The sequence below is a fragment of the Rhizobium sp. H4 genome (assembly GCF_003013335.1).
Lineage (GTDB): Bacteria > Pseudomonadota > Alphaproteobacteria > Rhizobiales > Rhizobiaceae > Rhizobium > Rhizobium sophoriradicis.
On record NZ_PSOW01000010.1, the window covers coordinates 56,550 to 114,220 of the forward strand.

Below are 57,671 nucleotides of genomic sequence, written 5' to 3' on the forward strand. Positions count from 1 at the left end.
CGCTCCGGATGATAAGAACGGTTTTTCTAGAAAAAACCGACGCTTCGAATTTTCTCACCAACTTGATCACCTCGCCCTCGACGCTACTTATGGTTAACCGGGGCTTCCTTGATTGAGAAACATGATGAGCGACTCTCTTGCTCGCCGCAGCGAGGTTTCGAAAATGGCACGCCAGCCGAGACCGCGTCTGACGCTGGATATTGCCGATATCCCAACCTATGCCATTGGCGACATTCACGGCCGGCGCGATCTGCTCGTGAAGGCAGAGCAGGCAATCTTAAGCGATGCGGCACGGCTGCCGGGGCGCAAGCTGATCGTGACGCTCGGCGACTATATCGACCGCGGCCCGGAATCGGCACAGGTCATCGCTCACCTCATGGAGCCGGCGCCGGAGGGTTTCGATCGGATCTGCCTTGCAGGCAACCACGAGATCGCAATGCTCGACTATATCGACGGCTGGCTTTCCTATGACGACTGGATGCGGATCGGGGCGGCGCACTCGCTGAAATCCTATGGGCTCGATCCGGAGCATCTGCCGCTGGTCTTCCCCTCCGGCGCACAGCTCGACGCCTTCCTCCGTCATTCGCTGCCGCACACGCATATCGATTTCATGCGGGCTATGCCGATCATGCTGGACACGCCGAGCGTATTGTTCGTCCATGCCGGCATTGATCCGGCGCAGCCGCTCGAGGCGCAGACCGACGAGGATCTGGTCCTCATCCGCCACCGTTTTCTCGACAGCAGGATCCCGCTGCCGAAGCTCGTCGTCCACGGTCATACGCCGAATGACGAGCCGGAGATTCGCGCGAGACGGCTCAATCTCGACACACGCGCCTTTCGCAGCGGCAGGCTGACCGTTGCCCGCCTGTGGCAGGGCCAAGTGCATCTGTTTTCTACCTGACATCATGCCACCGGGAAGGCTCCGCCATCACGCCGATCAGACCGTCTCCCTTTCGGTCGGAACGGCCTCGACTGGCCTTTCGACCGAGCGGTTGCGACGCCGGCCGCGCAGCACGACGTAGAAAACCGGCGTCAGGAACAGGCCGAAGATGGTCACGCCCAGCATGCCCGAGAAGACCGCGGTGCCGAGCGATTGCCGCATTTCGGCGCCGGGGCCGGTGGCGATGGCAAGCGGCAGAACACCGAAGATGAAGGCGAATGCCGTCATCAGGATCGGGCGCAGGCGGAGATGGCTGGCCTCGATGGCCGCCTCCACCGGCGACTTGCCTTCCTCTTCCGCTTGTCTCGCGAACTCGACGATCAGAATGGCGTTCTTGGCCGCAAGGCCGATCAGAACGATCAGGCCGATCTGCGTCAGGACATTGTTGTCCATACCTCGGAGCGAAACCCCGATCAGCGCCGCGAGCACCGCGAGCGGTACGATGAGGATGATCGCGAGCGGCAGGACCCAGCTTTCATATTGCGCCGCCAGCGCCAGGAAGACGAAGATCACCGACAGGGCGAAGATGTAGATGGCGGTGTTGCCGGTATGGGTTTCCTGATAGGCGAGTTCCGTCCATTCGAACGTCGTTCCCTGCGGCAGGATTTGCGCCGCCAGCGCTTCCATCTTCTTGATGGCGTCGCCCGTCGACGTGCCTGGCGTCGGATTACCCTGAAGCGGCACCGAGACATACATATTGTAGCGTTGGACGAGCGCCGGGCCGCTGGCATCCTGAATATCCATCAAGGTTCCAAGCGGGACCAGCGCGCCGGTCGCCGATCGAACCTTCAGGGCGAGGATATCTTCCCTATCCATGCGGTACTGCCGGTCGGCCTGGGCGCGCACCTGGTAGACGCGGCCGAACGCATTGAAATCGTTGACATAAGCGACGCCGAGGTTGATCGAAAGCGCATTGAAGATGTTGGGGATCGGCACATTGAGGAAGCGCGCCTTGTCGCGGTCGATCGCCAGGAAATATTGCGGGCTTGCATCGGAGAATGTCGTAAAGACGCCGGTCAGCCCCTCCGTCGTCGCCGCCGCACCCATCATCTGGCGGGCGAGGGCGAGCACCCGCGTCATATCCGCGTTTTCAAGATCGGAAATCTGCATCTTGAAGCCGCCGGAATTGCCGACACCGCGCACGGACGGCGGCGGTATGGCGATGATGAAGGCTTCCTGGATGCTTTGCAGCTTGCCGAAAAGCTCGCCGATGATCTTGTTGGCGTTGTCTCCGCCTTCTTCGCGTTCGGCGAAGGATTTGAACGGGACGAAGACGACGCCGGCATTCGAGGCGTTGGTGAATGTCGCCCCGCTGAAGCCGGCAAATTGCACCGCATTGCCGACACCCGGCACGGTACGGGCGATATCGCCCACCTGCTTGACGACGGCGTCGGTACGCGCGAGCGAGGCGCCGTCAGGAAGCTGTATGACGATGATCGCGTAACCCTGGTCCATGGTCGGGATAAAGCCCGAGGGAACGCGCGTACCCATGTACCAGGTTGCTCCCAGCAGGCAAACGAAGGCGACCATTGCGGCGCTCAAGCCTACCCAACTGCTGACCAGATGCCGAACGGTCCAGGAATAACCGGAACTCATCCGGTCAAATCCGCGATTGAAGCCATTCGCAAGGCTGCGGCCCAGGCGTGTGGCCACGTTGGCGCGCCTGGTCTCGTGGTCATGGGGCTTGAGCAATATGGCTGCCAGGGCGGGCGAAAGCGTCAGCGAGTTCAAGGCTGATATCGCGGTCGTGACGGCGATGGTGACTGCGAACTGCCGGTAGAACTGTCCGGAGATGCCTGGAATGAAGGCTGTCGGCACGAAGACGGCGATCAACACCAGCGAGATGGCGACGACCGCGGTTCCGACCTCGTCCATCGTGACATGGGAAGCCTGTTTCGGCGTCATGCCGCGGGCGAGATTGCGCTCGACGTTTTCCACCACGACGATCGCGTCGTCGACGACGATGCCGATTGCCAACACCAAGCCGAACAGAGTGAGCATGTTGAGCGAGAAGCCGAACGCCAGCAGGACGGCGAAGGTGCCGATCAGCGAGACCGGGATGGCAATGATCGGAATGATCGCGGTGCGCCAGGATTGCAGGAAGACGAGAACGACGATCGCCACCAGGATCGCCGCCTCGGCGATGGTTCGATAAACTTCGGAGATCGAATCCGAGATGAATTCGGTGGTGTCGTAGACGATGCGATATTCCAGGCCCTGCGGGAAATTCTGCGACAGGTCCTTCATGATCGCCTGGACCTGATGAGCGGTGTCGAGGGCATTGGTCCCCGGTCGGGCGAAGATGCCGAGTGCGACCGCAGGGTCGTTATTGAGATAGCTGTTGGTGACGTAGTCCTGTGCGCCGAGCTCGATGCGCGCTACGTCCTGCAATTGCACGAGCCGGCCGCTCTCCGTCGATTTCACAATGACATAGCGGAACTCGCGCACGTCGGAGAAACGTCCGTCCGTCCGCACCGTGTATTCGAACGCGTTCTTGCCGGTGACCGGCGGCGCGCCGATCTTGCCGCCCGACACCTGGACGTTCTGGTCTCTGAGGGCGGCGACGACGTCATCGGATGTCATGCCGTAGGCAGACAGCTTTTCCGGGTCCAGCCAGATTCGCATCGAATACTGGCGCTCGCCGAAAAGCTGCACGTCGCCGACGCCATCGAGGCGAACGAGAACGTCGCGGATGCGGTTGCGGGCGTAGTTCGAGACGTAAAGCTGGTCATAACGATGGGTCGGCGACAGCAGGTGTACGACCATCATCAGATCCGGCGAACTCTTGTCGGTTGTCACGCCAAGCCGCTGGACTTCCTCGGGAAGACGGGGCAGGGCGATGGAGACGCGGTTCTGGACAAGCACCTGGACCTTGTCGAGATCCGTGCCGAGCTTGAAGGTGATCGTCAGCGACATGGCGCCGTCGGCGCTGGAGTAAGAAGACATGTAGAGCATGTCTTCGACGCCGTTGATCTGCTGTTCGAGCGGTGTCGAAACCGTATCGGCGATCGTCTGCGGATCGGCGCCCGGATAGGAGGTGCGCACGACGATGGTCGGCGGCGCGATCTCCGGATATTGCGATACCGGCAGCTGTGTATAGGCGATGCCGCCGACGACGAGAAGAACGATGGAAATCACGGCCGCAAAGATCGGCCGGTCCACGAAAAAATGAGCGAATCTCATTGTCCGCTCTCCGCGCCAGCGGTTTCGGGCGCCGTGTCCTGCCGCTCCTTCGGCAGTTCGGTCATCTGAGGCGTGATCTTCGAGCCGGGACGGGCGCGGATGACTCCGTTGACGATGATCATCTCGGTGCCGTCGAGACCCTCGCGTATCACACGGTAGCCGTAGAGCCGCGGTCCAGGCCTCACGGGTTTGCTCGAAACCGTACCGTCGTCGGCGACGACATAGACGACGCGCTCGTTCTGATCCGAGCCGATTGCCTCGTCGGGGACAAGAACGGCCTGGTAGGTGTTGGAGGCTTCCACCTGTATGCGGCCGAAGAGGCCGGGCTGCAGGACAAGATCAGGGTTGGGGAAACGGGCCCGCAGGCGAATCGTGCCACTCTGGTTGTCGACCCGGTTTTCGGCGAAATCGAGCTTTCCCTTGAACGGTTTGGCATTGGGATCCGATATCGTGACGGACACATCCAGTCCGCCGCCGCCCTGCTGGAGATCCTTGCCCAGTTTGCGGGCCGTGTCGGCAAAATTCAGCAGGCGGCGCTCATCGACGTCGAAATAGAAATCGATCGGGTCGAGAGAAACGATCGTCGTCAGCACGGTCTGGTCGGTCTGCACGAGATTGCCGGCCGAAATCAGCCGGCGGTCGATGCGGCCGCTCAGCGGCGCCTTGATTTCCGTATATTCCATGTCGAGCGACGCACGGTCGGCTGCGGCCTGGGCGCCGCGGACATTGGCCTCGGCCGAATCGAATTCGCGGCGGCGATCGTCCAGCGTCTGGGCCGACTGACTGCCGCTCGAGGCAAGCGACTGCGCACGCTTGTACTGCGCATCGGCAAAGACCAGGGTGGATTGGGAGGCCTCAAGCGTCGCCTTTGCCTGGTTGAGCGCCGTTATGAACGGTCTCTGGTCGATGACGAAGAGCAAGTCGCCCTGCTTGACCAGCGCGCCGTCCTGGAAATGGATTTCCTGCAGGTAACCGCCGACGCGCGAGCGAACGGAGACTTCGTCGACCGGTTGGAAGCGGCCGATGAACTCGTCGCTGTCGACAACGTCGCGAACGACCGGCTTGGCAACGGTGACGGGTGGGGCCGGTGGGGCGTTTTGGGCAAGCGCCGCTAGCGGCATGAGCACGGCCATGCTGCCAAACAGCATCATCTGTCGAAGCGCGAAAGTCATGCCGGTCCTCCAATCTCGGCGGCCGTTTATTGCCGCCAAACCTAAGATGAAGTGATGCTGTTCATGTCTTGCTGCTTGAACGGGGGCGTACGCCCCCGGAATTCTCCGGCGTTTGATCCCCTCGCAAGGAAGGCCGGCAGGCAATGCAGATGAGAAAAATCGTAACCCTTTGGAAGCGGACTATAAGCGGCAGGGGCGAAAAATTGCAAATGCCAATTGGCTGCGTTTTTGAATCCATAAAAGCTTCATAGGCAGTGTCAGCTCTCGACGATCTCGTCCCTGCCGGGCGGCAGCGCGCCGAGTTCGGCCCAGTCAAGCTCCTGTTCAAGCATGTGAAAGACATCGTCGTCGATCTCGCCGGCGCGGCGCATCGCCGCAAGCTTGGCGCGTTTTGCGACGATGACGTTGCGGCGCTGTTTGTCGAGCTTGCTGACCTCGCGTGGATGTTTCCCATCCGCGGCGATCTTGCGCTCCGAGGTGTAGACGTCGCGCAGGATGCGGGTGGATTCGTCCTCGCCGCCAGCAAGCTCGGCAAGTGCTGCATCGATCAACGCCACGCGGGCTCTGGCGAGATCGCGGTCAAGAGACGTATCCGGTTCGAAATTCAGGAAACGGATCAGCGATCCGAGCGTCAGACCCTGCACAATCAGGGTGCCGAGGACGACGGCGAGCGCGCTGAGCAGGATGATGTCGCGATCGGGAAAATCGATAGGCAGGGCGAGGGCGGTCGCCAGTGTGACGAGGCCGCGCATGCCGCACCAGCCGGCAAGCAGGCTGGTCGCGAACGTCGGGGCCGCCTGTTTCGCGCGTCCGCGCGCCGCGAGAAAATTGATCGCCCGGTTATAGAAGAGCACCCAGGCCAGGCGCACCGCGATGACGGTGGCAAAGATTGCGGCAGCGAAGGTGACCGCGAAATTCAGGCGGCCGGGATCAAGATCAAGCACGATCTGCCGGGCCTGCAGGCCCATCAGCAGAAACGCGAGCACATTGAGCAGAAAGACGGCAGCCTCCCAGACGGAGTAGGAGTGGATGCGGTGGCGGGCCGTCTGCCGTTCCGGCATGTAGCGGGCGATCACCATCGCGTATACGACGATCGCCAGAATCGCCGACAGGTGCAGCCGCTCGGCGATGATCCAGGTGCCGAAGGTCGCGACGAACTCCAGCAGAGTGCCGCCGAGAGTGCCGGCGAGCTTCAACCCGACGACCATGTAGAGCCGGCCGAGGAGATAACCGAGGATGAGGCCGCCCGGCACAGCCAGAGCCAGTTCCGCCAGAGCGCCGGTGAAGAAGGTCGGGCTTGCGGCAGCGGTAACGGCGGCGCTGAAGATCAGGAGTGCCACGGCATCGTTGAGAAGGCTCTCGCCCTTCAGGACGACATAGGTCTGGCGCGGCAGCGCGAAGCGGTCGAGCATGGCGGTCGCGGCGGCCGCATCCGGCGGCGCGACGATAGCGCCGAGCGCGACAGCCGCGGCAATCGGCAGCCCGGCCATCGTCACCCCGACGACGGCGACGGCGGCAGCTGTCAGCACCACGGCGATGGCGGCGAGCGAGAGGAGCGGCATCCAGTTGCGGCGCAATGTCCGCGGCGGCAGATCGTAGGCGGCGTCGAAAAGCACGGGCGCGACCAGCAGCGCCAGTGCAAGGTCGGGATCGATTGCAATCTCGGGTGCCCAGGGCACGGCGGCGACGATGACGCCGGCGAGCGAGAGCATTGTGGGATAGGGGATCCGGAATCTCCTGGAGAATTGCAGGAAGACGATCGCCACAAGGAGCAGCGTCAGCATGCTTTCGAAGAACGCCATCGAGCCCTCCTGCGCACCTCATGGAGGCGAAGTTCTTCAGGAACTAGGGCCGAAACTGCCCTGCGGCCACCGTACGTGCGCTGCAACCGGCAAAGAAGGTATGGTTTGCCCCCCGCGGCTGCGGCATTTCGACCGCGGCCCTGAATCTGTCGACGCTGCTCTTGTGCAGTGCACTCGCTCGGAATATAAATACCCATATCATAAGTATGCTTATAAATAGCCGGCAAAGGTTCCAATGAACACCACGCCCACTCTCGGTTTCCTTCTCCACGACGTCGCACGGCTGCTGCGCAAGCGGTTCGAGCAACGCGCGAAGTGCCTCGGGCTGACGCGTTCGCAGTGGCAGACACTTGCCTATCTCTCGAACAATGAAGGTATCCATCAGAGCGGCCTTGCCGAAATCCTCGAGGTCGAGCCGATCACTTTGGTGCGCATCCTCGACAAGCTTGCCGAACGCGGGCTGATCGAGCGCCGCCAGCATCCGACCGACCGGCGCATCTGGCTGCTCTACATGCGCGAGGAGGCGCATCCGTTGCTCGCCGAAATGCGCGAACTCGGCGATGTAACCCGAGCCGAGGCGCTGGAAGGCGTTTCCGCCGAGCAACGCGAGCAGCTCTACCAGATACTATCCGTTATGAAGACGAACCTGGTGCAGGCTTGCCGAACACCGGTTGAAGAGAATGAGATGAACGATGGCTGATCAATCCAACTTCCGCGTCGTCGCCGACGCCGATGCCAAGACATCTGAAGAAAACCAAATCAAACAGCAGGAAACGGTAGCCGAAGCGCCTTCATCCAGTTCAGCGCCGGCTGCCGCCGTGGCTGCGCCTGGCGGCAACAAGGTCCGCCGCCGGCGCAGTCTCACGCGGCCTATCCTGTTCGCGCTGCTGCCGGCGGCGCTCGTCGCCGGCGGTTATTATTACGTCAATGGCGGCCAGGTGATGTCGACCGACAACGCCTATATCCAGGCCGATATGGTCGGCGTCACCACCGATGTCTCGGGCATCGTCAACGAGATCAACGTGCGCGAGAACGAGGCGGTCAAGGCGGGGCAGGTGCTCTTCAGCCTGAGGGCCGATTCCTTCAAGATCGCGCTCGACGGCGCCAAGGCGCAGCTCGGCGTGCAGCGCAACCAGATCATGAACCTCAAGGCCAGCTATCAGCAGTCGCTGGCTGAGATCACCCAGGCGCAGGCCGACCTGCCTTATTATCAGGAGCAGTTCGACCGGCAGCAGAACCTCGTCAACAACGGCAGCGCGACGCAATCGGCCTATGACGAGGCCAAGCACAATCTCGAGGCCGCGCAACAGAAGGTGACCGTCGCCAAGGCGGAGGCCGCAACGACGCTTGCCCAGCTCGGCGGATCGGCCGACCAGCCGATCGAGGAGAACCCGCTCTACCTGCAGGCCAAGTCGAATGTCGACAATGCCCAGCGCGAACTCGACCACAGCGTCGTCAAGGCGCCGTTCGACGGCATCGTCACCAATGTCAACGCCTTGCAGGTCGGCTCCTACCTGCAGGCTTCGCAGCAGGCCTTCTCGCTTGTCGCGACCGACCATCTGTGGATCGCCGCCAGCCCGAAGGAAACCGAGCTGACCTACGTCAAACCCGGCCAGACGGCGGAGATCTACGTCGACACCTATCCCGGCGTGACGTGGAAGGGCAAGGTCGAGAGCATCAGCCCGGCCTCCGGCTCCAGCTTCGCGCTGCTGCCGGCCCAGAACACCACCGGCAACTGGGTGAAGGTCGTCCAGCGCATTCCGATGCGCGTCAGCATCGAGGATACGCAAGGCAAGCCGCCGCTTCGCGTCGGCATGAGCACGGTCGTCGACGTCGAAACCGGTCATGCCCGCGGCCTGCCCGACTTCGTCAACAAGCTTCTGGGCCGGTCTCAGGGCAAGGATGATGAGTAGCTCTCCCGCGTCTTCGGCGACCCCTGTTGCCAATCGCGGTGCGATCACCGCCTGCGTCATCCTCGCCGTCATCATGCAGGCGCTGGATACGACGATTGCCAATGTGGCGCTGCCCTATATTCAGGGCAGCGTGTCGGCGTCGGCCGACCAGATCAACTGGGTGCTGACGTCCTACATCGTCGCGGCGGCAATCATGACGCCGCCCTCCGGTTTCCTTGCCGCCAAGTTCGGCCGCAAGCGCGTGCTGCTCGTCGCCATATCCGGCTTCGTCGGCGCCTCGGTGCTCTGCGGCCTGGCGCAATCGCTGAACCAGATCGTCGCCTTTCGCCTGCTGCAGGGTCTGTTCGGCGCATCGCTGGTGCCGCTATCCCAGGGCATCCTGCTCGACATCTACACGGTCGAGGAGCGCGGTTCGGCCATGGCGCTCTTTGGCGTCTCGGTCATGGTCGGGCCGGTGCTGGGGCCTGTCATTGGCGGCTGGCTGACCGAGAATATCAGCTGGCGCTGGGTGTTCTACATCAACGTGCCGATCGGCGCGCTCGCCTTTGCCGGGATCGTCGTATTCGTTTCGGAAACGAAGAGGGATGCGCTCGCGAAGCTTGACTGGTTCGGCTTCGGGATGATGAGCCTGTTCATTGCCTCGCTGCAGCTCTTCCTCGACCGCGGTGAGCAGCTCGACTGGTTCTCCTCAGGCGAGATCATGCTCGAAGCGATTATCTGCGCTTCGGCCTTCTATCTGCTTCTGGTGCACACGCTGACGGCGGAGAAATCCTTCGTCAATCCGAAGCTGTTCCTCGATCAGAATTTTTCGATCAGCATGATCTTCATCTTCGTTATCGGCATCACTTATCTCGCCTCGCTGGCGTTGATGACACCCTATCTGCAGACGCTGATGGGCTATCCCGTCATTACCGCCGGCATCGTCATGGGGCCGCGCGGGCTCGGCACCATGCTCTGCATGTTCATCGTCGGGCGGCTGATCGGCAAGGTCGATACACGCTGGCTGCTGGTGCTCGGCCTCGGCCTGACCGCCTGGGCGATGTACGATATGACCGGCTGGACGCCCGACGTCTCGCAATGGACGATCATCTCGGTCGGCTTTATCCAGGGCGCCGGTCTCGGCTTCCTGTTCGTGCCGCTGACGACGATCGCTTTCGCCACGCTGCCCGCCCATATGCGCGGCGACGGCACCGGCCTCTACAATCTGTCGCGCAATATCGGCTCGTCTGTGGGCATCTCGATCGTCTCGGCGCTGATCGTCGAGAATACGCAGAGCAATCATGAATCGATCGCTGCCTATGTGACGCCGTTCAACCACGCCTTCAACGCGGTGGCGGCACAGGGGCTCAGTCCCGTGACGGCAGCCGGACGCGCCTCGCTCAACGAGATCATCACGCTGCAATCGACGATCATCGCCTATATGGACGATTTCAAGCTGTTGATGCTGATGTCGCTCGCGGTCATTCCGCTCGTGCTGCTGCTGCGTAGGCCGAAGGCCGCGGCCGCCGTCGACCACAGTGCCGTGATGGAATAGTCAGCGAAACGGTTTGCTGAGATAACGCGACCCCTGGATGCCGAAGCGCCATGGCACGTCGGCATTTTTGGTGATACCGATGCGCTTTCCCGAAACGATCGGCACCGGCGCGGAGGGCGTCAGTGCATAGGGTGGGCGGTCGAGCAGCCTGTCGTTGATCTGAATGTCGATGCCGAGCGCCAAGCAGAGCTTGCCGGGGCCGCTGCAGAGCGCCGTCAGCATATCGGTGCCGCGCCGCTCCATCATCAAAGGAATTCCCGTTTCCGGCTCGAGCGCCCGGATCAGCACGGCCGAACCCGGATGGCAGACGAAGTTCAGGCACCAATACATGCCGTAAATGCGGTAGATGTAGGCATTGCCGGGGCGGCCATACATGGCGCCGTTGCGCTTGGTCGGCCCGCGAAAACTGTGCGAGGCCTCGTCATCGGGGAAATAGGCTTCCGTCTCGGTGATGCGGCCGCCTACGCCGTCGACTGAGAGATGGCAGCCGAGCAGATCCCGGGCAACGGCGATTGCGTCGCGCTCGAAAAACACCCTGAGACTTTCGCCGGCAAGCGCGCCGGCGCCGATCGCGCCGCTTGTCATTCCACCATCGGTCATGGCCGAGGCAGATACCATTCGGCGCGCTTGGCGTCACCCCCAAAGGGCTTGACGTGGCAAGCGGGTGTTACCGGCCGGGTTTCGGATCGCGCATCGGGATCGATGTGACGGTGACCGAAACCGGGTCGCTTGCCGGAAAAGAATCCTCGAGGCCTTCCTCCAGTTCCTCTTCGAGCACGTTGGCATCCTTGCTGCGCGGGCCGTCGCCATGGACGGGTTCAATCGCTGTCGCAACCAGGGCCTTGGCGCGCGAAACGGCATTTTCCGAGGTCAGCTCGGGCGTGCTGCGCAGCGTCACGGCAATGCTGTCTTCGCCCTCGCCACCGAATTCGACGACGAAGCCGTCTTCCGTCTGGTAGACAGTGATGTCGCTGAGTGCCATGGCTCCCCCAAAAGCGCCTACATTAGCAAGGCGTGTTTTAGTTATGCCCGCTTTCCGAATTTTGTCGAGCGAAGACCTTCACCAGCCAGTCGATGAAGACGCGCACGCGCGGTGAAAGCTGGCGGTTGCGGGGATAGAGCAGGGATACCGGCGTCGGGGTCAGCGGAAAATCCTCGAGCACACGAACCAGCCTTCCCTCAGTGAGATCTCTTTCAGCGTGATAGCGCGGGATCTGGATCAGGCCGAGGCCCATCCTTGCCGCGGAAACATAGCTTTCGGCGGCGTTGACGGCGACGGTCGCGGGAATGGTGACGTTGCGCACTGCGCCGTCGACGATGAATTCGAGCGGCAGCAGAGTGCCGGTGCTGCTGGAGCGGAAGCCGACCATGCGGTGGCCGGTTAGCCGGTCCGGATGCTGCGGCAGGCCATGTGCGGCGATATAGGCCGGAGAGGCGAGGGTGATCTCGTCGAGCATGGCGACGCGCCGGGCGACCATATCGCTATCCCCGGGCGTACCGACGCGCAGCACGCAATCGATGCCTTCGCGCACCAGATCGACCAGCCGATCGCCCTCGCTCATATAGAACTCGATCTCCGGATAGGTCTCGAGAAAGGAAGGCAGGCTCGGCAGCACGAAATGCCGAGCCAGCGTGCCGTGCACATCGACGCGCAGCAGTCCCTTCGGTCTGGCGCCGGCAAAAGCGCCTTCGGCGTCCTCGATGTCGGCGAGGATCGACAGGCAGCGTTGGTAATAGGCCTCGCCGTCGAGCGTCGGTCTGACATGGCGCGTGGTGCGCTGGAGCAGGCGCACTCCGAGGCGGGCCTCGAGCTGCTTGACCGCATCGGTTACGGTCGAGCGCGGAAGGCCGGTGTCTTCCGCGGCAAGGGTGAAGCTGCGGCGCTCAACGACGCGGCAGAACACACGCATGGCATCGAACCTGTCCATCTGTTTGTTCGCCTTTCACGGATAATGATGCCGAAGAATGCACGATTATCCGCACTGGCAAAAGGCGCATCTTCTTTCCATCGAAAACCCGCTGCGGCGCAGACGAAGGAGAAGAACAATGGCTTCCAACCAAAGCAGCAAGGTCGCACTGGTTACCGGCGCTTCGCGCGGTATCGGCGCGGCGGTTGCCAGGCGCCTCGCCAGAGACGGTTTCATCGTCGTCATCAACTATTCAGGCAATGCCGTGCCGGCCGAAGAACTGGCCCGGGAGATCGAGCTGGCCGGCGGCGAGGCGCTGACCGCGAAAGCCGATGTCAGCGATGCGGACGCCGTGCGCCGCATGTTCGATGCCGCGGAAGCCGCTTTCGGTGGCATCGACGTGCTCGTCAACAATGCCGGCATCATGATGCTCTCGTCGCTCGCCGAGGCTGACGATGAGAACTTCGACCGGCAGATCGATGTCAATCTCAAGGGCACCTTCAACACGCTGAGGGAAGCGGCCAAGCGTTTGCGCGACGGCGGCCGGGTCATCAATTTCTCGACTTCGGTCGTCGGGCTGAAGCTTGAAACCTACGGCGTCTACGCCGCGACCAAGGCGGCCGTCGAGACGCTAACGGCGATCATGGCCAAGGAAATGCGCGGCCGCAATATTACCGTCAATGCGATTGCGCCCGGTCCTGTCGCCACCGATCTTTTTCTCGACGGCAAATCGCAAGAACTCGTCGTCCGCATGGCGAAGATGAACCCGCTGGAGCGCCTCGCCACGCCCGAGGACATCGCCTCGTCAGTCGCCTTCCTCGCCGGCCCGGACGGCGGCTGGATCAATGGCCAGACGCTGCGCGCCAATGGCGGCATGGTCTGACCAGGCCGACCTCATCGCGATTATGTGAACGGCGCTTGTGAGTTTTTCCTCTTACAATTTTATGGAGAGTGCTTATAACGGATTTATCGCGAGAGAGTGGAGTTCCCTGACGCTCTCTTCCGAACCTCCAGAGCCTGCCGCGCCGCTCTGCGGCGCGACAGGCCCGATGTTCAAAATATTGCGGCCCGTCGAAGGTTCCCCTGCCTTCCGGGCCGTATCTGTTTTGCCGCTCAATAGTCGTTCAGCCTGGCCTCGACCAGAAGCTTCACCAGCCAGTCGACGAAGACGCGGACCTTGTTGCTGAGGTGACGGTTCGGCGGATAGACGACATAGAGCGGGATCGGATCGCGGCGCCATTCCGGCAGCACGCGGACGAGTTCGCCCCGCCGCATCGGTTCGCGCACCATGAAGGTCGGCACCTGCGCGACGCCAAGCCCCGTCAGTGCCGCGGTCAGATAGGTGCGGCTGTCGTTGACGGAGGCGATGTAGCGCGGGTTGGTCTCGATCGTCTCGTTGTCCCTGCGAAATTCGAAGGGCAGCGTCCGGTTGTTCTGAGCGCGGAAATAATTGACCGAGTAGTGTGCGGCCTCCAGATCTTCAGGGCGTTCGGGCATGCCGAATTTCTGGATGTAACTTGGCGAAGCGCAGGTGATGAGCTCCATCTCCGAGACGCGCCGGGCGATCAGCGACTGGTCGGTGGGCGTGCCGGCCCGCAGCGCGCAATCGACATTTTCGACCAGATAATCCACCGTGCGGTCGCTGACGCCGAGGTCCAGACGGATATCGGGATAGCGCTGATAAAAGTCGCACAGCGCCGGGACGACGATCGCATCAGCAAAGGCGCCGCTCATCTCGACGCGCAGCCGCCCGCTCGGCAGGCTCTGCGAATTGGAGAGGCTGCCGTCGAGTTCCTCCAGTTCGGAGATAAGCTGCGCGGCGCGTTCGTAATAAAGCGCGCCGTCCGTGGTCACCATCACCCGGCGCGTGGTACGGTTCAGAAGCTTGGTGCGCAGATGCGCCTCCAGGCCCTGGATAAGATTGGTCACCGTCGCCTTGGGCATGGCGAGCATGTCGGCGGCGCGGGTGAAATTGCCCGTCTCCACCACGCGGATGAAGACACGCATTGCCGAAAGCTGATCCATCGGTTTCAAGTCCGCAGTTTGCGTTGCACCATTATTCGAGAATTGGAACAGTGTAATCGCGATATCACTTCTTATTCCCTGTTCTGAATAACAATATCTTTTTTGTACAAAATGCAAGCGACAGCGTTGTCTGTCAGTGGCGATGCGTACAAAGGCCGGAACCATGACGGTGGAATGGAAAGATATGATGCTGGACAAGGTGGCCATCGGCCCCGTTTCCGCACGCATCTACCAGGGCGCCGATTACGGCAAAGGGCCGCCGATCGTGCTTTACCTGCATGGCGGCGCGTTTCTAGATCGGGAGACAAATGTCGACCGGCCGGTGGCGATCAGCCTCGCCAAATCAGGCGCCATCGTCGCCGCCGTCGATTACAGCAGCCTGTCCGGCAACCTGTTTCCGCAAGTGTTGGAAGTTTCCTTTTCCGTTTTTACCTATCTCGCCAACAAGCGCGCTGCCGGTCTTGGCGACCGCAAGTCGCTGTTATTCGTTGCCGGTGAGGAGGCAGGCGGCAATGTCGCCGCCGGTGTGGCGCTGAAAGCGCGCGACCAGCTGCCCGACGCGCTCGACGGCCAGGTGCTGATTTCGCCATTGCTTGATCCCTTCATGGGCACCTCCTCTATCCGCAAAGCGGAAGCCATCGGCATGCGGCAACGCTGGACTGAGGGCTGGAGCCATTACTTAAGCGGCGGCGGTTGCCACCCTTACGCGGCACCTTGCCTCTGTTCGCGTCTTTCAGGCGTCGCCCCTGCGCTGATCTTCACCGCCGAGGACGATCCTCTGCACGACGAAACAATTGGTTACGGTGCCCGCCTGAAGAAGGCCGGCGTCGGTGTGCGCCAGCATGTCCTTCCCGCCGGGACGGGCTGGCCCTCGATTTATGGTGGGAAATCCGGGGAAGCGCCCGATTGGCAGGAACACGTCAGCCGCCACTTCGGAAGTTTCCTTCAGGACGTAAGCGTCCAACCGCAATTGCATTGAAGAAGATCTGATATTTGAGCGGCTTGGGGCCGTAAGGAGAGTACTGATGACGTCCAGAAGCAAGCGCTGGGCCCTGGTGGGCGCCGGCATGGGTCTTATTGCGTCGGTTTCCGGCGCTGCATTGTTTTTCGAACTGCCGATGAGCACGACCGCCACGGCCGCTTCCGCGCCGGCGCAGCCTCCCGCCGTGCCGGTGACGGTTGCCGTCGTCGCGGCGCGCGACGTAACGGCATGGGAAAATTTCTCCGGCCGCCTCGAAGCCGTCGACCGTGTCCAGGTTCGTTCCCGCGTCGCCGGCGCCATCCTGTCGGTGGCCTTCCGTGAAGGTGCGCTGGTCAAGCAGGGCGACCTGCTGTTCACCATCGACCCGGCTCCTTACCAGGCGAGCGTGGCGCAGGCGCAGGGCCAGGTCGCTTCGGCTGAAGCCAAGGTCAGCCTGGCGCAGACCGAGCTCGATCGCGGCCGCAGGCTTTCCGACAACCGCACCATCTCCCAGAGCGATCTCGATCAGCGTCAAAGCGCGCTGGCCGAGGCGCAGGCGGGGCTGCGTTCGGCGCAGGCCGCTCTGCAGTCGGCTCAGCTCGATCTCGATTACACTGAGGTGCGGGCGCCGGTTTCGGGCCGCATCGGCAAGATCGAGGTGACCACGGGCAACCTGGTTGCGGCCGGCTCGGCTTCGCCTGAACTGACGACGCTGGTTTCGGTCGATCCGATCTATGCGAGCTTCAATGCCAGCGAGGAAATGGTGACGCGCGCCCTTGCCCAGCTGCCGCAGACGGACGGCGCCCTGCCGCCGGTCGAACAGATCCCGGTCGAAATCGGCACGCTCGCGGATGATGGCACCCCGATCAAGGGCAAGCTGCAACTGATCGACAATGAGGTCGATGCATCAAGCGGCACGATCAGCGTGCGCGCCGTCTTCGACAATCCGGGCGGGCGTCTGATCCCCGGCCAGTTCGTGCGGGTGCGCATGGGCCAGCCGAAGGCTGAGAACAAGATCGTCATCAGCGACCGTGCTGTCGGCACCGACCAGGACAAGAAGTTCGTCTTCATCGTCGACGGCGAGAACAAGGTCGCCTACCGGCAGGTCCAGCTCGGCACGCTGTCTGACGGTCAGCGGGTGGTCGAAAGCGGCCTGAGCGCCGGCGAGAAGATCGTCGTCAACGGTCTGCAGCGCATTCGTCCTGGCGCCGTCGTCATTCCGCAGATGGAAGAGAAGGTCGCGACCGCTCAGTAATTTGCGCCTTTCCCTGTGGGGGAAGGTCAATAGCCGAATTGATTTCACCCGCCGGCGGCTCCCAGCCGCCGGAGAGGGACTTCGCATCCATGTTCACCCCGGAGAGGGCTTTGATATGAACATCTCCAGATTCTTTGTCGACCGCCCGGTTTTTGCCGGCGTCCTTTCGGTCCTCATCGTGGTCGCCGGTCTGATCGGCCTGAGGGCGCTGCCGATTTCCGAATATCCCAACGTCGTGCCGCCGTCGGTCGTCGTGCGCGCCACCTATCCCGGCGCCAATCCGAGCGTCATTGCCGAAACGGTGGCGACACCGCTCGAAGAGCAGATCAATGGCGTCGAGGACATGCTCTACATGTCGAGCCAGGCGACGTCGGACGGCGTGCTCAACGTGACCGTCACCTTCAAGCTCGGCACCGATCCCGACAAGGCGCAGCAGCTCGTACAGAACCGCGTTTCGCAAGCCGAGCCGCGCCTGCCGGCGGAAGTCCGCGCGCTGGGCATCACCACGGTCAAGAGCTCGCCCGACTTCATCATGGTCGTCAACCTCGTCTCCGACGGAAACAGTCACGACATCACCTATCTGCGCAACTACGCGACCCTCAACGTCAAGGACCGGCTCGCCCGCATTCCGGGCGTCGGCCAGGTGCAGGTTTTCGGGGCCGGCGACTATTCGATGCGCGTCTGGATCGATCCGCAGAAGGCCGCCGAGCATGATCTCGCCGCCAGCGATATCAGCAACGCCATCAGCTCGCAGAACGTCCAGGCCGCCGCCGGCATCATCGGCGCGTCGCCCAGCCAGCCGGGCGTCGATCTTCAGCTCAACGTCAATGCTCAGGGCCGTCTGCGCACGCCCGAAGAGTTCGGCAACATCATCGTGAAGACGGGCGCCAACGGCGAGATCACCCGCCTTCGCGATATCGCCCGCATCGAGCTCGGCGCCGCCGACTATACGCTGCGCTCGCTGCTCGACGGCAAGCCGGCTGTTGCCGTCGCCGTTCTTCAGGCGCCCGGTTCGAACGCGATCGAGATCGCCGACAATGTGCGCGCGACCATGGACCAGCTGCAGCTGGCCATGCCTGACGGCGTCAAATACGAGATCGTCTACGATACGACGAAATTCGTGCGCGCCTCGATCGAGAAGGTCATCGATACGCTGCTCGAAGCTGTCGCGCTCGTCGTCCTTGTCGTCATCCTGTTCCTGCAGACATGGCGCGCCTCGATCATTCCGCTGATCGCGGTTCCGGTCTCGATCATCGGCACCTTCGCGGTCATGTATGTCTTCGGCTTCTCGATCAACGCGCTTAGTCTGTTTGGTCTGGTGCTGGCGATCGGCATCGTCGTCGACGACGCGATCGTCGTGGTCGAAAACGTCGAACGCAATATCGAGCATGGGCTGTCGCCGCGGGCGGCCACCTACAAGGCGATGAAGGAGGTCTCCGGCCCGATAGTGGCGATCGCGCTGGTCCTTGTCGCGGTCTTCGTGCCGCTCGCCTTCATCTCCGGCCTGTCGGGTCAGTTCTATCGCCAGTTCGCGCTGACGATCGCGATCTCGACCGTCATCTCCGCCTTCAACTCGCTCACCCTTTCTCCGGCGCTCGCAGCCCTTCTCTTGAAGGGTCACCATGCGCCGAAGGATTGGCTGACGCGGTTCATGGACGCCATTTTCGGCTGGTTCTTCCGCGGCTTCAACCGTGTCTTCGGCGCCGGTTCGAATGCCTACGGCAAGGGTGTGGGCGGGCTGGTGTCGCGCAAGAGCATCGTCATGGTGGTCTATCTGGCGCTGGTCGGCGCGACCTACAGCATGTTCACCACTGTCCCGGGCGGCTTCGTGCCGTCGCAGGACAAGCAGTATCTGATCGGCTTTGCCCAGCTGCCGGATGCCGCCAGCCTCGACCGCACCGAAGATGTGATCAAACGGATGACCGACATTGCTCTCGCCCAGCCGGGCGTTGCCAATGCGATCGCCTTTCCGGGCCTGTCGATCAACGGCTTCACCAATTCTTCGAATGCCGGCATCGTCTTCGTGACGCTGAAGGACTTCGAGGAGCGCAAGACGCCCGATCTCTCGGGCGGCGCCATCGCCATGACGCTGAACCAAAAGTTCGGCGCCATCCAGGACGCCTTCATCGCCATGTTCCCGCCGCCGCCGGTCAACGGTCTCGGCACGACGGGCGGTTTCAAGCTGCAGATCGAGGATCGCGCCGGTCTCGGCAACCAGGCGCTCGACGAGGCGACCAAGGCGGTGCTTGCCAAGGCCTATCAGACGCCCGAACTTGCCGGGCTGTTCTCCAGCTTCCAGATCAACGTGCCGCAGCTCTATGCCGATCTCGACCGCGCCAAGGCCGAGCAGCTCGGAGTTTCCGTCACCGACGTCTTCCAGACGCTGCAGATCTATCTCGGTTCGCTCTATGTGAACGACTTCAACGCCTTCGGCCGCACCTACAGCGTCCGTGTGCAGGCCGATGCGAAATTCCGCGCCCAGCCGGAAGATATCGGCCAGTTGAAGGTCCGTTCGGCATCGGGTGAGATGATCCCGCTTTCTGCCCTGTTGAAGGTCGAGCCAAGCACCGGTCCGGAACGCGCCAACCGTTACAACGGCTTCCTTGCCGCCGATATCAACGGCGGTCCGGCGCCGGGCTTCTCCTCCGGCCAGGCCCAGGCGGCAATCGAGAAGATCCTTCGCGAGACCCTGCCTGCCGGCATCGACTTCGAATGGACGGATTTGACCTATCAGCAGATCCTGGCCGGCAATTCGAGCGTGGTGGTCTTCCCGCTGGCGCTGCTGCTCGTCTTCCTGGTGCTCGCCGCCCAGTATGAAAGCTTGACGCTGCCGCTTGCGATCATCATGATCGTGCCGATGGGCGTGCTGGCGGCCTTGACGGGCGTCTGGCTCACCGGTGGAGACAACAACATCTTCACTCAGATCGGCCTAGTCGTCCTTGTCGGCCTCTCGGCGAAGAACGCGATCCTCATCGTCGAATTCGCCCGCGAACTGGAGTTCGAAGGCAGAACGCCGCGCGAGGCAGCGGTCGAGGCCAGCCGTCTGCGCCTTCGCCCGATCCTCATGACCTCCATGGCCTTCATCATGGGCGTCGTGCCGCTCGTCGTCTCCACAGGCGCCGGTGCGGAAATGCGTGCAGCCATGGGTGTCGCGGTCTTCTCCGGCATGATCGGCGTGACGTTGTTCGGCATCTTCATGACGCCTGTCTTCTACGTGCTGTTGCGCCGGATGACGGGCAACCGTCCGCTCGTCCAGCACAAGCCGGACGAGCACAAGGAGGAAGAGGCCGAAGTCATCCGGCTCGCTGCCGAATAACGCAATTCAACCTTCCTTTGTCGAGTAAATCGGGCGGGAACTTCGGTTCTCGCCCGTATCGTTTTTCGGCCATCCGACAAAAATGCTTTACGTGCATCAAAACGGTTGCAACCATGGCCGAGGAGACTATCAAAGACGGATAGCAGCTGGGAGGAGCGGCGCGGCCTTACCTCCGCCATCTGGATACGCAACGCCGAAGGCCGGAGCGCTTGCGGAAGATGGTGGTACGGGCGGAAGGCCCCCGCTTCTCGACTTCGAAGAGAAGTGTGGCCGATCGGGAGGATGGTAATGACGGACAGCCAAACGAAGACACGCCGCCTGCGTTCGCAGGATTGGTTCGACAATCCCGATCATATCGATATGGCAGCGCTCTACCTCGAGCGTTTCATGAATTACGGCATCACGCCGGAAGAGCTACGCTCCGGCAAGCCGGTCATCGGGATTGCCCAGAGCGGCAGCGATCTTACGCCCTGCAATCGCGTGCATATCGAACTCGCCAAGCGCGTGCGCGACGGCATTCGAGATGCCGGCGGCATTCCGATCGAATTTCCGACACATCCGATCTTCGAGAACTGCAAGCGCCCGACGGCCGGACTCGACCGCAATCTCGCCTATCTCGGTCTCGTCGAAATCCTCTACGGCTACCCGCTCGATGGTGTGGTGCTGACCACCGGCTGCGACAAGACCACGCCTTCGGCGATCATGGCTGCGTCGACGGTCGATATTCCGGCGATCGTGCTCTCCGGCGGGCCGATGCTCGACGGCTGGCACGAGGGGGAACTGGCGGGCTCCGGCACGGTGATCTGGCGGATGCGGCGGAAATATGCGGCAGGCGAAATCGACCGGGAGGAGTTTCTGCAGGCGGCGCTCGATTCGGCTCCTTCCGTCGGCCACTGCAACACGATGGGCACCGCTTCGACGATGAATGCGCTGGCCGAAGCGCTCGGCCTGTCGCTGACCGGGTGCGGCGCCATTCCGGCTGCTTATCGCGAGCGCGGCCAGATGGCCTACCGCACCGGGCGGCGGGCCGTCGAGATCGTGTTCGAGGACCTGAAGCCGTCGGATATCCTGACGCGGGCGGCGTTCCTCAATGCCATCCGTACCAATTCGGCGATCGGCGGCTCGACCAATGCACAGCCGCATCTGGCGGCCATGGCCAAGCATGCCGGTGTTGAACTTTATCCCGACGACTGGCAGGTGCATGGCTTCGATATCCCGCTGCTGGCCAATGTCCAACCGGCCGGCGCCTATCTCGGCGAGCGATATCACCGCGCCGGCGGCACCCCGGCGATCATGTGGGAGCTGCTGCAGGCCGGAAAACTCGACGGCGACTGTCGCACGGTGACGGGTAGGACGATGGCCGAGAACCTGAAGGGGCGGGAGGCCAGCGACCGCGAGGTCATCCGGCGGTTCGACGACCCGCTGAAGGAGCGCGCCGGTTTCCTCGTTCTCAAGGGCAATCTCTTCGACTTCGCCATCATGAAGATGAGTGTGGTTTCAGAGGATTTCCGTCGGCGCTATCTCCAGGAGCCCGGGCGAGAAGGCGTCTTTGAGGGTAAGGCGGTCGTCTTCGACGGCTCGGAAGATTATCACCGTCGCATCAACGATCCCGCCCTCGGCATCGACGAGAATACGATCTTGGTGATCCGCGGCGCCGGGCCGCTCGGCTGGCCGGGGTCGGCCGAGGTTGTGAACATGCAGCCGCCGGATCATCTTCTGAAGCGCGGCATCCGTAGCCTGCCGACGATCGGCGACGGCCGTCAGTCGGGCACGGCGGACAGCCCCTCGATCCTCAACGCTTCGCCGGAGAGCGCTGCCGGCGGCGGCCTGGCCTGGCTTCGCAGCGGCGACACGATCTGCATCGACTTCAACCACGGGCGCTGCGACATGCTGGTGGATGGCGCCGAGATCGAACGGCGCAAGGGCGAGGGCATTCCACCGGTGCCGGCGGATGCGACGCCGTGGCAGCAAATCTACCGCCGTTCCGTCACGCAGCTGGTCGATGGCGCTGTTCTGGAAGGGGCAGCGGACTTCCGCCAGATCGCGAAAAGACCACCGAGGCATAATCACTGATCCCGAAGCTGCGGCAGATCGCAAGTCCGTTGATCCAAAAGGGGAAAGCCGTAACGAAGATTTCACCTCGTCATTTGTTCGGTCCATAGGGCAAGGCTTCCTTAATGCCGGCCGAAGACCATATTGCAATGACGCAAGTCTTCTAAGGCCGAGGCCGTGTTGCCAGAAAATGAAGCCACACGATCCGAACAAGAGTTTCAGGATCTTCTGCGCCGGCTCGAACTCGCTCTCGACGCATCCCGGATCGGTGTCTGGGAGCATAGCATCGCAAAGGACGGGATCTTATGGGACGCACAGATGCACCGGCTCTACGAGACCGGCGAGACATGTCGGCAAGTGCCGGTATGGTTCTGGGCGAACGCGATCCATCCCGACGATCGAGAGCGGGCCGAACGTGATTTCGAGCAGGCCATCGCTGCGCGCGGCGCCTATGACTCGCAATTCCGAATCGTGCTGCCGAGCGGCGAAATCCGGCATCTTCGCTCGCGAGCGCATTTTTATGTGGATGCGGAGGGGGCGCCCTCCTTCATCGGCGCCGAGTGGGATGTGACAGCCGACGTACAGCTCAACGCCGAGCTTGCACGGCAGAAGATGATGGCCGAGGCGAGAGCGCTGGCGCTCGAGGAAAGCAATGCGCGTATCGAGCATGTCGCCGATCACGATTATCTCACCGGCTTGCCGAACCGGCGCCTTCTCGACAAGCGGCTGGCGGAGCTGCCGGCCGACAGGAGCGTCGCGACGCTTGGCGTGCTGCATCTCGATATCGATCAATTCAAGCAGATCAACGACAGCCACGGCCATGCGGCCGGCGACGCCGTGCTCAAGGCCGCAGCCCTTCGCCTCGCCGCCGCAATACCCGCAAACGGCATGGTTGCCCGCGTTGGCGGCGACGACTTCGTCGTCGTGCTGGTCAATTTCACCGATCTCGCCGAGCTGAAACTGATCACCGAAGATGTTCAGCGGCGGCTGCGGAAAAAGATCCGCTACGGCCAGGAGATGCTGCAATCCGGGGCTTCGATCGGCGTATCGTGGAGCGCCGATCGGCGGGTGCGCAACCTGCTGGCCGAATCCGACGTGGCGCTTTACCACGCCAAGCAGCTCGGGCGAAACCGCATCGAATTCTTCACGCGGCAACTGCAGGAGGATCTGCGATCCAAGCGTCGCTTGGTCGAAGAGCTGAAGCTCGGGCTGGAGCGCGGCGAGATCATTCCTTATTATCAGGTGCAACTCTCTGCCAGAACACGGCAGGTTATCGGCTTCGAGGCGTTGGCGCGCTGGAAACATCCGGACAAGGGCGTGCTCGCCCCGGGCGTATTTCTGAAGATCGCCGACGAGCACGGGCTTGCGGCTGAGATCGATGCGGCGATCTTGAAACGTGTTCTCGAGGACCGGCAGTTCTGGCAGTTACGCGGCCTTGCGGTTCCGCGCATTGCCGTCAACATTTCGGCGTCGCGCCTTGCCGACCCGGCGCTGCTCCGCAAGCTAAAAACACTCGACATTCCGCCCGGCGCAATCGTCTTCGAGCTGGTCGAGACGATTTTCCTCGACGACAGTGAAGAGACGCTGCTCGATCATGTCGATGATATCAAACGGCTGGGCATCGACATCGAAATCGACGATTTCGGATCGGGCCACGCCTCGCTTATCGGTCTCGTCAAGCTGCGGCCGAAGCGACTGAAGATCGACCGGCAACTCGTTGCCGAGGTCGTCAGCTCGCAGGAGCAGCGGCGGGTGATCGGTTCGATCGTCGAAATCGCCAAGGCGCTCGATGTCGAGGTGATCGCCGAGGGCATTGAAACCGAGTCGCATGCCACCGTGCTGGCGCAGCTTGGCTGCGACGGTTTGCAGGGTTATGCTTTTGGTTACCCGGCGCCGGCGGCCGAGACAGAACGGCTGTTCTCGCCGCTCACGAGTGGAGCCGAAAAGCAGAAGGCAGCGATAGGCGGCTGATATCCAGCCGAACCGCTCCTCGTCTTCAAGACGAGGTGAACGAGCAGATTTCGGCGCGGGATTTTATTCGCGCCGGCAGGAAGATAATCAGGCGCCAAGTAATTTTCTTGAGCTTGCAACGGCATTGTTTCATGGTAATGCGGAAACGAAGCTTACTGCATTGCATCGGAAATGATTATACGCAGCGTCAAGACCATCGGCGCTGTTCCTCCATCATTCGCAAGCGCGAACGGGAAGCCGTGATCTGACAATTGCTTTGCTGTTGGCGGGATGGACTTGCGGGACATCAATCTGGGAAGATCGCATGAATTCGGAATTTGCCGTTCGTTCGATGCGGCCCGGCGAATTGGAGCTCGTGCTCGAATGGGCGCGTCAGGAGGGATGGAATCCCGGCCTCGACGATTCGCTTGCATTCCTCGAGGCTGATCCGTCCGGGTTTTTCGTCGGCTCCATCGGCGAAGTCCCTGTCGGCTCGATCTCGGTCGTCAAATACGGCGACAGCTTTGCCTTTCTCGGCCTCTACATCGTCCACCCCGATTTCCGTGGCAAGGGTTACGGCAAAGCGATCTGGCAAACGGGGATCGCTACGGCGGAGGGCCGGACGATCGGTCTCGACGGCGTCGCCGCGCAGCAGCAGAACTACCGCAGGGCCGGCTTCGAACCCGCTTATCTCACCATTCGATATGGCGGCGTCGCCAGCGCCCTGCCGGCCTCGACGCTCGTTGCGCAGCCGGTGCTGGATTCGCGCCTGGAAGGGCTGCTGCGTTATGATTCGGCGATCTTCCCGCAGCCGCGGGAAACCTTCCTTGCCGCCTGGTGTACCGGCCGCAAGGGACGGCGTACCGCCGTCGTACGGAAGAGCCATAAAATCCGTGGCTACGGCACGATCCGCCGCTGCTATGAGGGCTACAAGATCGGCCCGCTCTTTGCCAATGATGCCGATAGCGCCGCGGCGCTGCTTGCCGAACTGGTCCCGGAGGCGAAAGGGGCAACAGTCTTCATCGATATTCCCGCAGAAAACCGCGAGGCGATCGCCCTTGCTGAAGGCATGGGCCTTCAGCCGGTGTTCGAGACCATGCGCATGTATCGCGGGCCGGCCCCCGCCACCCCGCTGAAACACGTCTTCGGCGTGACGACCCTGGAGCTTGGCTAATCCACCGGTGAGGCGGGCGCCGTTGGAGCCGAAGCTTTCGGACGGCCTTTTTCGGCGATGGCGATACCGCCGAGCGTCAAGGCCAGCGCGACCATATGGAAGGACTGCAGCGTCTCGCCGACCAAGGCGACCGAGAGCAGGGTTCCGAATACCGGCACGAGATTGATGAACAGGCTGGCCCGGTTGGCGCCGATCGCCTCGACGCCCTTGATGTAAAGAATCTGCGCCAGCAGCGAGGGGAAGATCGCCGTGTAGAGAGTGATGCCCCAGCCGGCCTGATCGGGCCATTGCGCCGCGCCCCGGCCTGCCTCCCAGAGGAGCAGCGGCAGCGATGTCAGCATGGCGGCAACGGCCGGGAAGGCCATCAGCGTTCGCCAGTCGACCGGCGGTTTCCAGCGCAGGAAGATCGTGTAGAGCGAATAGGCGACGATGGCGATCAGCATCAACCCGTCGCCCCGGTTGAGCTGCAGCTGCAGCAGCGTGGCGAGGTCGCCATGCGCTGCTGTCAGAGCCACGCCCACCAAAGTCATTGCGAAGCCGAAGCATTGCGCCAACGAAATGCCCGTGCGGAAGAAAACGAAATTCAGCAGGAAGATCAGCATGGGAATGCCGGCCTGCTCGATGGCGACATTGATTGCCGTCGTATACTGTACCGCCGAGTAAAGCATGGCATTGAAGAGGGTGTAGCCGATGGCGCCGTAGCAAAGCAGCAGCGGCAGGTTTTTCCTGGCGACCGGCCAGTCCTTCTTGAGTTGCGGCACCGAGATCAGGGCGATCATCGCAACGGCAAGGAACCAGCGCAGGAAGGTCAGCATCATCGGGCTGACATGGCCGACCGCGAGCTTGCCGGCGACGGAGTTGCCGCCCCAGCAGAGGGTGGCGATGACGAGGCAAATATAGGCCGTGGCTTGCAAGAGCGTTCTTTCTCGTCTTTTGGTGATCAACAAGCGGCGTTTTCCCAGGGGAAATAGCCTGCCGACTGCTGTTTTGTCACGTAAAAAGCCCAATCGCCTGTGACAACAGGGTCGCTTTCCCAAAAACAAAGCTTTATAGATGCGCGGGTTTGAGCAGGTGCGCGGTTCCGCGCCGGTAACAGGAAGAGTTAGATGACGAACGTAGTCGTGGTCGGTTCGCAATGGGGTGACGAAGGCAAAGGCAAGATTGTCGATTGGCTTTCGGAACGCGCGGATATCGTCGTGCGCTATCAGGGCGGCCACAATGCCGGCCATACGCTCGTCATCGACGGCACGAGCTACAAGCTCTCGCTGCTGCCGTCCGGCGTCGTGCGTCCGGGCAAGATGGCGGTGATCGGCAACGGCGTCGTCGTCGACCCGCACGCGCTGATCGCCGAGATTGGTCGGCTGGAGGCCCAGGGTGTGAGCGTGACGCCTGACAATCTGCGCATCGCCGACAATGCGACGCTCATCCTGTCGCTGCACCGCGAACTCGACGCGATGCGCGAAGATGCGGCCTCCAACAGCGGCACCAAGATCGGAACGACGCGCCGCGGCATTGGCCCGGCCTATGAAGACAAAGTCGGCCGCCGCGCCATCCGTGTCATGGATCTTGCCGATCTCGACAGCCTTTCCGGCAAGGTCGACCGAATCCTCACACATCACAACGCACTTCGCCGCGGCCTCGGAGTTGCCGAAGTGAGCCACGAGGCGATCATGGAGGAGCTCACCTCCATCGCCGACCGTGTGCTGCCGTTCCGCGACACCGTCTGGCTTTTCCTCGACAAGGAGCGTCGCAAGGGCGCCCGCATCCTCTTCGAAGGCGCACAGGGCAGCCTGCTCGACATCGATCACGGCACCTATCCTTTTGTGACCTCCTCGAACACGGTGGCCGGCCAGGCCGCGGCCGGTTCCGGCATGGGACCGGGATCGCTGGGCTATATCCTCGGCATCACCAAGGCCTACACGACACGTGTCGGCGAAGGCCCGTTCCCAACCGAGCTCACTGATGAAATCGGCCAGTTCCTCGGCGAGAAGGGGCATGAGTTCGGTACCGTGACAGGGCGCAAGCGCCGCTGCGGCTGGTTCGACGCCGCGCTGGTTCGCCAGTCGGTCGCCACCAACGGCATCACCGGCATTGCGCTCACCAAGCTCGATGTGCTCGACGGCCTCGAGGAACTGAAGATCTGCGTCGGCTATATGCTCGACGGCGAACAGATTGATCATCTTCCCGCAAGCCAGGGAGCGCAAGCTAGGGTCGAACCGATCTATATCACGCTCGAGGGGTGGAAGGAATCGACCGTCGGCGCCCGCAGTTGGGCGGATCTTCCGGCGCAGGCGATCAAGTATGTTCGCCAAGTCGAAGAGCTGATCGGGGCACCTGTCGCGCTCCTGTCCACCAGCCCGGAGCGGGACGACACGATACTTGTGACCGATCCGTTTGAGGATTAAGGTCACCGGTCACTGCGGAGGCTAGGTTCGGGAGAATACCGGACTTCTTGAGAAAGTACTGATGGCGGATTTTATTGCAGTCATTCGGCGGGCCGTCGACGGCCTGGCCGAAAATACCCCCGAGATGCGGGTAAAGGTCTACGAACGTGCTCGCGGCGCAGTGCAGCGGCAGCTCGAGAACATGAAGCCGCGTCCGCCGGAAGCCATGCTGCAACGCCAGCTCGAAAAGCTCGAGGCCGCCATCCGCGAAGTGGAGGGTGAACACTCCGAGGCGCTGTCGGTCGGTGAGGCGAGTGAGGCCGTCGCCGCGCCGGAGCCCGTCGAGGAACACGCGGCTCACGGTGAAAGCGAACCGGCGCCTGTGTCTCAGCCGGCCGTCGACGAGCCGGTTGATGCAGTCGAGGCAGAGCCGCCGGCAGAAGAGGTCGTCGAGCAAACCGAGCCCGTTGAAGCCGGTGCACACGAGCAAGCTCCGGAAGAGGGCGTGGCCGAGGAGCCGCAGCCTGCGGAAGCAGAGCTTGTAGAACCCGAGCCCGCTGCACCCGAATCCGTGCCAACAGCAGTCTCCGCCGAGACGGATGCGCCCGTCCAGTCATACTGGCATCCCTCCCATGAGGAGGAGGCGCCGGCCGAGGAATGGCGTGCCGGTGAGGCGCGTGATGTCGCTGCCGAGGAAGTGGCGTCTGAACATGACGGCTTCGAACCGCAGCCTGCCGGACATGGCTATGCGGAGGCTGGTGACGATCGCGCCGACGAGCAGAACGCGGCGGATGCCGACGAGGTTGCGGCCGAACCGGCTACGCTGGAAAGCCACGAACCAAATGGCGAGGCCGCTTACGAGCCCATCGAATCTTTCCAGCCGGCCACGCGCGGCATTGAGCACGCGTCCAACCGGTTGGTCGAGCCGGTCGCCGATTTCAATCGTGCGCAGGAATTCGTGGAGCACAGCCGCGAGGAGCCGCTGCAGGCGGATGCGGCTGCGCATTTCGACCCGGTCTGGAGAGAGCCGGCTGCCGAAACACCGGCTCCAGCGCCGAAGGATGCCGAGACCGAATGGGCCGAAGAGGAACTCCGGCAATATTCGGAAACGGCTCCTGTCGCCGCCGACACTTCGGCGCGCGCCTTCGAAGAGGTGATATCAAGCCTCGAAAAGATAGCGCCCGCGGCCGTCATGCCGGCTGCAAAGGAAAGCTTCTCCTGGGAAACGGCCGCCTTCGACGATCTGCCGCCGATCGAAGCCGGCAGCAACAAGAAGACGCCGGTTGCCTCGCATTTCGACGATGTCGATATCTTTGCCGAAGTGCACGATGGCAAGGCCGCGCCGGCTGCCGGCGCGCCGAACGAGGCATGGCGCGAAGCCAAGGCACTACGCGGTTATGACCGGCGCGGCTCGGTCGCCGCCGACGATGACGATGCCAATCCAGCAATGGATATCGATCAGATCGTCGCCGCCAAGTTGCAGGGCAAGAATTTCCGCATGGAGCCGAAGCGGCGTCGCTTCGGCATCGGCACGGTGATCACCCTCATCTTCGCGCTTATTCTGATCGGCGGCGGCGCCTATGCCGGCTGGATGAACAGAGAGGCGCTGGTGGCGATGGTCGATGGGCTTGTCAGCTCGGCGCCTTCGCAGTCCACGAGGAACGAGGCGGCAATGACGCCGGCGGGCTCCGAAACGCCGGCTCAGCCGAGCACGCCGACGCCAGGCCAGCCAGCCGCGCCGGAAGCGCAGAACGCGCCAGCGCCAGCGGCACCGGCACAGCCGAACCAGCAAGTGGCGTCATTGAACAATGACGGCGCTGCGGCCAATTCCAAATTCACCCAGCGACTGCTTTCCGATGGAACCGAAGTCGACAGCGGCCCGGCGGCCGTGCCGGGAACGCCGACCGCCGAGGGGAAATCGGTGGCCGAGCAGAATGTCGCGGCTGCGGATGCGCCGGCTGCCAGCGCGCAAGGTGATGCCGTCCGGCCGGGAACGCTGACGCCGAACGGTCCTGCGGCATCGCCGCAGCAGGCCGCCCCGGTTGGGTCGTCGGAAAAGATGTTCCTTTACGAGGAGCGCATCGGCCAGAGTTCGCCGACGGCGATCGAGGGAACGGTCGTCTGGAGCGTGCAGCACGAGGCCGGCCAGGGTGGAAGGCAGGAAGCGACGGTGCAGGGCAACGTCACGGTTCCCGAGCGCAATCTCTCGGCCCTCGTCACGTTCAAGCGCAACTCCGATCCGTCGCTGCCGGCAAGCCATCTCGTCGAGATCGTCTTCTCGGTGCCGCCGAACTTCGAGGGCGGCAGCATCGAAAGCGTCCAGCGCATCTCGATGAAACGCACGGAACAGGATCGCGGCGACGCGCTGATTGCGGTTCCGGCCAAGATCACCGACGATTTCCACATGATCGCGCTCAACGATTATCCCGATGCGCGCAAGGCCAATCTCGACCTGATGTCGACCCGCAACTGGATCGATATCCCGATCACCTACCGCAACGGCCGCCGCGCGCTGCTGACGATGGAGAAGGGCGGCACGGGAACGGATGCCTTCAATACCGCCATCAAGGAATGGACCGCGCTCGGGGATGTCTCGACTAGCCAGTGAGGCAGCTGCCACTGGCCGTGGCAGCGTCTCGTCCTTGTTGAAAGCATCATCTTCGGAAATAAAGAAAACGGCTTGGCTCCCTCTCTTCTCCCCAGCGGGGAGAAGGTGGCCCGAAGGGTCGGATGAGGGGGCCGCATGGCACGCCCTTCATGTTGCCCTCCGCTTCCGCTACGTGCATTCGCGGCTTTGCCGCTCATCCCCCTCATCTGCCTGCTGGCATCTTCTCCCCGCTGGGGAGAAGAGGACGTGCCGCAACGTCCTTCCCCAAGCACTCTCCGTAGAAACAAAAAACGCCACCTCCGATCGGGAGGTGGCGCTGCAGTTCTCAAATCAGCCTTATCAGGCCGTGGCTTCGACGACGCGGACGGCTTTGGCGCGTTCCAGGGCTTCCTTGCGGACAGCATCCTGCACCTTCTCGAAGGCGCGAACCTCGATCTGGCGGACGCGTTCGCGGCTGATGTCGAATTCGGCCGACAGGTCTTCCAGGGTCACCGGCTCCTCGGCGAGGCGGCGAGCCTCGAAGATTCGGCGCTCGCGTTCGTTCAGCACGCTCATTGCTTTGCTCAGCATACGCCGGCGGGTTTCGAGTTCGTCCTGTTCGATCAGAACGTCTTCCTGGCTGTCGTGATCGTCCACAAGCCAGTCCTGCCATTGACCGCTGTCGCCTTCGGCGGCCTTGATCGGCGCGTTCAGCGAGGCGTCACCGGAGAGGCGGCGGTTCATCGAAATGACCTCCTCCTCCGAGACGTTCAACTTGGTGGCGATTTCCGATACGTGCTCCGGCTTCAGGTCGCCATCGTCGATCGCCTGAATGCGGCCCTTCAGCCGACGTAGGTTGAAGAACAGGCGCTTCTGGTTCGCGGTCGTCCCCATCTTCACCAGCGACCACGAGCGCAGGATATATTCCTGTATCGAGGCCTTGATCCACCACATGGCATAGGTGGCGAGGCGGAAGCCGCGCTCCGGATCGAATTTCTTGACAGCCTGCATCAGGCCGACATTGCCTTCGGAGACGACTTCCCCGATCGGCAGGCCGTAGCCGCGATAACCCATGGCGATCTTCGCGACGAGGCGGAGATGGCTGGTGACGAGCTTGTGGGCGGCGTCGCGGTCGCCGTGCTCGGCATAACGCTTGGCCAGCATATATTCCTGCTGCGGCTCGAGCATCGGAAATTTGCGGATTTCGTCGAGATAACGATTGAGGCCGGCTTCGCCGGCGGTAATGGACGGCAAGGTATTTCGGGCCATAGTGCACCCTCCTAAAGTGAATTCCGGTTCCCGATGAAAACGCGTCCCCGCGTCGAAAAGGCAAACCGGGACGTGCGGCTTTCTACCCAAGCCCGCACTAAGTCGATATACAGATAAGTATGGCGAAACGGCGGTTCAAGGCGCCGCTCACGCAGGTGTGAGACGGGGGAGGCGGAATTCCGCGGTCCCCTCTAACTCCGCAAGGCCTCGACAAGTTCCACCATGTCCTCCGGCAGCGGTACCTCGAAATGCATGAGTTCGCCGCTGCGGGGATGCTCGAATTGCAACATGAAGGCATGCAGCGCCTGGCGGTCGAACCCGTTGACCACCTTGCGGATCTCTTCGGGCAGCAGATTGGCCTTGGTCCTGAAGCCGGCGCCGTAGACCGTGTCGCCGAGCAGCGGGTGGCCGATATGGGCCATGTGCACACGGATCTGATGGGTGCGGCCGGTTTCGAGGCGGCATTCGACCAGCGAGGCGAGCGCCGTCGCGTCCGGGGATTCATGAAAGCGCTCGATCACCTCGTAATGGGTGATCGCCTCGTCGGCATCATGGCTGTCGGGGCGCTTGACGGCGCGGCGGGTACGATCGCCGGTGGCGCGGCCAAGCGGCGCGTCGACCGTGCCTGTCAGCGACCGGGGCCGGCCCCAGACGATCGCCTGATAGGCACGCTCCAGCGGCATAGTGCGGCCATGGTCGGCAAACTGAAGCGAGAGGTGGCGATGGGCAACGTCGTTCTTGGCGACCACCATGACGCCTGTCGTGTCCTTGTCGAGACGGTGGACGATGCCGGGGCGGCGAACGCCGCCGATGCCGGAGAGCGTATCGCCGCAATGATAGATCAGCGCATTGACCAGCGTTCCGGTCCAATTGCCGGGGCCGGGATGGACGACCAGGCCGGCAGGTTTCGATATGACGATGATGTCGTCGTCCTCATGAAGGATATCGAGCGGGATATCCTCGCCCTGAGGCGTCGGGTCTTCCGGTTCGGGCAGGGTGATCTCGAAACTGTCGCCGACGCGCACCTTGCGCTGCGGATCGGTGACGGGTACGCCCCGCATGGAAACCAGGCCGTCCTTGATCAGTGCCTTGATACGGCTGCGGGAAAAATCCTCGCCGACCTGCGCCGTCAGCCAGGCGTCGAGCCGGCCTTCGGCGGTTTCATCGGCGGTCAGGACTTTTCTAATGCCAACTGCTTGTTTAAAGGGGTCGCTCAAGACGCTTCTTCTCCGACGTATTCTTAGAACGGGACGCACAGATGACAGCAATCGAGCCAGACGACCAGGAAGAGAAGCCCCTTGATCCGGCGATGGAAAGTGTCCGGCGCAAGATGGTCCGCCTGCAGATCGTTTCCGGCGCCATCATGTTCGTGAGCCTTATGGCGGTCTTCGGTGCGGTTGTCTACAAGACGATGCGCGAGCCGAAGGACACGGCTCCGGCTGCCGCTGCCTCCGGTGTGCCCGCGGAGGCGCCGCTTGCGGCGACCGTTTCGCTGCCGCTGGGTTTCAAGGTGCAGTCGACCTCGTTCTCGGCGGGGCAGATCCTGTTTTACGGCGAGACCGTCGAGGGCAAGGCCAAGGCGCTGATCTTCGATCTCCGGAGCGGCCGCTCCGTCGCTGAGCTGACCGTCACGGGCAATTGAGCCCGGCATGGCCGCTCCCCCGATCGCCATCGCCAAAGCCGACGATCCGCGCGTCGCGGAATTCCGCGACATCCGCGAGCGCGATCTGACCGGGCGGGAAAACCGCTTCATCGCCGAGGGTACCGTCGTGCTTAGAATGCTCGCCGAGGCGCATGCGCAAGGCCGCGGCTTTCGCGCCGAAAAGATCCTGCTGCTGCGCAACCGTGTCGAGGGCATCCTGCCGATCCTGGACCGGTTTCCCGCCGACGTGCCTGTCTATGTCGCCGAGGCCGACGCGCTCGAGGGCATTGTCGGTTTCCATCTGCATCGCGGCGTGCTCGCACTTGGCCGGCGGGAGGAGCGTGACGAGGCAGCGCTTCTTGACGCCCTGCCGGAACGGGCGCTAGTCCTCGTCGGCTGCGGCATTTCCAATCACGACAATGCTGGCTCGATGTTCCGCAACGCCGCCGCCTTCCGGGCAGATGCCGTGCTGCTCGACGAAACCTCCTGTGATCCTCTTTATCGCAAAGCGCTGCGTGTCTCGGTCGGATCGGTGCTGAGCGTTCCGCACCGGCGCGGCGGCAAGGCGCTGGATCTGCTCCTTGCACTCGCCGAACGGGGTTTTGCCATCTGGACGCTTTCGCCGCATGGGAAAACGGACATTCGCGCCATTCCGGCGGCGGCACGCATGGCGCTCGTCGTCGGCACCGAGGGGGAGGGCTTGCCGGCAGCGCTGCTGGCCCGCTTTCAGAGCGCGCGCATCCCGCAATCGGACGAGCTCGATAGCCTCAATGCGGCGACGGCGACGGGGATCGCGTTGTTTTCCATGGCCTCGGCCATGGGTCGGATCTGACCCCTAAAGCAGTCGCGATCTTCAGATTCGCTCCCCGCTTTGGGTCTTTTATTATCTCGCATGTCGTTGTCGCAAACGGCTGCACAGTTTTGCGCGACATGCTTTAACGCACCGGATTGGCGATGATGGCGGCCGCCCTGTCGGCAAGGCTGACGCGGTCGTTCGGGTTCTTGGTCCCGGCATCCGGCAGCAGCGTGCGGATCGGCGAGGAAGGGCCTTCGTTGAGTGCGGTCAGCGCCACCATATTGGCGGCGATCGAGGCGATCTCCTCGCGGATCGCACCATCACGTCCGGCGACGGACTTTGCCTTCTGCAGGCGCTCGGCAAGGGCGGCGCTGCGCTTGCGGACATCCTCGCCCATCTCAGCCGCCATTGCGGCGGTATCGAGCATGGACGCGGCTGTGTCTTCGGCCGTCAGTTCCGCCGGCAGGTCAGCCGCCATTTTGGCAAGGCCTGCGTCGCGCAGCACCCGGTTGATCTTGCGGATCTCGGCATTGGCGGCTTTCAACTGCTCCTTCAGCTTGGCGATTTCCTGCTGACGGCGGGCGAGCAGGGTTTCCTTCTCGGCGGCGGAAGCGCTCTCACGCGCGGCCTTATCTTCCAGGCGGATCACCATATGCTGTTGCTGTGTCAGTTTCTGCTCGGCATCTTTGGCCCGCTTCTGCAGCAGGGTGACGTCCTGGCGCAATGTGTCGCGTTCGTCTCGCAGAGCGTTTGCGCGGAATTTCAGGCTTTCGGCCTCTGTTTCACGCGCGGCCAGATCAATTCTCAGCCCATCGGTTTGTTCGCTGAGCTTGCTCAGCCGCGTCCGCATTGCCGCCAGTTCGCTCTCCTTGTTGGCAGCGGATTGCTCGGCAATATGCAGATTGGTCTTCAACTGGCTGATATAGTTCTCATCCTTGCGCAGGTGCGAGCGCTGCTCGGCCGCCTCGACATGCATCTCGCCGATCTGGGCCTGCAATTCACCGATATCGGCGGCAAGCCTGCCGGCATCGACGGCAAGGGCATCGTGCCGCAGCTGGAGCGAGAAGGATTTTTCGCGTTCACGCAAAAGGTCCTGGGTGGTGCGCGCGTTTTCGGCGGCATAAAGGGCGCGCACCATATCTTTCTGGGCGCGGACCTCTTGCGGGCTCAGCGGCATCGTCGCTTTCAGCCGGTTTTCGGTATACCAGACGATGCGGCGGTGTACGGCCGGCGAAACCAGAAAGACGAGGAAGGCCGCGGTCAGGAAGCCCAATCCGAACAAGAGAGCGTATTCGATCACGGCGGGGCCAATCCCGTTCTTCGTTGGGCGGAACTTGACATCCGAAAACCGATTACGCGTTCGGCGTCCTATTCCGGGTCATCCGTGATGATTAAGCACGCATGGCGCATCGGGGCAAGGCCGCCGATGCGGGTGGCGACGGTTTCCGACGCTCCTGTGGCTTCAGAAGGGGTTCCAGGTCGGCGCCTGGGTGATCTTGAGATAGCCGACATTGACGCCGAGTCGGGCGCCGACGCCGGTGCGGATCGGCACGACCAGCACGTCGTTGTTCTTCAGCACCGTCATGCCGAAGCCCGCAATCACATAGGCCGAGCCACTGACGCCGCCGAAGCGGGCATAGATGCCGTCGATGGAAGGCAGATCGTAGACCAGCATCATGACGCGCGAGCCCTGTCCGCCATAATCGATACCTAGGGAGGGGCCTTGCCAGTAGAGCGGATGCTCGCCGGCATTCTTGGTGTTCAGCTGGCCTTCGCCATAGGTGAGACCGGCGATGAAGGCGCCGCCGCCTTCCTGTCCGAGAATATAACCGTTCGGCAGGCCGTATTTCTGGAAGGCGCTTTCCACCACCTTGCCAAGACCGCCGCTGGCGGAGCCAAAGAAGGAGTGGCCGGTATCGATGATTTCCTGCATCGTATACTGACCGTTGTTCTGAGCGGCGGCCGGCCCGGCCACTATCATCGAGGAGAAGACGAGGGCCGAGAGCAACCTGCAGAAGCCGATGAATCGGTGCGGAAATCGAGGGCGCATGGTGTCATCCGTTCGTCGTTGGTCGGGAGCGGACAACCGCTCGCGTCAATTGCTGCATTTTGCGCCGATCATCTTAACAATCGGTTTACCAAATATGGTGTCATTATGGCACCCAATGCGATCGCAAACTTCGCGCAATTTAGATGACGCATATTACCGGGCGCGATGAAATTGCCGCCCCTCAGGAGACGATGATGTCCAAGAACCCGAACCTTACCCTGTCCGGCCCGGATCTGGCCGCGCTCCTCTGCAGCCGCGTTTGCCACGACGTCATCTCGCCCGTCGGCGCGATCAACAACGGTCTGGAACTTCTCGATGAAGGCGGCGCCGATGCCGATGCGATGGACCTGATCCGCACCAGCGCCCTCAATGCTTCCGTTCGGCTGAAATTCGCGCGTCTCGCCTTCGGCGCGTCCGGTTCCGTCGGTGCCTCGATCGACACCGGCGAGGCCGAGCGGGCCGCCAAGGATTTTGCGGTGGCGGAAAAAAAGACCGAGGTTATCTGGAACGGACCGCGCGCCATCGTTGCCAAGAACCGGGTCAAGCTGCTGCTTAACCTCTTCCTCGTCGCCTATTCCTCCATTCCACGCGGCGGCGTGCTTGAGGTGACGCTGGAAAATCCCGAATTCGACGCCAAATTCACGCTCACCGCCAAGGGCAAGATGATGCGCTTGCCGCCGAAATTCGTTGAAATATCGACCGGCACGATCGAGGAGGCAATCGACGCCCATTCGATACAGCCCTATTACACCGTGCTGCTGGCTGAAGAGTGCGGAATGACGCTCGATCATAGCGCCAGCGCCGACGAATTGGTGTTCACGGCGGTAGTCGCTGCTGCTTGATTGCGGAGCCCGGGCGGGCGTCGGCGCCCATCCGGTAACGATTCCTTAGCCTGATGGACCTATCCTCCAGGGTTGTAAGAGGCCTCTTGTTGCGACGAATGCGGGGGCAAAGGAGCAGTCATGCAAAGGTTCATGATCACCGATAATTCGGACATCGTCCGCAAAGTCGGCAAGCGCATTCTCTCCGAACTCGATTTTCTCGTCAGCGAGGCTTCCAATGCCAGCGAGGCGCTGCAGCGCTGCCAGGCGGAACTGCCGGAATATCTGATCGTCGATTCCGGCATGGAAGGCGCGCTCGACCTGATTGCCGCCATCCGCGCGATGGATGGGGGCAAGGACGTCAAGATCTATTACTGCGTCATCGAAGCGGACCTCAAGAAACTGATGGCCGGCAAACGCGCCGGCGCCACGGATTTCTTGCTCAAACCCTTCGATCGCAAGATCCTGACCGCCGTTTTCGGGAACCGCGCGATCGCTGCCTGACGGCAGGCTTCTTGCCGGCGGAATCGGCCGCCCGTGAACATAAACGCCGAAGCGTAGCCGGACGCCGGCTGAGGCTGCGCTCCTCCGTTGATCGACATGCATAAAACAATGAACAAGGTGCGTCGCATGCGCCAAGTTTGATGCGGCGCTCTTTACGCCTATCCCGCCGATCGACCGAGTCTTGATCGCTTATTCGGGCGGCGGCCCTGTGCGGCGGAAACGAAAAATCCCGCCGGAAGGGCGGGATTTCGTCATTCCGATAAGGGGGATCGGAAGATTGGAAGCTCAGGCGGTTTCCGCGTATTCGGTGCCATCCGGCTCGCGAAGAACGTAACCACGGCCCCAGACTGTCTCGATATAGTTGGCGCCGCCGGCGGCATTGGCGAGTTTCTTGCGAAGCTTGCAGATGAAGACGTCGATGATCTTCAGTTCCGGCTCGTCCATGCCCCCGTAAAGGTGGTTGAGGAACATTTCCTTGGTGAGCGTGGTGCCCTTGCGGAGCGAAAGCAGCTCCAGCATCTGGTATTCCTTGCCCGTCAGATGGACGCGCTGGCCGCCGACTTCAACTGTCTTGGCATCGAGATTGACGATCAGTTCGCCGGTCATGATCACCGACTGGGCGTGGCCCTTGGAGCGGCGGACGATGGCGTGGATGCGGGCGACGAGTTCGTCCTTGTGGAACGGCTTGGTCATGTAGTCGTCGGCTCCGAAGCCGAGGCCGCGAACCTTGTCTTCGATGCCGGCCATGCCCGACAGAATGAGGATCGGTGTCTTGACCTTCGACAACCGGAGAGTGCGAAGCACTTCATATCCGGACATGTCGGGCAGGTTCAGATCGAGCAGGATGATATCGTAATCATACAGCTTGCCCAGATCGACGCCTTCTTCACCGAGATCGGTGGTATAAACATTAAAACTCTCTGATTTCAGCATCAACTCGATGCTCTGCGCCGTAGCGCTGTCGTCCTCGATGAGAAGTACCCGCATAATTATCCCCTTTACCGCCGCCGAAAGGTGGTCTGGCCCCCTACACGCTACCGAACAAGCTACGTGATTTGGAAGCTGCCACGAAATGGTTAACAAATTCTGATTCACTCTGGCAAGGAGTATCGAATTTATTAAATATTTTTTCCATTTCTCTGTTTTCCAATAGGAATCTCAAAAAGGCTTTCCTCAATTTTAACATTAGGAAACAGCGCTAAGTGATTCATCCGACTCGCCAATGAAAAGGTTCGAACTTCATGCCGCGGCATTTACCGACCCTTAAATCATCGGGCCTATCATTAACGATGCCCGTAAACGAAAGGTTACCAGCGGTAGGTTTTTGTTAATATCGCAGGAAATTTTTTAGCAAACCGTGTCAAAGCGGCGCGCAGGGCGGTTTCAAGTTGAGCCGGGGTCTCGCATCACGGGAGTAATGCGTATGAAGTCGCGAGAAAGTCTCGTTCGCCTGAAAGAGTTTCAGGTGAACGAAAAACGACGTCAATTGCAGCAGTTGCAGATGATGATGTCCGAATTCGAACGGATGACGAAGGATCTGGAGAGCCAGATCGTCGTCGAGGAAAAGAAGTCCGGTATATCAGACCCGAATCACTTTGCTTATCCGACCTTCGCCAAGGCCGCGCGTCAGCGGGCCGACAACCTGCAGGTTTCGATCAAGGAATTGAAGATGCAGGAAGAGGCGCTGGAATTGGCGCTTGAGGAGATGCAGGCGGAATATGCAAGGGCGTCGGCGCTGGAAGAACGTGACAGCGGCGCCCGAGCAAGGGCGTAAGAGAAAACGACGGGCGCCGGCTTCGGCGCCCCGGGAATCGCCACAGAGAAGCCATGTATGACGGGCGTGCTGGTCCGTCATACATGGCTTTTGGTGTTTGTCAGTTCACGACGTCGCGCCATTCCGGGTGGCGCTGCGCCTGCGCCTTGAAAAAAGGGCAGAGCGGAATGATCTTCCAGCCGCCGGTGCGGGCAGCCTCCACCGCGTGCAGCGCCAGTGCCTGGCCGACACCTTTGCCGCGCAGGGCATCGGGAACGGCGGTATGATCGATGATGACGAGCTTCGGCGATGTGCGCGAATAGGTCATTTCCGCCTGATGCCCTTCTACCTCGGCCGCATAACGGCCGCCGGAGGCGCCTTCGTCGTTTCGAATGTCCATTGTCTTTCCTCGCAGAGGGATGGGGATATTGTCGCCGGCGACGGTGACACGACCTCGCGATCATGCCAAGTCGGCGAGGCAATTGCTCGAGGAGACGGAGTGTTCATGAAAAAGATCGGTTCGGTGCGAGGTTCGCGCGGATGAGGGCGCTTTCGATGATCCGCCCGGTTCTGCTCGTGGCGGCGCCGTTCCTCTTGGCGCTCGGCCTCATCTTGCCGCTGGTCCGTTTCGAGACATTGTATTTCTTCGATCAGACCCCATCGCTTGTCGAGATCGTAGCCTCGCTCTGGCAGGGCGGGGATGGGCTGCTGGCGGCGATCGTTGCACTGGTGTCGATCGTGCTTCCGATTCTGAAGATGGTCGGGATCGCTGCGGAAGCGACAGGTGCCGGCGGCGGGGCCGGCAGTCTGTTTTATCGTCGCGTCGTGCCGCATCTGTCCAAGTGGTCAATGATGGACGTGCTGCTGGTCGCGATCGTCATTGCGGCGGCAAAGACGACGGGGTTGGCAGATGCATTCACCCAGCCTGGCCTGTGGTGCTATGCGGCCTCGTCAATGATTTCGGGCCTTCTGCACTCCCTGACGGGAGATGCGTCCGGCCCGAAATAACTCGTCGATGTTGGCGTGCGATCAGTGGCGATACTGCTGAATGCGCGTGGTGCGCAGGCCGGCGAGGCCATGGCTGTTGATCGACGACTGCCAGGACAGGAACTCTTCGACCGTGAGCGTATAACGCTCGCAGGCCTCTTCCAAGCTCAACAGGCCACCGCGAACAGCCGCGACAACCTCTGCCTTCCGGCGGATGACCCAGCGCCGCGTATTGGGCGGCGGAAGGTCCGCGATGGTCAGGGGGCTGCCATCGGGGCCGATGACATATTTCACTCGGGGACGTATCATTTCGGTCATTGGACTCTCTACACAACGCAAGACCACGAGCGCCACTCTAGCCTGCCACATTTAAAAATTGCCTAAGCCCAACGTAAGACTTTGATAACAAATTTAGACGCCCCGGAGTGGCCGATGAATGCCTGTCTGCCTCGCAAGACTTCGTCTCCGACCTCCCTTGTCCCGGCCCAGTTCATACGATTTGATGCTTGCTGCCCTCGCTTGCACAGCCAAACGGTCTTCGTCGACACTCCGGCGTGAGCCTTTCATCGCCGGCAGCGAAAACCGTTGATCAGCAATCGGCAGCAAAGCCTCGTCAGCTTTTACCAGGCCGCCGAACTCATTTATTGCTACAGACCAGGTGACGGCAATGGAGCGGACGATCCCTGACGATCTTCTGAGCGGAAGGGGCGTTTGCGAGGAGGGCGGCCAACCAGGAAATCGTCATCTGGACACGCTCTTCCAGGATGCGGTGAGAAATACCGTTGCCTTCGCATTACGTGGCGCTGACCTGAAACAATACATTTTCGCCTTTGTTAGGCAATGGCGCCCATGCCGGCAGCGAAGCAGGCTTGGCAATCGCTCCACCGCCTCAGGCGCTTCTCGGGCCAGCTCAGTCTGGAAGGCGCTCACCTCGCGCCAGATCGGATGCCTGAACCTATTCAAAGTGCTGCAGCGTCCTATGCGCCTCAGAAACGGCGCTGGGTCGGCTGACGGCAGGAGCAGGGACGAGACGCGATTCTTCTCGATCTCTCGTCCTATATGATCGTGGGGGTAGCTGAGGAGTGAGATGGCAATCGCGATTCGCTCAACCGCATGCGGGCGGTCGCCCGAGCATTCCGGTACCGGCTGCTCCGAGCAGCCGGCCCGTTCTCACAAAAAGCTTAGAAGCCTTTTCCGCCGGCCAGTTCCGATGCGACAGTTCCGACGATGATGCGCATATCCATCCAGATCGAGAAATTCCCGACGTAATAGAGATCGCTGGCGATGCGGGCGCGGGCTTTGGCCGGACGATCGGTCGGGCCGCGCAGGCCGCGCATCTGGGCGAGACCGGTCATGCCCGGACGCATTGCGTGGCGCTGGTGGTATTCGGGCACCAGCTCTTCGTAGAGCATGCCGCCGGCGCGCATGCCGATCGCGTGGCAGCGCGGACCGACGACCGACATGTCGCCCAACAGCACGTTCAACAGCTGCGGCAACTCGTCGATGTTCGTGCGGCGCAGGATGGCGCCGATGCGGGTGACGCGCGGGTCGTTCTTCACCGTCTGGGCAACGCCCGAGACATCGCAGAGATCGGTGCGCATGGAGCGGAACTTGTAGACCTTGATGGCCTTGCAGTTCTTACCCCAACGGGTCTGCTTGAACAGCACCGGTCCGGGGCTGTCCAGCTTGATCAAGAGGGCGACAAGGAGAAGTAAGGGCGCGAGGACGAGGAGGGCGCTCAACGACGAAACAATGTCGAACGCCCGCTTCAGGACGAGATCCACCCACGGCGCCTGCGACGCATCGCTGTGGATAACCGGGGTCTGGATCTTCAGGCTCGGCTGCTGGCGGCGGCTCGGCCGGAAGGACTCTGTCGAAATGGTGTTGTTTAGTTCCGTGATGCTCAAGGATCGTACTCTGTTGTCTTCGAGGGGCGCGGCGGCAATAGGCGATCAATGGTTTACCCTGTCACCAGGGCTGCACTCAGGTGTTGGTAACCCTACTAAAACGGAAAAATGCGACAATTGTGTAATGGTGTCCAGAGAAATATCGCATCGCAATAAATCTTTCGCACTTGCGTTAAGTTGAGGCAAACTCATGATATTTTGTTAAGAATTGGAATTTCGTCAAGGTTTTTAGGCCTTTGGCAGGGGCTTCCGGGGTGCTCCGGACGTTCCTTTTCGGTACGTACCGCATTGCCCACAAGCGTCATTTCTTAACAGAAACCGGGGCGAAATTTTTTCGCAAGAACGGTCGGCCTGTTATCTAACAGTGCCAAAATGTGACAAAACCAAGGCGGGATCGACGAGCTTTTGCAGGCAGAAGCTGTGGAGACACGGGGCTATCCCGCAGAATCACGTCTGTCATCCGGCTCTGCGAATCAGTCCATGACCGGCGGAGCTGAGATAATCGGCACGGGGAAGGGGCCTGTGGAAGGCGCGGAACGGCGAAGAAACGTGCCTGCGGCCTTTCAGCGATCCTTGCCGGCGGTCAGGCGGGCTCGAGGACGCGTTTCCTGCCGCCCCAGGAAATGAAATTCGGGTTGGCGAAATCGAAATCGGCTGCCGTTCCGGTCTTGCCGTAGGTCAGCGGCGCTCCGTCGAGCGTCACGGTCGAACCGCCGGCGGCGCGAAGCACTGCGTCGCCGGCCGCCGTGTCCCATTCCATCGTGCGGGTGAAACGAGGATAGACGTCGGCCTTGCCTTCGGCCAGCAGGCAGAATTTCAGCGACGAACCGATATTGGTGCACTTCGAAATCGCATGGTCGGCAAGGAAGGTTCCGGTCTCCGGGCTGTTGTGGCGAAGGCTCGCCAGCGCCAGACGGTCGGTCGGCTGTTCGCGCACGGTGATTGCACTGCGTGCGCCGACAGTGAAATCCTCCGTAACCACGAGCCTTTCGGCGTGGCCGCGTTCTCCCGAGAAGGCAAGTCCGAGCGCCGGAGCGTAGACGATCCCGGCCACCGGAGCGCCGTGCTCGATATAGGCGATGTTGACGGTGAATTCCTGCCGCCCGTCGACGAATTCACGCGTGCCGTCGAGAGGGTCGACCAGGAAGAAGCCCCGACCGCTGATGTCGGGCACACTGCCGGCCGCGACCGACTCTTCCGCCACGACGGGTATTTCGGGATAGTCCCGGGCAAGATGCGCGAGGATGATGCGTTCGGCCTCCTCGTCGGCGACCGTGACCGGACTTGCGTCCGCCTTCATGGCGACGGGAAAGCCTTCGCGCAAGACCGTTATGATGGCCCTGCCGGCTTCGAGCGCCGCCTTTTCGAATGTCCTCAGCATTGTCCTTTGCCGTTCGCCGCGCGGTGAGCACCCCGTTGTCGCTCGTCCGCAAACCATCCCTGCCACCATAGTCAATCTTATATGGTGTTTTGCCCCGCGCTCCGCACCCCGATAACGCAGTCTGCGATGCTACCATAAGCTTTCGGTCTTGTCAGACGAAGATGGCAGTTATTCGCTGGAATGGGATTCGCCAAAGCGGCGCGTTGCGGGTCTGATTTTGCTCCATCTTCCAATTCTGTGGAATAGCCTACGGCGCAAGAGCTTCATGAAATTGAGAGTGAAATCGCCGGATGGTTAATTCGACGCCGGTTTTTGGCTAACAACAGGACGTGCTTCGCCGATTTTCTGTGGATTTTGGTGCAAAATGCGCCATTTAGCCCTGTTCGAACAAGAATCTGCCGGAGTAAATCCTTTTTGTCTTCACATTTGCAACGAAACCGCTATGCATGCGGTCATGAGGTTGCCTGAAACGGGTGACCGAAGAACCAAAAAGAGATGCAGCATATTCGGCTCGCATCCAGGGGAAAACGACATATGGAGTATTTCGTCCAGCAGCTCTTCAACGGGCTGACGCTCGGATCCATCTATGGCCTTGTGGCTATCGGCTATACGATGGTTTATGGCATTATCGGCATGATCAACTTCGCCCATGGCGACATTTTCATGCTCGGTGGTTTCGCCGCTCTTATCGTCTTCCTCGTCCTCACATCCATCTTCGCAGGTCTCCCCGTGGCAATTCTGCTGCTGGCGATGCTTGTCGTCGCGATGCTGATGACGAGTTTGTGGAATTGGACGATCGAGCGTGTCGCATACCGTCCTTTGCGCGGCTCGTTCCGCCTGGCGCCGCTGATTACCGCGATCGGCATGTCGATCGTGCTGTCCAACTTCATCCAGGTGACGCAGGGTCCGCGCAACAAGCCGATCCCGCCGATGGTGAGCTCGGTCTATCAGTTCGGCAACATCTCGGTGTCGCTGAAGCAGATCATCATCATCGTGATCACCGCGGTGCTGCTCGCTGCCTTCTGGTACATCGTCAATCGTACCGCGCTTGGCCGCGCCCAGCGCGCCACCGAGCAGGATCGCAAGATGGCGGCGCTTCTCGGCGTCAACGTCGACCAGACGATCTCGATCACCTTCGTGATGGGTGCGGCACTCGCTGCCGTCGCCGGCACGATGTATCTGATGTATTATGGTGTCGCGTCATTCGCCGACGGCTTTACGCCGGGTGTGAAGGCATTCACCGCAGCCGTTCTCGGCGGCATCGGCTCATTGCCGGGCGCCGTTCTCGGCGGGCTGATGATCGGCCTGATCGAATCGCTGTGGTCGGCCTATTTCACCATCGCGTACAAGGATGTGGCGACCTTCGCCATCCTCGCTTTCGTGCTGATCTTCAAGCCGACGGGTATCCTCGGGCGGCCGGAAGTCGAGAAGGTATAACGTCATGGCAAACATCGAGAATACTGCAGGCAAGCCCGATGCCGGACTTGTCCGCAAAGGCCTTACCGAAGCCCTTTTCGCCGCCGTCCTGTCACTCGGCATGTTCGTTCTCTATGTCGGTCTGAAGACCGATCAGAACATCAACAACGAGCTGATCATCGTCCAGCGCTGGGGATTGCTTGCGATCTTCGTCGCTGTCGCTGCCATCGGCCGTTTCCTGATGGTCGTTTTCATCAAGCCGAACATCGACCGCCGCAAGCTTAGAAAGGCGCGGGAGGGCGATCTCGATATTTCGACCGAGAAGAACTTCTTCCATCGGCACTTCCTGAAGATCGCGCTGCTTGCGCTCGTGCTCTATCCTGTCGTGATCGTGGCGCTGGTCGGTGCCCAGGGCTCGCTGAAGTGGATCGACAACTTCGGCATCCAGATCCTGATCTACGTGATGCTCGCCTGGGGGCTGAACATCGTTGTCGGTCTCGCCGGTCTGCTCGATCTCGGATATGTCGCCTTTTACGCGGTCGGCGCCTATTCCTACGCGCTGCTGTCAAGCTATTTCGGCCTGTCCTTCTGGGTGCTGCTGCCGCTTTCCGGCATCTTGGCCGCACTCTGGGGCGTCATCCTCGGCTTCCCGGTGCTGCGCCTGCGCGGTGACTATCTCGCCATCGTCACGCTTGCCTTCGGAGAAATCATTCGTCTCGTCCTCATCAACTGGACCGATGTGACCAAGGGGACGTTCGGCATCTCGAGCATTCCGAAGGCGACGCTGTTCGGCATCCCCTTCGATGCGACGGCCGGCGGCTTTGCCAAGCTCTTCCAGCTGCCGATGTCGTCCGCCTACTACAAGATCTTCCTCTTCTATCTCATCCTGGCGCTTTGCATGCTGACGGCCTACGTCACCATCCGGCTGCGCCGCATGCCGATCGGGCGTGCCTGGGAAGCGCTGCGCGAAGACGAGATCGCCTGCCGTTCGCTCGGCATCAACACGGTGACGACCAAGCTCACGGCCTTCGCGACGGGTGCGATGTTCGGCGGCTTCGCCGGCTCGTTCTTCGCAGCGCGGCAGGGCTTCGTCTCGCCGGAATCCTTCATCTTCCTGGAATCGGCGGTCGTTCTCGCCATCGTCGTTCTCGGCGGCATGGGCTCGCTGACCGGCATCGCGATCGCTGCGATCGTCATGGTCGGCGGCACCGAGGCGCTGCGCGAAATGGACTTCCTGAAAGTGGTCTTCGGGCCAGACTTCACGCCGGAACTCTACCGCATGCTGCTCTTCGGCCTCGCCATGGTCGTCGTCATGCTGTTCAAGCCGCGCGGTTTCGTAGGCTCGCGTGAACCGACGGCCTTCCTCAAGGAGCGCAAGGCAATATCCGGAAGCTTTACCAAGGAGGGCCACGGTTGATGAGCCCCGTTACCAACACGATATCGAGCGATACGCTGCTCAAGGTCGAGCACCTGTCGATGAAGTTCGGCGGCCTGATGGCCATCAACGACTTCTCCTTCGAAGCCAAGCGCGGCGATATCACCGCGCTGATCGGCCCGAACGGCGCCGGCAAGACCACCGTCTTCAACTGCATCACCGGCTTCTACAAGCCGACGATGGGCATGATCACGCTTAATCAGAAGAGCGGCAAGCAATATCTGCTGGAGCGTCTGCCGGACTTTCGTATCACCAAAGAAGCGAAGGTAGCGCGCACCTTCCAGAACATCCGGCTGTTCTCCGGCCTGACGGTTCTCGAAAACCTGCTGGTCGCCCAGCACAACAAGCTGATGCAGGCATCGGGTTATACCATCCTCGGCCTCATCGGCGTCGGCCCCTACAGGCGAGAGGCCGCCGCGGCGATCGAGCTCGCGCGTCATTGGCTGGTAAAGGCCGATCTGATCGATCGTGCCGACGATCCGGCAGGCGATCTGCCTTACGGCGCCCAGCGGCGTCTCGAGATTGCCCGTGCCATGTGCACCGGCCCGGAGCTGCTTTGCCTGGACGAACCGGCCGCCGGCCTCAACCCGCGGGAATCGGCAACGCTCAATGCGCTGCTGCAGAGCATCCGGGCTGAAACCGGAACGTCGATCCTGCTCATCGAGCACGACATGTCGGTGGTGATGGAAATCTCCGACCATGTCGTCGTCCTCGAATACGGCCAGAAGATTTCCGATGGCACGCCGGATCACGTCAAGAACGATCCGAAGGTCATCGCGGCCTATCTCGGCGTCGAGGATGAAGAAGTGGAAGAGGTGATCGCAGCCGTCGAGCAGCTCGAAGGAGGCGCAAACTGATGGGCGAAGTAATGACGGGCCAACCGCTCCTTCAGGTGAATGGCGTCGAAACCTATTACGGCAATATCCGTGCGCTGGCCGGCATCGATGTTCAGGTCAACAAGGGCGAGATCGTCAGCCTCATCGGCGCCAACGGCGCCGGCAAGTCGACGCTGATGATGACGATTTGCGGCAGTCCACAGGCCCGCAAGGGCGTGGTCGTCTTCGAGGGCCGCGATATCACCAAGCTGCCGACACACGAGATTGCGCGCCTGCGGATCGCGCAGTCGCCTGAGGGACGCCGCATCTTTCCGCGCATGACGGTCCTGGAAAACCTCCAGATGGGCGCCGGCCTCGACAATCTCAAATATTTCGCCGAGGACGTCGAGAAGATCTTCACGCTCTTCCCGCGTCTCAAGGAACGCCACGCCCAGCGCGGCGGCACGCTTTCGGGCGGCGAGCAGCAGATGCTGTCGATCGGCCGCGCGCTGATGGCGCGCCCGAAGCTCCTGCTGCTCGACGAACCCTCGCTCGGCCTTGCGCCGCTGATCGTCAAGGGCATTTTCGAGGCGATCCGCAAGCTCAACGAACAGGAAGGGCTAACCGTATTCCTCGTCGAGCAGAATGCATTCGCTGCGCTGAGGCTTTCCCATCGCGCTTACGTGATGGTGAACGGCAAGGTGACGATGAGCGGCTCCGGCAAGGAACTGCTCGCCAATCCCGAGGTTCGCGCCGCCTATCTCGAAGGCGGAAGACATTAGTCGAAGGGAGAGTTTGATATGCAGGGTCTTTTCTTCGAAAGCGATATCGGCGTTCGGATCGTCATCCGTACGCTCGTCGTGCTGATCGGCTTCTGGACGGCCTGGCGGGCCGGCAAGGCGGTTGCCGACGGCTGGAACAATTATCCGCTGGTCGTCGTCTATACCTTCCTGCTTGCCTGGGCGATGCAGTTCCTGCACCACGCCCTGTTCAACGGACCGATGCTCAGCGCCCTCTATTACGGCATCGATTTCGTGACGCTGCTCGTCTTCTCGACGGCCGGCTTCCGCTATCGCCGCACCAATCAGATGGTCAACAACTATTACTGGCTGTACGAAAAAACTTCCGCGTTTTCGTGGAAGGACAAACATTGACAGTCCGTTGAAACTAGGCATGAATTGCCTTCAGAGTGGAACAGCTTTCCTGGCGCAGTCAATGGTGGGTAATGCGCCGGGCCTTGGACCGGAACCCGCCCAAAAATTGGGAGTAACAATATGAAGAAGTCTCTTCTGTCGGCAGTGGCTCTGACGGCGATGGTCGCCTTCAGCGGCAACGCCTGGGCCGACGTTCTCATCGCTGTCGCTGGTCCGCTGACCGGCCCGAACGCCGCTTTCGGCGCGCAGCTTCAGAAGGGTGCCGAGCAGGCGGCGGCCGATATCAACGCTGCCGGCGGCATCAACGGCGAGCAGATCAAGATCGAGCTCGGCGACGACGTCTCCGACCCGAAGCAGGGCATTTCGGTCGCCAACAAATTCGTTGCTGACGGCGTCAAGTTCGTTATCGGTCACTTCAACTCGGGCGTTTCCATCCCGGCTTCGGAAGTCTATGCCGAAAACGGCATTCTCGAAATCACCCCGGCCGCTACCAACCCGAAGTTCACCGAGCGCGGTCTCTGGAACACGTTCCGTACCTGCGGCCGTGACGACCAGCAGGGCGCCATCGCCGGCAAGTATCTTGCCGACCACTTCAAGGATGCAAAGATCGCCGTCGTTCACGACAAGACCCCCTACGGTCAAGGTCTTGCCGACGAAACCAAGAAGGCGATGAATGCCGCCGGCGTGACCGAAGTAATGTACGAAGGCATCAACGTCGGCGACAAGGACTTCTCGGCCCTCATCGCCAAGATGAAGGAAGCCGGCGTCTCGATCATCTATTGGGGCGGCCTGCACACCGAAGCCGGTCTCATCATCCGTCAGGCCGCCGACCAGGGCCTGAAGGCAACGCTGGTTTCGGGCGATGGCATCGTTTCGAACGAGCTGGCTTCGATCGCTGGTGACGCTGTTGCCGGTACCCTCAACACCTTCGGTCCCGACCCGACGCTGAACCCGGCAAACAAGGAACTCGTCGAAAAGTTCAAGGCCGCCGGTTTCAACCCGGAAGCCTACACGCTCTACTCCTATGCTGCGATGCAGGCGATCGCCGGTGCCGCCAAGGCTGCCGGTTCGGTGGATCCTGAGGCCGTTGCCACGGCGATGAAGGAAAAGGGTCCGTTCCCGACGGTTCTCGGCGATATCTCGTTCGACGAAAAGGGCGACCCGAAGATTCCTGGTTACATCATGTACGAATGGAAGAAGGGCGCGGACGGCAAGTACACCTACGTCCCGCAGGGCATGTAAGCATAACTTCCATTTTGGGATATGAGATTGAAGCCCGGTTCCGACCGGGCTTCTTTGTTTGACGAAGGTTTCGTTTTCCGTTCGCCGCAGTGTCATCGCTGCAAGCGGTCCCGCCGATTCCTGCTGGCGCGAAGATCCTCGGCAGTTTCGGCGGCGGCAGCGGCGATGCCGTGCCGCCCGAGATCGCTCACATCTCGTGCAGCACATGGGTCGCCTTCACGGCGGCCGATGCGCGGTTTTCGACGCCGAGCTTCACGTAGATCTGTTCGAGATGCTTGTTCACCGTGCGCGCCGACAATCCCAGTATTTCGCCGATGTCGCGGTTGGCCTTGCCCTTGGCGATCCAGAGCAGCACTTCGGATTCGCGCTGGGTGAGCGAGAAGCGCTGGCGCAGCATCTCGTCGTCGCTGCGCGGATTGGCGGCAGTGAGGCGAAAAAGATATTCGTCAGGGCCGATCGCGCCGAGGAAGGCGAGCTGCAGCGCCGCCTGGCCGGCATGGGCGATCGAGATGATGCCGTCGCGTGCTGTGGCGACGCGGTCGCGCATCCAGCCGGCGATGTGGCGGACGACGATTTCCATGCCGTCGTCGCTGCCCATGGCGGCATTGACAAGGCGCGTTGCCTGCGGCGTCGACCAATGGATCGCGCCGTCGCCCTTGACCGCCAGCAGATGGCGCCCGGCGGCGTCGAGGGCGACGCGGGCGCTCTGGGTCGAGCGGGCATTTCTGAGATGGACGCGAATGCGGGCGCGCAGCTCGTCGATATTGATCGGTTTGCTGAGGTAATCGACACCGCCGGATTCCAGCGCATGCACGACATGCTCGGTCTCGGTCAGGCCGGTCATGAAGATGACAGGCACCTGCGCCGCAGCGACATTCGCCTTCAGCCTGCGGCAAGTCTCGAAGCCATCCATGGCGGGCATGACGGCGTCGAGCAGGATGAGATCGGGTGTGATGCGCTCGACGATACCGAGCGCTGCCGTGCCCGATGTGGCGATAAGCACGGAAAAGCCGGATTGCTCGAGCGCATCGGTCAGGAAGCCGAGCGCTTCGGGTGAGTCGTCGACAAGCAGAACGATGTCACGGGGCAGGGCCGGCTCAGCCAATGGATTCCACCTTTTCGTCGAAGTCGTGCAGGAAGGTCATGAAGCCGCCCATGTCGAAGGCGGCGACGTAGGCGCGAAGCTCTTCCGTGAATGGCCGATTTGCCTCCAGCTTGGCAAGGTCCGAAAGCTTGGCTTCGATGCCTCTGATATAGCCGATCTCCCCGAGCCGCAGCAATTCCTGCACATGAGCCGGGCCAGGACTGAGCATCGACGCTTCGGTCTTTTCCACAATGGCGGGGGCGTCGTCGGCATAGATCCATTTCAGGCCGAGATGGAGGGCGAGTTTGTCGCGCAGCTGGCGGATATCGACCGGCTTGCCGATCGCATCATTGTGGCTGTCGTCACTGTCGCTCAGAACGGCCGCATCGCCGATATTGGCCGAAAGCATCACCATCGGCGCCGTCTGGCCGACCTCGCGCAGGCGCGAGACGAGCTGCCAGCCGGTCATGCCGGGCATCAGGATATCGACGAGGAAGAGATCCGGCATGATGCCGTCGATCAGCGTCAGGCATTCGGCGCCGCCTGCCGCCGTCAGAACGATGAAATCGAGCGGTGCCAGGATTTCGCGCATCATTTCGCGGTGATCTTCATTATCGTCGACGACAACCAAAGTGCGGCGCGAACCGTCATAACCGACGATGCGCTTTTCCTGCGGCGGGGCGGCAGCGCGCATGACGGCCGACAGCATCAGCCGCACGCGGAATGTCGAACCCTCGTCCCTCACGCTCGAGACTGAAATCTCGCCGCCGAGAGTGTTGGTCAGAAGCCGGGTGATGGTGAGGCCGAGCCCGAGACCCGGCATCGGCCGCACGCTTTCGGCCTCGCCGCGCTGGAAGGGTTCGTAGATGCGGGGCAGGTCCTTCTCTGTGATGCCGCGGCCGGTATCGGCAACGGTGAAGGTCGCCACCTGGCTGCGATAGCCGACATCGAAGGTGATACTGCCTTCGTCGGTGAACTTGATGGCATTGGAGAGCAGGTTGACGAGGATCTGGCGCAGCCGTTTTTCGTCCGTGCGGACGAATTGCGGCAGGGCCGGCGAGCGATCGTGAACGAAGTCAAGCCCCTTTGCCTGCGCCTGCGGCCGGAACATCTCGACGATCTGGTCGAGGAAATCCTGGATGTTGATCTCGTTGGAATAGACCTGCAGGCGGCCGGCCTCGATCTTGGAGATGTCGAGCAGTCCGTCGATCAGCCCGGAGAGGTGTTCGGCGCTGCGGCGGATGACCTTGATCGAGGATTGGCGCGGCGGAGGAATGGTTTCGTCGCGCTCGAGGATCTGGGCGTAGCCGAGCACGGCATTCAACGGCGTGCGCAGTTCATGGCTGAGGCCGACGACATAGCGGCTCTTGGCGCGGTTGGCGGCCTCAGCCGTCTCCTTGGCATTCTGCAGGGCGGCGTCGGTCTTTTTGTGGGCGGCGATTTCCTTGAGCAGCAGCGTGTTCTGGCGCGAGGATTCTTCCTCGGCGACGACGCGGCTGTCATGGGCGAGCACATAGAACCAGCAGACGACGCCTGCGATCACCGAGAAGACGAAGAAGACGATGAGGATGGTGCGGTTGACGACTTCAGCCGTCTCGGGGGAGGCGGCGGCGACCTGATGGGCGATCATTGCCAGGATCGCGCCGATGGCGGTCAAGGCCAGGACGACGGCGATGCCGTAGCGGCCGAGGCGCGTCGTCAGCTTGCCCAGAATGGTTTCCGGCAGCAGCACCTTGGCGACGGTGCCGACCTGCGCGTTGAAACGGGCGGCCGGTTTGCACATGTCGTGGCAGCGGCTGTCGAGCGAGCAGCAGAGCGAACAGATCGGGGCGGCATAGGCCGGACACCACGCCATATCCTCCGGCTCGAAAGGATGTTCGCAGACGGAGCAGGTGATGCTCGTCAGGTTCTTCCAGCTCTGGCGCGGCTTGCGGGCGAGGTAGTATTTTCCTTTTGTCGCTAAGGCGAGCGCCGGCGAGGCGATAAGCGCTATGATGAGGGTGATATAGGGGGCGAGCGAGGCGGCGATAGCGCCGAAGGCGCCGAAATGAGCGATCAGCGATATTGTTGCCGACAGCGTCATGGCGCCGAGGCCGACCGGATTGATGTCGTAGAGATGGGCGCGCTTGAACTCGATACCGGGGGGAGCGAGCCCAAGCGGCTTGTTGATGAAGAGATCGGCGAAGATCGTGCACAGCCAGGCCATGGCGATGATTGAAAAGATGCCAAGCGTCTCCTCCAGCAGCCGGTAGATCCCGAGTTCCATCAAGAGCAGGGCGATCGCGACGTTGAAGACCAGCCAGATGACGCGGCCGGGATGGCTGTGCGTCAGCCGCGAGAAGAAGTTTGACCAGGCGAGCGAGCCGGCATAGGCATTCATCACGTTGATCTTCAGCTGCGAGACGACGACGAAGGCGGCCATCAGCAGCAGCGCGGCATTGTGCCAGGGGACCATGTAGCCGAAGGCGGTCAGATACATCTGCGCCGGGTCGGCGGCGCGATCGACCGGCACGCCGGAGGCCAGGGTCAGCACGACCAGGAAGGAACCGGCAAGCAGCTTCGGCGCACCGATGACGACCCAGCCGGGTCCGGCAAGGAAGACGGCCAGACGATGGCGCCACTTGCGCCGCGGCTCCGGCGGCAGGAAGCGGAGGAAATCGGCCTGTTCGCCGATCTGCGACATCAGCGCCAGGATGACGGCCGAGGCTGCCCCGAATTGCACCAGATCGAACGCGGCGACCGTGCCTGGCGGGCCGGAGGTTTGGCGGATGCCGGCAAAGGCACGCCAGAGATCGAATTTTTCCCAGTCCATGAAGGCGATGAAGAGGAAGGGCAGGATATTCAGCACGATCCAGAAGGGCTGGGTCATCAGCTGGAACTTGCTGATCAGCCGCACGCCGTGCGTCACCAGCGGGATCACCATGACGGCGCTGACGATATAGCCGATCCAGAGCGGAATGCCGAGCGTCAGTTCCAACGCGCCGGACATGATCGAGGCCTCGATGGCAAACAGCATGAAGGTGAAGCTCGCATAGATCAGCGAGGTGATGGTCGAGCCGATATAGCCGAAACCGGCGCCGCGCGTCAGCAGATCGATATCGACGCCGTGGCGGATGGCGTAGCGGCTGATCGGCAGGCCGATCGCCAGCATGGCGATGCTTGCGACGATGATGGCGTAGAAGGCGTTGGTGGTGCCGTAGGAGAGTGTGATGGCGCCGCCGATCGCCTCGAGCGCCAGGAAGGAGATCGCGCCGATCGCCGTCTGCGCGATGCGCTGCGAGGAGAAGTGGCGGGCGCTCTTTGCGGTGAAACGCAGCGCGTAATCTTCCAGCGTCTGGTTGGCGACCCAGCGATTATATTCGCGTCTTACCGGAATGATGCGTTGGCGCGCTGCCATGTCTTCCTTTCGACATTCCGGTTGGCCTAATCGTCTCGGAACAGTTTTGGCGGTATGGGTGAGAAAGGCAAGGGCGGAGCACTGGCAGATTCACTGAACTGCCATATTTTTGAAGCCGCTCTGTCACACTCGCCCTCTAACTCTCCCGCCGTTCCTTCAACCATTTCAGGTATCATCCATGTCTGTTTCAAGCCTTTTCCGCCTGAGCACTGCTCTCGTCTGCCTCGTTTCGATCGTGCCGTCGCTTGCTGGCGCCGAGCAGGCCACGGCGGCGAAAGCACCTTACGTCGAGGCCGGAAACACCAACAAACGCGGTGACGCCTGTTTTTCGACTGCCGACACCAATGCCGCCGTTCACCTTCTCTCCGGCTTCCTCGAAGTCTGGACCCCGCGCACGACTTTTGTCGACGCGGGCGTCGAAGCGCCGGCCAAGGACAATTGCCCGGCGGTCGCCAAGACGGATTGGGACGGCATTCCTTTCAGCAAAACCGACGGCCAGATCGTCAACAAGCTCGTTCATGATGCGAACATCGCTTATGTCGTCAAGGCGACGCGGGCGCGGACGGCCGAGCAGGCGGTCGCCGCCTATCTCGACGACCGGCGCGGCAAGAATGCCAGCATCGTCGACGGCCTCGGCCCGCTGACGGATGCCTGGAAGGCCGGCTCCAAGCAGACCACCACGATCACCGAGGTGGCGGCCGACGCGACGACGGTCAAATATGACGACAAGGGCAATAATCGCGGCGCCGGCAGCAAGCCGGATCCGGAAAACAAGACCGATGCCAACCCGGACATGGGGCTTGCGATCGACTTCATCAACGCCGCAAGCGCTGACGGCTCGACGGAACCCGCCAAGCGCTATTTTAAATATGGCCGTCCGTATCGCTGGAGCCAGGACGTGTCGGTTGTCCCGACCCTGGTGCCCGCCAAGAGCGGCAAGCCGGTCGAGGACGGCGGTTTCCCGAGCGGGCATACGGCGGAAGCGTGGCGGGATGCGCTCGCCATGGCCTATCTCGTGCCGCAGCGCTTTCAGGAAATGATTACGCGCGCCAGCGAACTGGGCGAGGATCGCATCCTTTCCGGCATGCATTCTCCGCTCGACGTGATGGGCGGCCGCATGCTCGGCACCGCGACGGTCGTCTACAATCTGAACAAGGCCGACAATTCAGCGCTGAAGAGCGATGGCTATGCCCAGGCGCAGTCGTGGCTGATCGCCAAGTCGGGCGTCCAGGATGCGGGGGCGCTTCAAGTCGCCGCCCATGCCGCGCCGCTTGCCGCAGACCGTTTTGCCGATCATGACGCCAATCGCGCTTACGTGCTGCAGCGTCTGAGCTACGGCCTGCCGACGATCCATGCGACCGATCAGCCGGCCCGCGTGCCGCAGGGCGCCGAAGCGCTGCTCGAGACCCGTCTGCCTTATCTCGACGGCGAACAGCGCCGCGAGGTTTTGAAGACGACGGCGATCGCCTCTGGCTATCCGCTCATCGACGACGCCGAAGGGTACGGCCGCCTCAACCTGTTCGCCGCAGCCGACGGTTACGGCGCCTTCGACCAGGATGTAAGCGTGACGATGGATGCGGCCAAGGGTGGCTTCAGTGCAATCGACACCTGGCGCAACGACATCGCCGGCAAGGGCAGGCTGGTGAAGAGCGGCAGCGGCATCCTCGGCCTGTCAGGCGCCAACAGCTATGCGGGCGGCACGGTTCTGGAAGAGGGCGTGTTGGTCGCCGGCTCGTCTTCGGCCTTCGGCAACGGCGGGCTGACTGTCAATGGTGGCTCGCTGGTTCTCGCCGCCGACAAGCCGTTGACCGTGGGTGGCGACTATCAGCAGACCTCCAATGCTGTCGTGAAGCTGGCGATTGGCGCGGACGGTGCCGGCACACTCGTTGTCGAGGGCAAGGCGGAGCTCGCCGGCGACCTCGACGTCACGCTTGCCGACGGCTTCACCCCGGCGCCCGGAACCACGATCGAGATTCTGAAGGCATCCAACGTCACCGGCAGCTTCGGCAAGTTCACCATCTCCGGCCACAGGGCGAGCCTCTCCTATGGTCCGACATCGGTCACTTTGACGATCGGCGACTGATTTCCGTGTCATAGCTGGAGGGCATCCCGGTCGCGGGATGCCCTTTGCTTTTCGGCCTGCCCGTTTACCTCCTGCGCCTACGTCATTTTGCGTATGTGTTTTTGCGATGCGGCACCCGATAGTCGCCTCGGCAACAGTTAACTCCGTTTCCGGCCTGTTGCGGAACAAGAGAGGGGATCAACCATATGAATCTCAAATCCACTATCACGGGTGCTGCACTCGGCGCCGTCATGGCGGCGTCGGCCGCCCTAAATGGCGCGGTCGCGGCCGATGACACCATCAAGGTCGGCGTGCTGCATTCGCTTTCCGGCACGATGGCGATTTCCGAAACCACGCTGAAAGACGCCATGCTGATGCTCATCGACGAGCAGAACAAGAAGGGCGGTCTTCTCGGCAAGAAGCTCGAAGCCGTCGTCGTCGATCCGGCTTCCGACTGGCCGCTGTTTGCCGAAAAGGCCCGCGAGCTGATCGAAAAGGACAAGGTTGCCGCCGTCTTCGGCTGCTGGACATCGTCCTCGCGCAAGTCGGTGCTGCCGGTTTTCGAAGAGCTGAACTCGCTGCTCTTCTACCCCGTGCAGTATGAAGGCGAGGAATCCTCGCGCAACATCTTCTACACCGGTGCTGCTCCGAACCAGCAGGCGATTCCGGCGGTCGACTACCTGATGAACACCGAGGGCGTGAAGCGCTTCGTGCTTGAAGGCACCGACTACGTCTATCCCCGCACAACCAACAAGATCCTTGCGGCCTATCTCGAATCCAAGGGCATTCCGAAGGAAGACATTCTCGTCAACTACACGCCGTTCGGTTTCTCCGACTGGCAGACGGAGGTCGCCAAGATCAAGGAATTCGGCTCGGCCGGCAAGAAGACCGCCGTCGTCTCCACCATCAATGGGGACGCCAACGTGCCCTTCTACAAGGAACTCGGCAACCAGGGCATCAAGGCAACCGACATTCCCGTCGTCGCCTTCTCGGTCGGCGAAGAAGAGCTTGCCGGTCTCGACACCAAGCCGCTCGTCGGCCACCTCGCCGCCTGGAACTACTTCGAGTCGGTTGAAAGCCCGGCCAACAAGAAGTTCATCAAGGAATGGCACGCGTTCACCAAGAACGACAAGCGCGTGACCAACGACCCAATGGAAGCCGCCTATATCGGCTTCAACGCCTGGGTAAAGGCCGTTCAGGCCGCCGGCACCACCAATACCGATGCCGTCCTCGACAACATCATCGGCGTCACCGTGCCGAACCTCTCCGGCGGTTATGCCACCGTCATGCCGAACCACCACATCACCAAGCCGGTGCTGATCGGTGAAATCCAGGCCGACGGCCAGTTCGAAATCGTCCAGCAGACGCCTGCCGTCGTCGGCGACGAATGGTCGGATTACCTGCCCGACTCCAAGGACCTGATCTCCGATTGGCGCAAGCCCCTCAACTGCGGCAACTTCAATGTCGCCACCGGCAAGTGCGGCGGCAAGGGCTCCTGAGGAAGGATCCGATCCGTTGACAGCCTGAAGACTTCCGTCCGGAGCCGATCCGGACGGAAGCTCCGTCCTTACCGCTGCGCCTCCAGGTCGGCGACAATCACGGCGAGAGAGAAGATGTTTCGCGCCATCAAGATTTTTCTTCTGACATTGTGCCTGCTCTCGGGGCTGACGCTGCCGGTGGCCGGCCTTCGCGCCCAGGACGATGTGCATGCCCTTGTCGATGCACTCGGCGTCGGCGGCTTTCCCGAGCGCGATGCGGCCATCCGGGCGCTCGTCGCTTCCGGGGATCCGCATGTGAGCCA

General features: G+C 61.8%; 47 protein-coding genes (1 of these 47 only partly in view). 28 read left to right on the forward strand and 19 right to left on the reverse strand.

Translation table 11 applies throughout. The features are described 5' to 3' along the window. Window positions 1-124: 124 nt before the first annotated feature. On the forward strand, window positions 125-901 hold the full coding sequence (locus C4N04_RS16765) for a metallophosphoesterase family protein (protein WP_170961505.1): 777 nt from the start codon (window positions 125-127) through the stop codon (window positions 899-901). A gap of 36 nt (window positions 902-937) precedes the next feature. On the opposite strand, the gene C4N04_RS16770 is transcribed toward C4N04_RS16765, so the two are convergent. The 3 genes from C4N04_RS16770 to C4N04_RS16780 all read right to left on the reverse strand — a co-directional run bounded on the left by C4N04_RS16770 (window position 938) and on the right by C4N04_RS16780 (window position 7,097). Then, window positions 938-4,123, reverse strand: coding sequence for a multidrug efflux RND transporter permease subunit (locus tag C4N04_RS16770; RefSeq protein ID WP_096763795.1), 3,186 nt, complete (start codon window positions 4,121-4,123; stop codon window positions 938-940). Continuing rightward, window positions 4,120-5,295 carry an efflux RND transporter periplasmic adaptor subunit gene (locus C4N04_RS16775; RefSeq protein ID WP_077994870.1) on the reverse strand — a complete coding sequence of 392 codons (1,176 nt, stop codon included), beginning with the start codon at window positions 5,293-5,295 and terminating at the stop codon, window positions 4,120-4,122. The genes C4N04_RS16770 and C4N04_RS16775 overlap by 4 nt, the downstream gene beginning before the upstream one ends. A 257-nt stretch (window positions 5,296-5,552) precedes the next feature. Next, entirely contained in the window at window positions 5,553-7,097 is a 1,545-nt protein-coding gene (locus C4N04_RS16780) for a cation:proton antiporter (protein ID WP_106796567.1), read from the reverse strand. A gap of 235 nt (window positions 7,098-7,332) precedes the next feature. Here C4N04_RS16780 and C4N04_RS16785 point away from each other — a divergent pair, with 235 nt between their 5' ends. From C4N04_RS16785 to C4N04_RS16795, 3 genes are read left to right on the forward strand one after another with little or no spacing between them, the layout of a single operon-like run. Next, window positions 7,333-7,797: a MarR family transcriptional regulator gene (locus C4N04_RS16785; protein WP_038690911.1), complete on the forward strand. Its 465-nt coding sequence runs from the start codon at window positions 7,333-7,335 to the stop codon at window positions 7,795-7,797. Beyond that, complete coding sequence (locus C4N04_RS16790) at window positions 7,790-9,010, forward strand: HlyD family secretion protein (protein WP_106796568.1); 1,221 nt, start codon at window positions 7,790-7,792, stop codon at window positions 9,008-9,010. Before C4N04_RS16785 ends, C4N04_RS16790 begins: the two co-directional genes overlap by 8 nt. Further along, entirely contained in the window at window positions 9,003-10,544 is a 1,542-nt protein-coding gene (locus tag C4N04_RS16795) for a DHA2 family efflux MFS transporter permease subunit (protein WP_106796569.1), read from the forward strand. The genes C4N04_RS16790 and C4N04_RS16795 overlap by 8 nt, the downstream gene beginning before the upstream one ends. On the opposite strand, the gene C4N04_RS16800 is transcribed toward C4N04_RS16795, so the two are convergent. From C4N04_RS16800 to C4N04_RS16810, 3 genes are read right to left on the reverse strand one after another with little or no spacing between them, the layout of a single operon-like run. After that, window positions 10,545-11,162, reverse strand: coding sequence for a DNA-3-methyladenine glycosylase (locus C4N04_RS16800; protein WP_038690905.1), 618 nt, complete (start codon window positions 11,160-11,162; stop codon window positions 10,545-10,547). 49 nt (window positions 11,163-11,211) lie between these two features. Continuing rightward, window positions 11,212-11,526, reverse strand: a complete 315-nt coding sequence (locus tag C4N04_RS16805) for a hypothetical protein (protein WP_106796570.1) — start codon at window positions 11,524-11,526, stop codon at window positions 11,212-11,214. Window positions 11,527-11,563: 37 nt separating this feature from the next. Beyond that, on the reverse strand, window positions 11,564-12,472 hold the full coding sequence (locus tag C4N04_RS16810) for a LysR family transcriptional regulator (protein ID WP_106796571.1): 909 nt from the start codon (window positions 12,470-12,472) through the stop codon (window positions 11,564-11,566). Window positions 12,473-12,590: 118 nt separating this feature from the next. On the opposite strand from C4N04_RS16810, the gene C4N04_RS16815 reads away from it, so the two are divergent. Further along, the gene (locus C4N04_RS16815) at window positions 12,591-13,334 is read left to right on the forward strand and encodes an SDR family oxidoreductase (RefSeq protein ID WP_106796572.1); all 744 of its coding nucleotides are present in this window, start codon (window positions 12,591-12,593) and stop codon (window positions 13,332-13,334) included. A 230-nt stretch (window positions 13,335-13,564) separates the two neighbouring features. Here the strand turns inward: C4N04_RS16815 and C4N04_RS16820 are convergent, their stop codons facing one another. Next, on the reverse strand, window positions 13,565-14,476 hold the full coding sequence (locus tag C4N04_RS16820) for a LysR family transcriptional regulator (protein WP_038690901.1): 912 nt from the start codon (window positions 14,474-14,476) through the stop codon (window positions 13,565-13,567). A gap of 163 nt (window positions 14,477-14,639) precedes the next feature. Here C4N04_RS16820 and C4N04_RS16825 point away from each other — a divergent pair, with 163 nt between their 5' ends. The 6 genes from C4N04_RS16825 to C4N04_RS16850 all read left to right on the forward strand — a co-directional run bounded on the left by C4N04_RS16825 (window position 14,640) and on the right by C4N04_RS16850 (window position 25,184). Beyond that, window positions 14,640-15,455, forward strand: a complete 816-nt coding sequence (locus tag C4N04_RS16825) for an alpha/beta hydrolase fold domain-containing protein (RefSeq protein WP_038690900.1) — start codon at window positions 14,640-14,642, stop codon at window positions 15,453-15,455. 46 nt (window positions 15,456-15,501) lie between these two features. Continuing rightward, window positions 15,502-16,692 (forward strand): efflux RND transporter periplasmic adaptor subunit, encoded by a 1,191-nt coding sequence (locus C4N04_RS16830; RefSeq protein WP_038690899.1) that lies wholly within the window; start codon window positions 15,502-15,504, stop codon window positions 16,690-16,692. 115 nt (window positions 16,693-16,807) lie between these two features. After that, window positions 16,808-20,008: a multidrug efflux RND transporter permease subunit gene (locus C4N04_RS16835; RefSeq protein WP_096763789.1), complete on the forward strand. Its 3,201-nt coding sequence runs from the start codon at window positions 16,808-16,810 to the stop codon at window positions 20,006-20,008. A gap of 288 nt (window positions 20,009-20,296) precedes the next feature. Continuing rightward, window positions 20,297-22,081, forward strand: a complete 1,785-nt coding sequence (locus tag C4N04_RS16840; protein WP_077994861.1) for an IlvD/Edd family dehydratase — start codon at window positions 20,297-20,299, stop codon at window positions 22,079-22,081. 159 nt (window positions 22,082-22,240) lie between these two features. Next, window positions 22,241-24,031, forward strand: coding sequence for a GGDEF domain-containing phosphodiesterase (locus C4N04_RS16845; RefSeq protein ID WP_077994860.1), 1,791 nt, complete (start codon window positions 22,241-22,243; stop codon window positions 24,029-24,031). A gap of 304 nt (window positions 24,032-24,335) precedes the next feature. Further along, on the forward strand, window positions 24,336-25,184 hold the full coding sequence (locus C4N04_RS16850; protein ID WP_077994859.1) for a GNAT family N-acetyltransferase: 849 nt from the start codon (window positions 24,336-24,338) through the stop codon (window positions 25,182-25,184). Here the strand turns inward: C4N04_RS16850 and C4N04_RS16855 are convergent. Beyond that, the gene (locus C4N04_RS16855) at window positions 25,181-26,098 is read right to left on the reverse strand and encodes a DMT family transporter (RefSeq protein ID WP_077994906.1); all 918 of its coding nucleotides are present in this window, start codon (window positions 26,096-26,098) and stop codon (window positions 25,181-25,183) included. The genes C4N04_RS16850 and C4N04_RS16855 overlap by 4 nt on opposite strands. 192 nt (window positions 26,099-26,290) lie before the next feature. Here C4N04_RS16855 and C4N04_RS16860 point away from each other — a divergent pair, with 192 nt between their 5' ends. Beyond that, window positions 26,291-27,589: an adenylosuccinate synthase gene (locus C4N04_RS16860; RefSeq protein ID WP_064684793.1), complete on the forward strand. Its 1,299-nt coding sequence runs from the start codon at window positions 26,291-26,293 to the stop codon at window positions 27,587-27,589. Window positions 27,590-27,650: 61 nt separating this feature from the next. Further along, complete coding sequence (locus C4N04_RS16865) at window positions 27,651-30,176, forward strand: hypothetical protein (protein WP_086156353.1); 2,526 nt, start codon at window positions 27,651-27,653, stop codon at window positions 30,174-30,176. Window positions 30,177-30,515: 339 nt separating this feature from the next. On the opposite strand, the gene rpoH is transcribed toward C4N04_RS16865, so the two are convergent. Both rpoH and C4N04_RS16875 read right to left on the reverse strand, forming a co-directional pair. Continuing rightward, complete coding sequence (gene rpoH / locus C4N04_RS16870; RefSeq protein ID WP_012484996.1) at window positions 30,516-31,424, reverse strand: RNA polymerase sigma factor RpoH; 909 nt, start codon at window positions 31,422-31,424, stop codon at window positions 30,516-30,518. 191 nt (window positions 31,425-31,615) lie between these two features. Further along, entirely contained in the window at window positions 31,616-32,641 is a 1,026-nt protein-coding gene (locus C4N04_RS16875) for an RluA family pseudouridine synthase (protein WP_077990046.1), read from the reverse strand. 41 nt (window positions 32,642-32,682) lie between these two features. Here C4N04_RS16875 and C4N04_RS16880 point away from each other — a divergent pair, with 41 nt between their 5' ends. Together C4N04_RS16880 and C4N04_RS16885 are read left to right on the forward strand one after the other, a co-directional pair. Then, window positions 32,683-33,066, forward strand: coding sequence for a hypothetical protein (locus C4N04_RS16880; RefSeq protein WP_077990047.1), 384 nt, complete (start codon window positions 32,683-32,685; stop codon window positions 33,064-33,066). A gap of 7 nt (window positions 33,067-33,073) precedes the next feature. Beyond that, entirely contained in the window at window positions 33,074-33,898 is an 825-nt protein-coding gene (locus tag C4N04_RS16885) for an RNA methyltransferase (RefSeq protein WP_077990048.1), read from the forward strand. A 103-nt stretch (window positions 33,899-34,001) separates the two neighbouring features. On the opposite strand, the gene C4N04_RS16890 is transcribed toward C4N04_RS16885, so the two are convergent. After that, window positions 34,002-35,162, reverse strand: a complete 1,161-nt coding sequence (locus tag C4N04_RS16890) for a hypothetical protein (RefSeq protein WP_077990049.1) — start codon at window positions 35,160-35,162, stop codon at window positions 34,002-34,004. A 162-nt stretch (window positions 35,163-35,324) separates the two neighbouring features. After that, window positions 35,325-35,912: an EipA family protein gene (locus C4N04_RS16895; RefSeq protein WP_009992762.1), complete on the reverse strand. Its 588-nt coding sequence runs from the start codon at window positions 35,910-35,912 to the stop codon at window positions 35,325-35,327. 194 nt (window positions 35,913-36,106) lie between these two features. Here C4N04_RS16895 and C4N04_RS16900 point away from each other — a divergent pair, with 194 nt between their 5' ends. Together C4N04_RS16900 and C4N04_RS16905 are read left to right on the forward strand one after the other, a co-directional pair. After that, entirely contained in the window at window positions 36,107-36,754 is a 648-nt protein-coding gene (locus C4N04_RS16900; RefSeq protein WP_038692755.1) for a histidine phosphotransferase family protein, read from the forward strand. Window positions 36,755-36,874: 120 nt separating this feature from the next. After that, on the forward strand, window positions 36,875-37,237 hold the full coding sequence (locus tag C4N04_RS16905) for a response regulator (RefSeq protein ID WP_004675721.1): 363 nt from the start codon (window positions 36,875-36,877) through the stop codon (window positions 37,235-37,237). A gap of 285 nt (window positions 37,238-37,522) precedes the next feature. Here C4N04_RS16905 and ctrA read toward each other — a convergent pair whose 3' ends face one another. After that, complete coding sequence (gene ctrA / locus C4N04_RS16910; protein WP_007533606.1) at window positions 37,523-38,224, reverse strand: cell cycle two-component system response regulator CtrA; 702 nt, start codon at window positions 38,222-38,224, stop codon at window positions 37,523-37,525. Between the two features lie 436 nt (window positions 38,225-38,660). Here ctrA and C4N04_RS16915 point away from each other — a divergent pair, with 436 nt between their 5' ends. Beyond that, window positions 38,661-39,011 (forward strand): hypothetical protein, encoded by a 351-nt coding sequence (locus C4N04_RS16915; RefSeq protein ID WP_009991379.1) that lies wholly within the window; start codon window positions 38,661-38,663, stop codon window positions 39,009-39,011. A 100-nt stretch (window positions 39,012-39,111) separates the two neighbouring features. On the opposite strand, the gene C4N04_RS16920 is transcribed toward C4N04_RS16915, so the two are convergent. Next, window positions 39,112-39,390: a GNAT family N-acetyltransferase gene (locus tag C4N04_RS16920; protein ID WP_038690879.1), complete on the reverse strand. Its 279-nt coding sequence runs from the start codon at window positions 39,388-39,390 to the stop codon at window positions 39,112-39,114. 62 nt (window positions 39,391-39,452) lie between these two features. Between C4N04_RS16920 and C4N04_RS16925 the strand changes: the two genes are divergently transcribed. After that, window positions 39,453-39,998, forward strand: a complete 546-nt coding sequence (locus C4N04_RS16925) for a paraquat-inducible protein A (protein ID WP_170961488.1) — start codon at window positions 39,453-39,455, stop codon at window positions 39,996-39,998. Window positions 39,999-40,019: 21 nt separating this feature from the next. Here the strand turns inward: C4N04_RS16925 and C4N04_RS16930 are convergent, their stop codons facing one another. The 3 genes from C4N04_RS16930 to cysQ form a co-directional block, all read right to left on the reverse strand. Then, complete coding sequence (locus C4N04_RS16930; protein ID WP_007533628.1) at window positions 40,020-40,295, reverse strand: DUF1153 domain-containing protein; 276 nt, start codon at window positions 40,293-40,295, stop codon at window positions 40,020-40,022. An 863-nt stretch (window positions 40,296-41,158) separates the two neighbouring features. After that, the gene (locus tag C4N04_RS16940) at window positions 41,159-41,884 is read right to left on the reverse strand and encodes a sugar transferase (protein WP_038690874.1); all 726 of its coding nucleotides are present in this window, start codon (window positions 41,882-41,884) and stop codon (window positions 41,159-41,161) included. Window positions 41,885-42,467: 583 nt separating this feature from the next. Then, on the reverse strand, window positions 42,468-43,265 hold the full coding sequence (cysQ, locus tag C4N04_RS16945; protein ID WP_086156351.1) for a 3'(2'),5'-bisphosphate nucleotidase CysQ: 798 nt from the start codon (window positions 43,263-43,265) through the stop codon (window positions 42,468-42,470). 534 nt (window positions 43,266-43,799) lie between these two features. Here cysQ and C4N04_RS16955 point away from each other — a divergent pair. From C4N04_RS16955 to C4N04_RS16980, 6 genes are all read left to right on the forward strand, one after another. Further along, window positions 43,800-44,702: a branched-chain amino acid ABC transporter permease gene (locus C4N04_RS16955; protein ID WP_010051810.1), complete on the forward strand. Its 903-nt coding sequence runs from the start codon at window positions 43,800-43,802 to the stop codon at window positions 44,700-44,702. Between the two features lie 4 nt (window positions 44,703-44,706). Further along, on the forward strand, window positions 44,707-46,098 hold the full coding sequence (livM, locus tag C4N04_RS16960; RefSeq protein WP_106796573.1) for a high-affinity branched-chain amino acid ABC transporter permease LivM: 1,392 nt from the start codon (window positions 44,707-44,709) through the stop codon (window positions 46,096-46,098). Beyond that, entirely contained in the window at window positions 46,098-46,973 is an 876-nt protein-coding gene (locus tag C4N04_RS16965; protein WP_038690869.1) for an ABC transporter ATP-binding protein, read from the forward strand. Before livM ends, C4N04_RS16965 begins: the two co-directional genes overlap by 1 nt. Next, window positions 46,973-47,713, forward strand: coding sequence for an ABC transporter ATP-binding protein (locus C4N04_RS16970; RefSeq protein WP_170961487.1), 741 nt, complete (start codon window positions 46,973-46,975; stop codon window positions 47,711-47,713). Before C4N04_RS16965 ends, C4N04_RS16970 begins: the two co-directional genes overlap by 1 nt. A gap of 18 nt (window positions 47,714-47,731) precedes the next feature. Further along, entirely contained in the window at window positions 47,732-48,085 is a 354-nt protein-coding gene (locus C4N04_RS16975) for a DUF6867 family protein (protein WP_038690867.1), read from the forward strand. A 120-nt stretch (window positions 48,086-48,205) separates the two neighbouring features. Further along, window positions 48,206-49,327: a branched-chain amino acid ABC transporter substrate-binding protein gene (locus tag C4N04_RS16980; RefSeq protein WP_038690865.1), complete on the forward strand. Its 1,122-nt coding sequence runs from the start codon at window positions 48,206-48,208 to the stop codon at window positions 49,325-49,327. A 187-nt stretch (window positions 49,328-49,514) separates the two neighbouring features. Here C4N04_RS16980 and C4N04_RS16985 read toward each other — a convergent pair whose 3' ends face one another. Together C4N04_RS16985 and C4N04_RS16990 are read right to left on the reverse strand one after the other, a co-directional pair. Then, window positions 49,515-50,432, reverse strand: a complete 918-nt coding sequence (locus C4N04_RS16985; RefSeq protein WP_038690863.1) for a DNA-binding response regulator — start codon at window positions 50,430-50,432, stop codon at window positions 49,515-49,517. Continuing rightward, entirely contained in the window at window positions 50,425-53,808 is a 3,384-nt protein-coding gene (locus tag C4N04_RS16990) for an ATP-binding protein (RefSeq protein WP_106796574.1), read from the reverse strand. The genes C4N04_RS16985 and C4N04_RS16990 overlap by 8 nt, the downstream gene beginning before the upstream one ends. A 178-nt stretch (window positions 53,809-53,986) precedes the next feature. On the opposite strand from C4N04_RS16990, the gene C4N04_RS16995 reads away from it, so the two are divergent. The 3 genes from C4N04_RS16995 to urtB form a co-directional block, all read left to right on the forward strand. Next, window positions 53,987-55,891 carry a phosphatase PAP2 family protein gene (locus C4N04_RS16995; protein ID WP_106796575.1) on the forward strand — a complete coding sequence of 635 codons (1,905 nt, stop codon included), beginning with the start codon at window positions 53,987-53,989 and terminating at the stop codon, window positions 55,889-55,891. A 185-nt stretch (window positions 55,892-56,076) separates the two neighbouring features. Continuing rightward, window positions 56,077-57,369 (forward strand): urea ABC transporter substrate-binding protein, encoded by a 1,293-nt coding sequence (gene urtA, locus C4N04_RS17000; protein WP_039621657.1) that lies wholly within the window; start codon window positions 56,077-56,079, stop codon window positions 57,367-57,369. A gap of 114 nt (window positions 57,370-57,483) precedes the next feature. Continuing rightward, window positions 57,484-57,671, forward strand: the start of a protein-coding gene (gene urtB, locus C4N04_RS17005) for an urea ABC transporter permease subunit UrtB (RefSeq protein WP_077990057.1). It continues 1,435 nt past the right edge of the window; only the first 188 of its 1,623 coding nucleotides appear in the window; it begins with the start codon at window positions 57,484-57,486; its stop codon lies beyond the right edge, outside the window.

What these genes read in the sequence shown, in the direction of transcription:
- C4N04_RS16765 (WP_170961505.1), top strand. Translation starts at nt 125, where the DNA reads ATGAGCGACTCTCTTGCTCGCCGCAGCGAGGTTTCGAAAATGGCACGC.
- C4N04_RS16770 (WP_096763795.1), bottom strand. Translation starts at nt 4,123, where the DNA reads ATGAGATTCGCTCATTTTTTCGTGGACCGGCCGATCTTTGCGGCCGTG.
- C4N04_RS16775 (WP_077994870.1), bottom strand. Translation starts at nt 5,295, where the DNA reads ATGACTTTCGCGCTTCGACAGATGATGCTGTTTGGCAGCATGGCCGTG.
- C4N04_RS16780 (WP_106796567.1), bottom strand. Translation starts at nt 7,097, where the DNA reads ATGGCGTTCTTCGAAAGCATGCTGACGCTGCTCCTTGTGGCGATCGTC.
- C4N04_RS16785 (WP_038690911.1), top strand. Translation starts at nt 7,333, where the DNA reads ATGAACACCACGCCCACTCTCGGTTTCCTTCTCCACGACGTCGCACGG.
- C4N04_RS16790 (WP_106796568.1), top strand. Translation starts at nt 7,790, where the DNA reads ATGGCTGATCAATCCAACTTCCGCGTCGTCGCCGACGCCGATGCCAAG.
- C4N04_RS16795 (WP_106796569.1), top strand. Translation starts at nt 9,003, where the DNA reads ATGAGTAGCTCTCCCGCGTCTTCGGCGACCCCTGTTGCCAATCGCGGT.
- C4N04_RS16800 (WP_038690905.1), bottom strand. Translation starts at nt 11,162, where the DNA reads ATGGTATCTGCCTCGGCCATGACCGATGGTGGAATGACAAGCGGCGCG.
- C4N04_RS16805 (WP_106796570.1), bottom strand. Translation starts at nt 11,526, where the DNA reads ATGGCACTCAGCGACATCACTGTCTACCAGACGGAAGACGGCTTCGTC.
- C4N04_RS16810 (WP_106796571.1), bottom strand. Translation starts at nt 12,472, where the DNA reads ATGGACAGGTTCGATGCCATGCGTGTGTTCTGCCGCGTCGTTGAGCGC.
- C4N04_RS16815 (WP_106796572.1), top strand. Translation starts at nt 12,591, where the DNA reads ATGGCTTCCAACCAAAGCAGCAAGGTCGCACTGGTTACCGGCGCTTCG.
- C4N04_RS16820 (WP_038690901.1), bottom strand. Translation starts at nt 14,476, where the DNA reads ATGGATCAGCTTTCGGCAATGCGTGTCTTCATCCGCGTGGTGGAGACG.
- C4N04_RS16825 (WP_038690900.1), top strand. Translation starts at nt 14,640, where the DNA reads ATGACGGTGGAATGGAAAGATATGATGCTGGACAAGGTGGCCATCGGC.
- C4N04_RS16830 (WP_038690899.1), top strand. Translation starts at nt 15,502, where the DNA reads ATGACGTCCAGAAGCAAGCGCTGGGCCCTGGTGGGCGCCGGCATGGGT.
- C4N04_RS16835 (WP_096763789.1), top strand. Translation starts at nt 16,808, where the DNA reads ATGAACATCTCCAGATTCTTTGTCGACCGCCCGGTTTTTGCCGGCGTC.
- C4N04_RS16840 (WP_077994861.1), top strand. Translation starts at nt 20,297, where the DNA reads ATGACGGACAGCCAAACGAAGACACGCCGCCTGCGTTCGCAGGATTGG.
- C4N04_RS16850 (WP_077994859.1), top strand. Translation starts at nt 24,336, where the DNA reads ATGAATTCGGAATTTGCCGTTCGTTCGATGCGGCCCGGCGAATTGGAG.
- C4N04_RS16860 (WP_064684793.1), top strand. Translation starts at nt 26,291, where the DNA reads ATGACGAACGTAGTCGTGGTCGGTTCGCAATGGGGTGACGAAGGCAAA.
- C4N04_RS16865 (WP_086156353.1), top strand. Translation starts at nt 27,651, where the DNA reads ATGGCGGATTTTATTGCAGTCATTCGGCGGGCCGTCGACGGCCTGGCC.
- rpoH (WP_012484996.1), bottom strand. Translation starts at nt 31,424, where the DNA reads ATGGCCCGAAATACCTTGCCGTCCATTACCGCCGGCGAAGCCGGCCTC.
- C4N04_RS16880 (WP_077990047.1), top strand. Translation starts at nt 32,683, where the DNA reads ATGACAGCAATCGAGCCAGACGACCAGGAAGAGAAGCCCCTTGATCCG.
- C4N04_RS16885 (WP_077990048.1), top strand. Translation starts at nt 33,074, where the DNA reads ATGGCCGCTCCCCCGATCGCCATCGCCAAAGCCGACGATCCGCGCGTC.
- C4N04_RS16895 (WP_009992762.1), bottom strand. Translation starts at nt 35,912, where the DNA reads ATGCGCCCTCGATTTCCGCACCGATTCATCGGCTTCTGCAGGTTGCTC.
- C4N04_RS16900 (WP_038692755.1), top strand. Translation starts at nt 36,107, where the DNA reads ATGTCCAAGAACCCGAACCTTACCCTGTCCGGCCCGGATCTGGCCGCG.
- C4N04_RS16905 (WP_004675721.1), top strand. Translation starts at nt 36,875, where the DNA reads ATGCAAAGGTTCATGATCACCGATAATTCGGACATCGTCCGCAAAGTC.
- ctrA (WP_007533606.1), bottom strand. Translation starts at nt 38,224, where the DNA reads ATGCGGGTACTTCTCATCGAGGACGACAGCGCTACGGCGCAGAGCATC.
- C4N04_RS16915 (WP_009991379.1), top strand. Translation starts at nt 38,661, where the DNA reads ATGAAGTCGCGAGAAAGTCTCGTTCGCCTGAAAGAGTTTCAGGTGAAC.
- C4N04_RS16920 (WP_038690879.1), bottom strand. Translation starts at nt 39,390, where the DNA reads ATGGACATTCGAAACGACGAAGGCGCCTCCGGCGGCCGTTATGCGGCC.
- C4N04_RS16925 (WP_170961488.1), top strand. Translation starts at nt 39,453, where the DNA reads ATGCCAAGTCGGCGAGGCAATTGCTCGAGGAGACGGAGTGTTCATGAA.
- C4N04_RS16930 (WP_007533628.1), bottom strand. Translation starts at nt 40,295, where the DNA reads ATGACCGAAATGATACGTCCCCGAGTGAAATATGTCATCGGCCCCGAT.
- cysQ (WP_086156351.1), bottom strand. Translation starts at nt 43,265, where the DNA reads ATGCTGAGGACATTCGAAAAGGCGGCGCTCGAAGCCGGCAGGGCCATC.
- C4N04_RS16955 (WP_010051810.1), top strand. Translation starts at nt 43,800, where the DNA reads ATGGAGTATTTCGTCCAGCAGCTCTTCAACGGGCTGACGCTCGGATCC.
- livM (WP_106796573.1), top strand. Translation starts at nt 44,707, where the DNA reads ATGGCAAACATCGAGAATACTGCAGGCAAGCCCGATGCCGGACTTGTC.
- C4N04_RS16965 (WP_038690869.1), top strand. Translation starts at nt 46,098, where the DNA reads ATGAGCCCCGTTACCAACACGATATCGAGCGATACGCTGCTCAAGGTC.
- C4N04_RS16970 (WP_170961487.1), top strand. Translation starts at nt 46,973, where the DNA reads ATGGGCGAAGTAATGACGGGCCAACCGCTCCTTCAGGTGAATGGCGTC.
- C4N04_RS16975 (WP_038690867.1), top strand. Translation starts at nt 47,732, where the DNA reads ATGCAGGGTCTTTTCTTCGAAAGCGATATCGGCGTTCGGATCGTCATC.
- C4N04_RS16980 (WP_038690865.1), top strand. Translation starts at nt 48,206, where the DNA reads ATGAAGAAGTCTCTTCTGTCGGCAGTGGCTCTGACGGCGATGGTCGCC.
- C4N04_RS16990 (WP_106796574.1), bottom strand. Translation starts at nt 53,808, where the DNA reads ATGGCAGCGCGCCAACGCATCATTCCGGTAAGACGCGAATATAATCGC.
- C4N04_RS16995 (WP_106796575.1), top strand. Translation starts at nt 53,987, where the DNA reads ATGTCTGTTTCAAGCCTTTTCCGCCTGAGCACTGCTCTCGTCTGCCTC.
- urtA (WP_039621657.1), top strand. Translation starts at nt 56,077, where the DNA reads ATGAATCTCAAATCCACTATCACGGGTGCTGCACTCGGCGCCGTCATG.